This window comes from Methanobrevibacter sp. (assembly GCF_045646205.1).
In the GTDB taxonomy this organism is placed as follows: Archaea; Methanobacteriota; Methanobacteria; order Methanobacteriales; family Methanobacteriaceae; genus Methanocatella.
The window spans coordinates 1-47,509 of the sequence record NZ_JAZRKF010000005.1 but is presented as its reverse complement, the minus strand read 5'-3'; the positions used below and the strand labels follow the sequence as shown (position 1 = coordinate 47,509).

Below are 47,509 nucleotides of genomic sequence, written 5' to 3'. Positions count from 1 at the left end.
TTGTTAGTGGTTTGAAAGATGCTACTGGTAATGTTTCTGCTAAAGTTGGTAATGGAGTTTACATTGCTCCTATTATTGACGGTGTTGCTACTATTACTGTTCCTGGTTTAGTTGAAAATGCTACTGCAGATATCTCTTATGATGGTGATGACAAATACAACCCTGCCAAAACTAGTGTTGATATTGTTGTCAATCCTAAAGAAAAAGAAAATGCAACAATCCGCATTGATGCTCCTGAAGTAACTGAAGGTGAAAACCTTACTATTACTGCAACTTTACCTAAAGATGCTACAGGTAATTTAACTGCTACTGTTGGAGATAAGACTTACACTGTTCCTGTTGAAAACGGTACTGCTACCCTTACTATTCCTGATTTAGCTGCTGGTAACTACACAATCCCTGTAACCTATTCCGGTGATGATAAGTATAACCCAGTGACCAAGGATGTAAATGTAACTGTTGATGAAGACAAATCTGATATCATCGAAGCTCCTGATGTAACTAAATACTACAAAGGACCTGAAAGATTTGTTGTAAAAGTTACTGATTACAAAGGTAAAGGAATTGCAAATAAAAACGTGAAAATCAACATTAATGGTGTTGACTACGACAGAACAACCAACACAAACGGTACTACAAGCTTAGCTCTAAACTTGGGCAGTGGAGTATACAATGTAACAACAACTGTTGATAACACTACAATTGATTCTGTTGTAACTATTTTAACTACTGTTAACGGTACTGACGTTGTAAAAGTATTCAGAAATGATACTCAGTACTATGCTACATTCCGTGACAGTATGGGCAATTATTTAGCTCAAGGCTCTCAAGTCGAATTTAACATCAACGGTGTATTCTACTACCGTTATACCGGAGACAAAGGTTTAGCTAAATTAAACCTCAACTTGGAACAAGGAACATACATCTTAACTGCAAGAAACTTGCAAACCGGTGAAATGTCTTCCAACAACATTACAGTTCTTCCAAGAATTGTTGAAAACAATGATTTAACAAAATATTACAGAAATGCAAGTCAATACACAGTTAAAATCATTGGTGACGATGGTAAAGCTGTTGGTGCTGGTGTTGAAGTAACATTCAACATTAACGGTGTATTCTACACACGTTCAACCAATGCTTCCGGTATCGCCAAGTTAAACATTAACTTAGAACCTGGAAAATACATTATAACTGCTTCACATGCGAATTGCAGTGTTGCAAATAACATTACTGTACTTCCAGTATTGACTGCAGAGAACTTAACCAAGAAATACGGTACTCCTGATCAGTTCGTAGCTACATTGGTTGATGGTCAAGGTAATCCTTATGCCGGACAAAATGTAACCTTCAACGTCCATGGTGTATTCTATCAGAGAACCACTGACAGTGAAGGACATGCTAAGTTAAACATTAGGTTAATGCCTGGAGAATACATTATTACCTCCAGCTACAACGGAAGCAATATTGCAAACACAATAAAAGTAGAAGCTTAAATGAGAAGTTATTAATTAACTTCTCTACTTTTTTTATTTTTCTATCACATCGCTATTTTTTTAAATCAATTTAATAAGAGTTTTAATTTTAAAAAATATTATTTTGCATTGATTTTTAAAATTTTAAACTAAGCCTTTTTATATGAGTTCTAACATAAGTATACTAGTATAATTTTTCATTTTGATTATATTATATCGATATTAATTTTTATTATTAATGGGGGGAAGGTAGTTTTGGCGAAAAAATCGATTTTTATTTTGTCTATAATATTAATATTCATATGCATTCCGTTATCATTCGCTGCAGAAGAAATAAGCACGGATAATTTATCAGATGATATGATTTATACTCAATCATTTAATGATGATATTTTGTCTGCTCAGGATGTTTATTTCAACGCTTCTGCTGAAGTTGACGGTGACGGATCAATGGAACATCCTTATAAAACATTGAATGTTCAAAGGATTGGTTATGGGAATACGCTTCACTTTGCAAATGGGGTTTATAACCTACAAAGAACTGTAACAATTAATAAGGCCATTTTTATAGGTCAGGATGCGGATAAAACAATCATTAACCAGAATGGCCGTGAAATTTTTGTATCAAATTCATTGACTTTAGAGAATTTAACATTATCCAAATCATCAATTACAAATAATGCTGCTACAGTAACTGCAACAAATGTAATATTTGATGGTGGTGTGGCTAAAGTCAGCGGCGATTATGATGCCAGTTTTGGAGGAGCAATTTCAAACATGGTCGTTGAGGATTACCATTCATATGCGGCAACTCCTGAGCTTTATATTGATAATTGTACTTTTAAAAATAATGAAGCGGTCTATGGCGGTGCTATCTATATAGAATATGGTGATGCAAAAATTAACAATTCCCGTTTTATAAATAACGTTGCAGAAAACTATGGTGGAGCCATAACCGTTAATGTCGCATCCACTGTTAGCATTGCAAATTCCATATTTAGGGGAGATTACTCTAAAAATGGTGAAGCCGGAGCAGTTTATGTTGCTAAATCCAAATTGACATTGGAAAATTGTACAATAGAAAACTGTTCATCCACTCTTGGTGCGGGAATCTGTGATTTGAACTCAACCACAACAGTCACTGAATTAACGGCTTTTAACAATACTGCATATTATGATGGTGGTGTTATCTATAAGATGTACGGTTCTCTCACAGTAACAAACTCAAAATTTGCAAAAAACTCTGCAAAAAATGGGGGTGCGGTATATGTTGACAGCGCATATAACTTTATTTTAACTGACAATGAATTTAGTGAAAATCATGCTCGATTAAATGGGGGTGCACTTTACTCACTTGCAAATTCTGGAAGGGAATTTTCAAATAACACATATCTAAACAACAGTGCCTCCAGTCATGATGATGAACTGGTCACATCCAAGTTTAACCTGACTATTGGAAATGGAAATTATCAGCTGATAAAGGGTAATTTCACTTTCAATGGAACTTTGCCTGAAAGATATAATTTGCTTGACGACGGATATCTTACTCCTGTAAAAGACCAGCAGGATAGTGGAAACTGTTGGGCATTTGCTTCAATAGCTGCTTTGGAATCATGTATTTTAAAGGCAACCGGCCAGACTTTTGATTTGTCTGAAGAAAACATGAAAAATCTGATTGCAATGTTTTCAGATTACGGTTGGAAAATGGAAACCAATGAAGGCGGATGGGATGAAATGGCAATAGCATATCTGACAAGCTGGTTAGGTCCTGTAAATGAAAGTTCAGATATTTTTGATGAATACAGTCTCATATCTCCAGTAATGGACAGTATTATGCATATTCAAAATATTCTATATGTCGGACGTGAATCCTACACTGAAAATGACGCTATTAAAGAGGCAATCTTAAAATATGGTGCCGTTGTAACCGGAATGTATTATGATAGCCATTATTTAACTTCAAAAGGTGCGTACTACTATTCCGGCTCCACTTATCCAAATCATGCAGTGGCCATTGTTGGCTGGGATGATAACTATTCAAAGGAAAACTTTTATACAACTCCAAAAGGAGATGGGGCCTGGATTATTAAAAACAGCTGGGATAGATCCTGGGGAGATAACGGATATTTCTATGTTTCATATTATGATGGGGTGACTGCAAGTGTTGGAGATCCTCATTTTATGTATACTTATGTTCTGAATGATTCCATTAAATTGGATAAGAATTATCAGTATGACATTCCGGGAATCACTGATTACTTCATCACCGGAAATAATGTAATCTGGTATAAGAATGTATTCAATGCAACAGATAACGAATTATTGGCTGCATTTTCAACTTACTTCAATACAACCACTGACTGGAAAGCTTACATTTACGTAAATGACGAATTGAAATTCACTCAGGAAGGATCTTCCATTTCCGGTTATTATACAATATACCTAAACCAGTTTATTCCATTGAAAGTTGGAGATACATTCAGTGTTGCTTTAAGGATAAATGCAAGTCAGTATGCAAGTTTTCCAGTATCTGAAGACATGCGTTTTGTCAGAACTTTATATTCGCCTGGCGTTTCATTCTTTTCATATGACGGTGAAATCTGGAATGATTTGTATAAGTACAAATATATAGGATATGATCACACATACAACTCACAGGTTGCCTGTATTAAGGCCTTCACATCATTTTCCTCATTGAATACGACAATCAGGGTTGACAATTACAATCTCTCTGTCAAAACTCCATCAAACATTTTGGCTTATGTTTTGGATAATTATGGAAATAACGTCACTGAAGGTCTTGTATCTTTTGAAATAAACGGAAAGAATTATTATGCAAATGTTTCAAACGGTATTGCTAATTTAAGTGTGAGCTTTGATGAAATTGGTGAATTTGTAGTTAATGCTTTCTATACTTCTGATTCATTGTTGAATCCGTCAAATACTAGTGCATTAATTAACATTTCCAAATCCAATATCAATATATCTTTAAAGGTAAATGATGCGTTAACATATGGTGATGTTGTTGCAAATATCACCTTAAATGCTTTAAATGGTGATAACCTGTCCGAAAAGGTTTATTTGATTGTAAACAATAAAACGTATGATGTCAATGTCTTGGAAGGAAATGTTTCATTTGTCATTACGGATTATCTGTCTGCCGGCAATTACACTGCAAAAGTTATTTTCAACAATTCAGACAAGTATTATGACAATTCAGCTTATTGTAATTTCACAGTTTTAAACAGAACCGTAGAAATGAACATGTCTTTGGATGTAGTCGATGTTAAAAACTTATTGATTAACATAACGTTGAACGATACGCGGGATACTAATGTAAAAGTCATTTTGGCTAATGAAAGCCACGACGTTAATTTAACTAATGGAATCGGTCAGTTATTTTTAAGGGATATGGCCTATGACAACTATACGGTAGTTGCTGAATTTGAAAAAGAAGGCTATTTCACAATCACTACCTTTAAGGAAATTGAGTTAAGGCCAATTAAAACTGCTTTTGTAACTTCAGATGTTGTAATGTATTATCTGGACGGAACACGCTTTTATGTTAAACTTGTCGATGAGGACAATAATCCAATATCCAATCAGAGTGTTTTAGTCTCCATAAATAATCAGAATTATACAAGAAAGACTAATGAAAACGGAAGCACTTCAATTGCAATCAATTTGGACAGTGCAAACTATACTGTTGGCGTAAAATACAATGGTTCTGATATCTATCTTCCTTGTGAGGTTAAAAACAACATCACTGTTCTTTCAACCATAATAGCTCAGGACCTTACAAAATACTTCAGAAATGACACTCAATTTTATGTTACTTTGCTTGATAAGCAGGGTAATATTTTGCCGAATACAGTTGTTTCAATGAATATAAATGGGGTATTCTATAACAGGACGACTAATGATAAAGGTGTTGCAAAATTGAACATCAATCTTATGCAGAATACCTATATCCTGACAGTTTACAATCCGCAAACTTCAGAAAGTGCCGGATATAAGGTTGTCGTATTGCCGAGAATTGCTGAAAACTATGATCTCGTTAAATATTATAGAAACGCTTCACAGTACACTTTAAAAATCCTTGATAATCAGGGAAACCCATTGGGCGATAGAACTGTCAAATTCAACATAAACGGAGTATTTTATTACCGTACATCCAATGAAAACGGTATTGTGAGTTTAAACATTAATTTACATCCTGGAACCTACATTATAACTGCCGAATATGACGGATGTCTTGTTTCAAATAATATCACAGTCCTTCCGACAATCGAATCAGGTGATTTGGATATGTCATATAAGGACGGATCCCAGTTTAAAGTAAAACTGCTGGATAAGCAGGGTAATCCTGTATCTAAAAAGGATGTCCTATTCAATATCAATGGGGTTTTCTACACCAGAACGAGTGATGGCGATGGTATTGCCCGTTTAAATATTAACCTGATTAGTGGAGAATATATCATTACTTCAACTTATGATGAGTTAAATGTGGCAAATAAAATCACAATTCATTAGGGGATTAATTTTCCCTAATTTTTTTTACTCGATATGAAGTTGAACCATATTTTTAAATTATTTATTTATTTGTTAAATTTTCATTTTAAAATTTAAATTTTTATATTTATTCATTTTTTTAATAAATTTCAATATTTTATTCATTATACTCATTTACAATTAGTAGAAATAATTAAATACATTATGAAAGATAATGAATAACATGCGATTTATAAATCGTATATTTTGGGGGAAAATTCAAATGTCAAAAAATAAAAATAACTTTTTATTATTAATTTTTACTCTTTTTATACTTTTTATTATCATTCCAAATTCATTTGCTTATGATAATCAGACAGATGATTTATCAATAGCTGATGATAATGTATTGGCGGTTGATAATGCCGTTTATTATGTTTCAACAGATGGAAATGATACAAACGACGGAAGCCAAGATAATCCGTTGGCAAGTGTTAAAAGAGCATTGAACTTAGCAAATTCTAACAATGAAACTCAAATTTACATATTTGAAGGTGTTTATACGGAATATGATTTGGAAATATTATCCAACGTTAATATTGTAGGATTGGGTAATGTTACAATAGACGCTCAAGGAAAAGGAAGAATTTTTACAATTGAAGATGATACAACAGTTAAGCTGGAAAACCTCAATCTGGTCAATGGAGAAGGTCAGGATGATATTTATATCCCATATTCAGGATATCAAAACGGTGCAGGTGCAATTTATATTAAGAACGCTTTGGTAACAATCAATAACCTGACCTTCATCTCAAATGAGGCATCAACCTGTGGAGGAGCTATCGTCTGGGATGGCCGTAACGGAAAAATCAGAAACTCCAAATTCATCAACAACTATGGGGGAACCTACGGTGGAGCTATTGACTGGGAAGGAAATAACGGATTAATTGAAAACTGTATATTCATTTCCAACCAGGCTGAAAATGGTGGAGCACTATTTTATGCAGGTTTCGTTTTAAATCTACTTGATTCTCATTTTGAAAGCAATTATGCCGGATGGGGAGGTGCTATATCAGTTATCAGTACCTCACAAAGTGATGACAACTATGTAATCGGAAATACTTTTGTTAAAAATGAGGCTGATTCTTATGGTGGAGCAATCGTTTTAGACAATGAACAGCTGGTTTCATGCTCTTCCTATACAATAATTTCTCAAAACAGATTTGAAGATAATTTAGCTGCATATGGTGGAGCAATCAGTGCTTACTATGCAAATATGGATGTTATTTCAAACGTATTTACAAACCACACTGCATCCTATGGTGGAGTAATTGCAAGCAGCGGTGTACTATATCTTCAAAACAACACCATGAAAAACTCAAAAGCTTTAACAATAGGTAATGAAATCTATAACGTAGGTACATTTGAAGGATTTTTAAACATCACATTCATGGAAGGAAAAACCGTTGAAGTTGAAGGCCAGTCAATCAGATTGAACGCTTCAGTCACTGATGATATGGGTAATGCAATAAGCGGAGGATCTGTAAAGTTCACAGTTAACGGAACCGAAACATTGTACTCCCCTTCTGTTTTGACTGAAGGATTCTGTCATGTGGCTTTTGCACCACGTTTAAATGGAACTTATGTCATTTCAGGTAATTATGGCAGTGTATCAAGCAGATATTCAAATGTCACTGTAGGTTATATTATTGTAACCAATGCATCAGCCGATTACTTCGGACCAATATATCTTTCCGAAGAGTTAGGTAATGATGCAAATGTGGGAAGTGAAATAAGTCCTGTTGCAACTTTTGAGGTTGCTTACAGTTTAGCAAGCCGTGAAGGTGCATCAAATACAATTATAATCAAACCTGGATATTATGAAGTTTCAAGATATGAAATTAACTATAAATCCTTTACAATTATAGGTGAAGGAAATCCGATTCTTGACGGACAGGACAAATTCATTTTCTCATTAACAGGTTATGAAAACAGCTACTATAATATTACCGGCGTTACCTTGGCAAACGGTTATGCTGGAGCAAGTACATACGCAGGAAACTATGCTGGTGGAGCAATCTTCTTTAAGGGAGGTCACTTATATTTAGAAAATGTTTCATTCATAAATAACACTGCTGAAGATTTTGGTGGAGCAATCCATGTAAATAAAGGATTCAATTTAAACACCGGTGCAACATATATTGGTGAAGCAAAAATCATTAACTGTACTTTCATTTCAAACAGCGTCATCGGTCAGGACAGCTATGACAGAAATGTCGGAGGTGCCGTTTCAACTTATGGGGGAGTGGTAACCATTATCAATTCCACATTCATCGATAACTATGCAAAATTCGGTGGAGCATTGGCTATAGAACAGTATCATGGAGGAATGTGTGTAATTAACTCTACATTCATTTCCAACGAAGCTTCAAGAGATGGTGGAGCAATTTACTTTTACACAGTCTCTCCATTCACTGCAGAAATATATAACTCAACATTTGATGCTAATTCAGCTCCAAATGGTGGTGCGGTTTATATTGGTGACGGTGTTATTGACGGATGTGACTTTGCCAATAACTTTGCAAGCAGCAATGGTGGAGCATTATTCACAGTTGGTGATGAAACAATAACAAATAATGAGTTTAACAACAATTCTGCAGGTAAAACCGCAGGAGCATTGTATATTGACAAAAACCCGTCACAGGTATTTACAAATGTCTTTGTTATTAACCTGTCAAATAATACAATCAGTGACTGTAAAGCTTCAAGTGCAAATGAAATTTATTTAAATCCTGAATTATACGTTTCAGGCTTAACGATAACTGTTCTTGACAATATCACCAAATATTTCTCACCGTCACAGACAGCTGTTATTTATGCTAATGTCACTGATGACAGCGGTAATTTGATTACTACAGAAGCATTTGCATTTATCATTGATGGTGAAAACTTCAATACAACAGTAAACAATGGTTTTGCATCAATTGAAAGGTTTATTACAGTAGATGATAATAATAAAATCGTAAATGCAGACATACTGGCTGTTAAAAATGATGTTTTAGTAAAAACAGGTATTATTAAAATAACCACTGGCGAAATAATCATTGACTTTGATAATGCTACAGGCATTTTGGCTGAAAATATAACAATTCCTGTTCAGGTTATTGATGAGGAAGGAAATCCTATTGACAGCGGAATTTTAAACGTAACATTCAATTCAAATACTTTTAATTCAACAATATCAAACGGTTTTGCCAATGTGGAAATTACACTTCCAAATGAAGTGGCTGTTTATCCTATAACTGCTCAATATGGAAATGTTTCACTTACACGTTATGTAACTGTTCTAAAAGCAGTTCCAACAATTGCAATTGATGTTAATGACTCATTTGTCGGAAACAATCAAAGCATTTCTGTAAAATTAAATGACGATGCAGTTGGAAACGTCACAATAAACGTCAATAATGATTCATACATTAAGACATTGGAAAACGGATCTGCCACTTTGGATATTTTAAACCTCGAAAATAAAACCTATATTGTTGTCGTTGATTATTCAGGAAGTGACAAATATACCAATGCAACTGCTAATGCTTCATTTGAAGTATTCAAAATACCTGATTATGAAATGGATGTAAAATCTAATGAAATTTCAGAAGGCGAAAACCTCACTGTAACTGTATCCCTTCCAAAAGATGCAACTTCCAATGCAACAATCAGCATTGATTCTAAAAATTACACTGCAAGAGTAATTGATGGTATAGCTACTTTCAATGTGGAAAACTTAAAGGTTGGACAGTATGACTTGACTGCAACTTATATCGGTGATGATAAATATCTTGAAAATTCAAAAGAGATTCAAGTTATCATATCCAAGGTAAATGATTTTGAAATGAGTGTAAACTCCACTACTGTTCGTGAAGGTGAAAACACAACAGTAACTGTAACACTACCTGGCGATGCGGGAGGAAAAGTCACTATTATCGTAAACAATAAAACATATGATGCAAATGTTACTGACGGTACAGCTATTTTAAACATAACTGATTTAAAAGAAGGCAGCTATGAAATGAAGGTAACCTATGAAGGGGATTCAAAATATGTCAAAAAATCAGTCAATGCAAATATAACCGTTATCTCACCAATCAACGTGAAATTGACCGTAGAGGATGTTGAAAAATATTACGGCGGCTCTGAAAAATTAGTTATTAAATTGGTTGATTTGGATTCAAATCCGTTAAACAACGTTTCAGTATATATTATAATCAATAATGTTACCTATACTAGAAAGATAGTTAATGGAACTGCAAGTATGGCTTTATCATTGCCATGTGGAAAATATGATGTGTCCGTTTTATTCAATGGTACTGACAAATACGATAAGGTTAATGCCAGCGCTACAGTCACTGTTAAAAATACTGTCAATGCATCAGACCTTGTAAAGATATACAGAAATGCAAGCCAGTTTTATGCAAACTTCCTAGACTCTGAAGGCAATCCTTTAGCAAAAACATCAATAACATTCAACATTAATGGAGTATTCTACGATAGAACTACTGATGAAAACGGCAGGGCTAAATTGAATATTAATCTGGGAAGCGGAACTTATATTATTACTTCAATCAACACTGAAACCGGTGAAAATTATGCAAATAACATTACAATCATCGGTAAAATCGTTGAAAACAATGATCTGGTAAAATATTATAGAAATGCATCACAATATACCGTTAAGGTTTTGGATGACGAAGGAAATGCTGTAGGTGCAGGTGTTGAAGTAACATTCAATATTAATGGAGTATTCTACACCCGTACAACAAATGCCTCAGGAATAGCTAAGTTAAACATTAACTTAGAACCTGGCAAATACATTATAACTGCAATATATGGAGATTACATGACCTCCAACACTATTGAAGTATTGCCAGTATTATCTGCAAAAGACCTGGAAATGTCATATCTTGACGGACAGAAATTCGAAGCAAAATTAGTGGATGGGCAAGGAAACGCATTTAAAGGAGAAAGCATCACTTTCAATATCAACGGAATATTCTATGACCGTGTAACTGACGGTGATGGAATTGCAAGGTTAAACATTAACTTGATGCCTGGTGAGTACATTATCACTTCATCCTATAACGGATTGAATATTGCAAATACAATTAGAATCAGATAAAGAGGTAAACTATGAATCTTAAATACATAACCTCTTTATTATTTATATTTTTTATCTTTATTGCATTTGCGCCTCAGGCATTTGCAGAGGATGTAAATTCAACGCAAATAAATGATATGTTGCAAAGCAGTGATATGGATGCGAATCTTTCAGCCAGCGAATACTGGTATGAGTCACAGCCAACCAAGAAAAGTGAAACCGTATCCTATAATGGGGGAAATAAGGATATTGAATTTTATTCAATAATCGATGACTATTTCGGACGTCCGGATTCTCCAAGATACTTCGGAAACCTGAAATTATATGTTTATATCAATGATGACAGTACAAATCGTGTAGAACTTAAGGATTATAACGGTGCCGCTTCAAATATACAATTCAACTTGAAGCTGATTGAAAGCAAGCTCCACGACGGTGAAAATAAAATAACTGTCCATCCTGATGAAAATCAGATGAAATCATACACCTGTTATCAGTACAATTTCAATCCTGCAACCGTCTATTACAATACTGAAAGTTACTCATATTCAACTTCACCCTATCCTGCAACTGTGGATTATATAATTGGTGAAAACAGGACAGTTGCTGTTGATGTAAGATATAATAAATCCTTAAACGAATCTTTAAAAGATTTGGACATGTACATGTTCATTAACAATAATATGTCCATTAAGCTTGATGGCGTTAAGGCAACAGATGCAAATTTCACTGTCAATCTCTTTGATTTTAAGGATTATTTAACTGCTGAGAAAAATTCAATCATTTTCCACCCTAATTTGGATGGAATAACAAACAGTACATTATTCAATAAATTAACAGTGAATATCGTAGAGCCGATATATGATTATTATATATCCACGCCGGATCCAAGCGCTATAGATGAATATGAAAGAAACACTGATGAAAACATTACGGTCTATACAGAATATTGGGATGGTTTATCTCAAATATTGGGCCTTATTGACATGTGTGTTTATATAAATGACGTTGAAGGTTATAATTGGGACTTTATCAGGGGCGTTTCTGCTAATGAGACCACATTCACTTTCAATCTTAAAAACATATCTTCCGATTTGCAGGACGGTCAGAATAAATTATACTTTGCCCCATACACTAAAAACTTCTTCAATATCTTTAAAGGTGATAATTACACTTTCAATCCATTAATAATAAATGTTAAAAAGGCTCCTCAGGCAGATGACTATATTTCAACCCCAACACCTTCTGAAGTACTCTACAAATTAGATTCCAGTCAGATTGTTAAAGTAAATATCACATATCCCTCTTCTGCTGACATTAAGGGATATTCCATGTTTGTTTACATCAACGGTGAGGAAGAGAAAAATCGTGTAAAAATTGATGGTGTGGATTCAGGTGCTACATCATTCAGCTATGATTTGGCTAAAATCAGCGATAAACTGGTTGAAGGAGTAAACAACTTAACATTCCACCCTAATCCCGGGTTATTGGAGTATGAAGTCAGAGGAGATTTAATATTCAATCCGTTAATTGTAAAAGTAATATCAGGACTGATTAACACGACTTTATCTGTCAATTCAACTTTAAATGTAAGTATCGGAAAGAACTCTTCAATTAACGCAAAATATAGTCCGGAAAATGCAGGCATATCCTATTCAAGTTCAAATTCATCAATAGCTAGTGTTGATGAAAAAGGTATTGTAACCGGACTTAAAGAAGGAAGCGTTAATATTACTGTAATCGTTGGTGACGGTGAATTCTATAGGATAAGCACAGCTAACGTTACTGTAACAGTTTCAGAGGCTCCTGCATTGATCAACACTTCCGTTGTTGCAGATGAGAACATGGAATTATATGTCGGTGACAATTCAACAATTAAGGCAAATACCACTCCTGAAGGTTTGGATATTAAGTTTGAAAGTAATGATACTTCAGTTATCACTGTCGATGCTAAAGGCAATGTTGTTGCTCTAGGTGCAGGAAATGCCACCATTACATTAACTGTCGGTGATGATATAGTCTATGCAATCAACTCAACGACGGTTTCAGTCACAGTTTCCAAAATACCTACTGCTGTTTGTGTTGATACTGATTCCATGACCTTGAATGTGAGTGATGAAACAACAGTTACTCCAAAAACCACTCCGGAAGATTTGAATGTAACATACACAAGCAATGACACTTCAGTTATCAGCGTTGATGAAAAAGGTAAAGTTTCCGCTCTTTCAAATGGAACTGCTTTAGTCACAGTAAAAGTAGCTGAAACAGAAAAATACCAAGCAAGTGAAGCTATAATTACTGTCACTGTAAATTCAAAAGAAGAACCTGTAATTCCTAAAAAAGACTTGAATGCAAGCGTTTCAGCTGATGAAATAATTGTCGGTGAAGATGCATTAATTAAAGTTACAGGTTTAGAAAATGCTACTGGAAATGTGACGGCAAGTGTTAACGAAGATGTTTACATCTCTATAATCATTGATGGAAGTGCAAAAATTTATATTGTGGGTTTAATTGAAAATACAACAGCTATTGTTAATTATGCTGGAGATGATAATTACAATAACTTCACAAAAAGCGTTGAAATCATAGTCAATCCGATTGTTCCAAAAGAAAATGTTACAATGAACATTACTGCTGAACCTATCACTGAAGGTGAAAACGCTACTATTGTCGTGACTTTACCTTCTGATGCAAAGGGAAATGTAACTGCAGTCAATGTAACTTCTCCTGTTATAAATGGTACAGCAACTCTTATTGTGGAGAATTTGGCTAAAGGCAATCACACGATTCATGTAACATACTCTGGTGATGACAGGTACAATCCTGCAAGTGGAGATGTCAATGTAACCGTAAAAGGATATGAATCAGATATCATCTTCGCTCCTGATGTAATCAAATACTATTCAGGACCTGAAAGATTTGTTGTAAGCGTAAGTGATGTGAAAGGCAATCCAATAGCTAACAAATCCGTTGAAATTACCATTAACGGTGTTTCATATCAAAGAAAAACTAACGTGAACGGTACTGCAAGCATTCCTTTGGGTTTACCTTCCGGTGTGTACAATGTTACTGTAGTTATGAACAATCAAACAGTCAACTCCACTGCAAGCATTTTAACCACTGTCAACGGAACAGACTTAACTAAGGTATTCAGAAACGCTACTCAGTATTATGCAACATTCAGAGACTCCAAAGGCAATTACTTGGCTGAAGGAACAGAAATTGAATTCAACATCAACGGTGTATTTTACACACGTAAAGTCGCTGCAAACGGTTTGGCTAAATTAAACATTAACCTTGAGCAGGGAGAATACATCATAACTGCTAAAAACACTCAAACCAATGAATTGTCTTCAAACGTCATTACAGTCATTCCAAGAATCACTGAAAACAATGATTTAACGAAATATTACAGAAACGCTTCACAATACACTGTTAAAATCATTGGTGATGACGGAAAAGCAGTTGGTGCTGGTGAAAATGTAACCTTCAACATTAACGGAGTATTCTATACACGTACAACCAATGCGTCAGGAATAGCCAAGTTAAACATTAACCTGGAGCCGGGTAAATACATTATAACTGCTTATTATGGCGGATGCAGTGTTGCAAATAACATTACTGTGCTTCCGGTATTATCTGCCAGTGACCTAACAAAGAAATACGGCACTCCAGATCAGTTTGTAGCTACATTGGTTAACGGTCAGGGTCAAGCTTTTGTCGGTGAAAGCATAACCTTCAACATTAACGGAGTATTCTATCAAAGAACCACTGACAGTGAAGGAAATGCTCGGTTAAACATTAACCTTATGCCTGGAGAATACATTATTACTTCAAGCTATAACGGTCAAAATATTGCAAACACAGTAAAAGTAAATGCTTAAATGGGATAATTTCCCATTTCTTTTTTATTTTTTTAGTTTCGGTCGATATATTTTAGGTCTGAATTAGCATATTTTGTTTAGTTTTTGGCTTTTTATGACATTATTTTTGTGGGTTTGTAAAAAAATATTTGCTATATTGTTAATTTTATTTAAAATCTTTAATTTCGATAAATATGATTATATGTGTTATATATTAGTGTAAAAAACATGTCATATTGATTCTGCTAAAAAAGACTATATTACAACTATTAGAGAACAAAATAATTCATAAATCTAAAATTTTATATATGTATTTCAATAAATATAGTTATGTTATGAAATAATTTTCATTTCATAATTTTTAATTTTTTTTAATTTAAGGGAGAATATGAATTATGTCTTTAAAATATAAAAAGCACGTAATATTAATTTTTTTGATATTATTGATGCTTATAGTAATTCCAACATCTCTTGCAAGTGATGTGAGTGATGATGGAATTGTAATTGAATCTACAGATTGTACTGTTTTAGCTACATCTGTAGATAATGTGAATATTCCCGTGTCTGCAAATGCGGATGGCGGTGACGTTGTAATTGGTGAAGGTGAAGACTTGGTTATTTCCACTAATCCTAATAATGTAACTAACTATACTATTGGTACCAGCAATAAAATAACTGTAAACATTGCACAAAGCGATAAGTATAACACTTATAAAAATACATTAGGTACATTATATGCTTATATGGATATAAATGGTGGTGAACATACTGTTGATACTTTTGGAGGATGGTATCGTTCTGTAAATACATATACTACTTTTAGTTTTGATTTAAATGAAATTGACAGTAGCTATTTTAATGAAGGAGAGAATACATTTAAAATTTGTGTTGATACAACCAAATTAGATCAGTTTAACTTAACATATGATTTCATTCCATTTACTGTTTATGCTCAAAAAGCAACTTCTAAAATAAATACTACAATCACTGTAAGTCCTGAAGAAATGGAATTGAAAATAGGGGATTCAAGTTATTTTACAGCTATTTTAAACCCTAGTTCTGCAGGTAGCCTATCCTATAAATCTAGTGATGAAAGTGTCGCTACAGTTTCATCTTGGGGTAAGGTTACAGCTGTCGGTACTGGTGTTGCAAATATCACTATTTCCTATCCGGGTAATGATTTGTACAATGCGGCTGAAATAAACATGACTGTAACTGTTCCTGCTCCGGATTATACTTCAACCCCTACTGTTAAAGGTAAGGATGATGTTGATTATTTAATTGGAGAAAATCTCACTATTGATGTTGAAATTATTTATTTAACTGAAGAGGAAGATTATTGGAAAGGTTATAACTTGTCCGGTGACAATATGTATGTTTTCATTAATGGTGAAGCTGTAAAATTGGATAATATTCCATCCGATACTAAAAACTTCACTGTTAATATAGCTGATATCAACTATACTTTTGAGCCTAGCAAAAAATATTCCCTTATTTTCCGTCCTAGCAATGCTATTATGAACATGGCTAATCTTGATATATCAGATTGTATATTAAATACTTTAACTGTTTATGGACGTGAATACACTGAGGATCTTGTTATTACAACTGAACCAAGTACTGTAGATAATTATTCATTAGGTTCCAGCAAGTTAATAACTGTTAATGTGGAAAAAAGTGAAAAATTCAGAAAATTGATTACAAGTACACTCTATGCATTTATTGATATGAATAACGGAAACCATACAATCAATTACTTTGATGGATGGAGACGTTCTGTTGTCACATACAATACCTGGACTTTTGATTTAAATGAAATTGATGTTAGCTATTTCAAAGTTGGAGAAAATATCTTGAATATTACTGTGGTTACATCAAACTTGGATTCAAACAATTTAACATATACATTTATTCCTCTGGTTGTAAATGCTCTTGAAATGACTTCCAAAATCAATACTACAATTACCTCAAATATAGATAAAATAGAATTGGAAACTGGAAGGAGCACCTATTTCACAGCTACTTTAACTCCTAGTGCTGCTGGTGAATTGACATACGAGTCCAGCGATGAAAGCGTTGCTACAGTTTCATCCTGGGGAAGAATAGCTGCTGTAGGTCCTGGTGTTGCTAATATTACTATTTCATATCCGGGTAATGATTATTATAATCCGTCTGAGTATAACATAACTGTAACAGTTCCAGTACCTGTTCCTGAGTATACTTCAACCCCTACTGTCAACGGTAAAAATGCAACAGATTATGCAATTGGTGAAAATCTTACTATTGATGTTAAAATCGACTATTTAACTGAAGAGGAAGATTATTATAAGGGTTATGACTTGACTGGAGGTAACATGCATGTTTACATTAACGGTACTGCTGTTAAATTAGACAACATCCCATCCGAAGTTAAAAACTTTACAATCAATATTTCCGATATCAATTTCACCTTTGAAAGCGGTGAAAGCTATTCCCTTATTTTCCACCCAAGCAACAGTATTATGAATATGGCTTATCTGGATATAGACGACTGTCTATTCAATACCTTAACCGTAACTGTTGTCGATGAAAAATATGATGGAATCATTTACGTTGATTTAAATGGCAGTGATTCAAATGTGGGTAGTGAAGACAAACCAGTTGCAACTATCGCAAAAGCAATTGAGCTTGCAACTTCTGAAAGCAACACTGCTCATAAAATCATAATCCGTAAAGGAACCTATGAAGAAAGCGGTTTAGCTGTTGCATCTGATTTAGAAATTGTCGGTGAAGATGCAGTTATCGATGCAGCAAATGCCGGTAGAATCTTGGATATTACTGCTGGTAATGTAAACATTTCCGGTATTACATTTGCTAATGCTAATGTAACCGGTTACGGTGGTGCTATTTCAATTAAAGGTGCTACTGTTGAAGTAGATAATTGTACATTTGTTAACAACACTGCAACAAGTGGTGCTGGTGCTATTTTATGGGATGCTGATGACGGTAAATTGTCCAATTCAGTATTTGAAAATAATGCTGGTAGAAATGGTGCTGCTGTTACTATTGGATCTTTAGGTTGGTCTCCAAAAGGAGATAATACTGAAATTACCAATTGTGTATTCAACAATAACGATAACATTTATGAAGCTGCAGGATGTATTGGTCTTGCTGTTTATGCTGATAATGTTAAAGTAACTGATTCCAACTTTACCAACAGTGTTGGTCATGCCAACTCCAATCATGGTACTTTATACATCCTCGGTGATGACTGTGAAGTTTCCGGTTGTTTATTTGAAAACAACACTATGGATGGCTCCGGTGCACTTCAGGCTGACGGTGATTATGTAAATATCCACGATAACATATTCAGAAACAATATGATTTCCGGTGGTATCGCTTCCAGAGCTGGTGCAATCGAAATCCAAAGTATTAACGCTGAAATTACTGATAATGTATTTGAAAACAATGGTGGAGAAGACTGCCGTGAAGGTGGAGCAATCAACATAGTTTATGTCGATTATGACGGGGAAATTACCATTTCCGGAAACGAATTCATCAACAACAGTGCTGCTTACGGTGGTGCAATATATGTTGATGGAGGATACTCCGACACAATGGGCGAATTCACTCTCGTAATTTCAGATAACACCTTTGACGGAAACGTTGCCGGTCAAGGTGCAGGTATCTACACCTATAACACTGGTGATGCTGAAGTAACAATTTCAGACAACACATTCAAAAATCAACAAGCAACTGAAGGTGGAGCAATCTATTCCGAAGATTCATACATTGCTTTATCTGGAAACACAATGGAAAACTGTGTTGCTGAGAATGGTAACGACATTTACCTTGAATATGGTGAAGTAACTACTGAAACCAATTTAGTAATATCTGAAGACGCTTCTATCAAATTAGGTGAAAATGTAACTGTTACTGCTACATTAACCGATGACAATAATAACACAATTAGTGGTGGAGCAATTACCTTAACTGCTAACGGTGAAAAACTTGATGAATTGGATGTTGAAAACGGTACTGTAAGCTTTGTATTCACTCCAAGTGAAGTTGGAAACTACACAATTTCAGGTAGTTATGATTTAGCAAGTGATGTAAACATAGAAACTGCATTAATTGAAGTAATTAATGCTGAAAAACAAAATGCAACAATCAGCATTGATGCTCCTGAAATCACTGAAGGTGAAAATGCTACTGTTACTGTAACTTTACCTGAGGATGCTACCGGAAATGTAACTGTTGGTAATGAAGTTGCTGATGTTATAAACGGTACTGCTAGTGTTGTTTTAACTAATTTGCCTGTTGGAAACAATACTCTTCCTGTTGTTTACTCTGGTGATGACAAGTACAACCCAATTGAAACTGAAATTAATATAACTGTTAATCCTGTATCTAAAAAATATTTAACTCTTAATGCAACTGTATTTGAAGTTATGGGAAATGCTAGTCTTATTGTTACTGGTTTCGAGAATGCTACAGGTAATGTAACTGTAACTATTGGTGAAGATATTTACACCACTCCTATTATGATGGGTATGGCATTCATGTCTATTCCTAAATTAAATGAAACCGTTACAGCATACATTTATTATCCTGGTGATGATAACTACAACAACGCTTCAACAACTGTTGAAATTATCGCTAAAAAAGATTTAAATCTAACTGCTAGTGCAGATCCAATATATGTCGGTCAAAATGCTACTGTTATTGTAACCGGTTTCGAAAATGCTACAGGTAATGTTATGGTAATTGCAGGCAAAGATGTCTATAATGCAACTATCATCGATGCTATTGTTTCAGTTTCTATCCCTGGATTAAACGAGACGACTCCAGCTTATATCATGTACTGGGGTGACGACAATTATAATATGGCGTTCACTAGTGTAAATATCACTGTTAATCCTAAGGAAAACGCTACAATCAGCATTGATGCTCCTTCAGAAGTAACTGAAGGCGATAATGTTACTGTTACTGTTATTTTACCTGAGGATGCTACCGGTACTGTGACTATTGGTAATGAGGCTGTTCCTGTTCAAAATGGTACTGCCAGTGCTGTTTTAACTAACTTACCTCTTGGAAACAATACTGTTCCTATAACCTACTCTGGTGATGACAAGTACAACCCAATTGAAACTAGTGTTAATATTACTGTTGACGAAGACAAATCCGATATCATCGAAGCTCCTGATGTAACTAAATACTACAAAGGATCTGAAAGATTTGTTGTAACTGTTACTGATTACAAAGGTAAAGGTATTGCAAATAAAACAGTTAAAATTAACATTAATGGTGTTGACTACGACAGAACAACCAACGCAAATGGTACTACAAGCATTGCTCTTAACTTAGAAAGTGGAGTATACAATGTAACAACTACTGTTGATAACACTACAATTGACTCTGTTGTGACTATTTTGACTACTGTTAACGGTACTGACGTTGTGAAAGTATTCAGAAATGATACTCAGTACTACGCTACATTCCGTGACAGTCAAGGTAATTATTTAGCCCAAGGCTCTCAAGTCGAATTTAACATCAACGGTGTATTCTACTACCGTTATACTGGAGACAAAGGTTTAGCTAAATTAAACCTCAACTTGGAACAAGGAACATACATCTTAACTGCAAGAAACTTGCAGACAGGTGAAATGTCATCCAACAACATTACAGTTCTTCCAAGAATCACTGAAAACAATGATTTAACAAAATATTACAGAAATGCAAGTCAATACACAGTTAAAATCATTGGTGATGACGGAAAAGCTGTTGGTGCTGGTGAAAATGTGACTTTCAACATTAACGGTGTATTATACACACGTACAACCAATGCTTCCGGTATCGCTAAGTTAAACATTAACTTAGAACCTGGAAAATACATTATAACTGCTTCCTATGGAGGATGCAATGTTGCAAATAACATTACTGTGCTTCCTGTATTGTCTGCCACTGACCTAACCAAGAAATACGGCACTCCTGATCAGTTCGTAGCTACATTGGTTGACGGTCAAGGTAATCCTTACGCCGGACAAAATGTAACATTCAACGTCCATGGCGTATTCTATCAGAGAACCACTGACAGTGAAGGACATGCTAAGTTAAACATTAACCTTATGCCTGGAGAATACATTATTACTTCAAGTTATAACGGTCAAAATGTTGCAAACACAATAAAAGTAGAAGCTTAAATGGGATTTATTTCCCATTTCTTTTTTTTTAGAAATATTTATTAACATTTTTTTTAAGATATTTACATATGAAGGGAATTGAAAAACTTGTTGCCGATGTGAGTGTTGACGAGTTTGTTGATGCATATGTGGATGTTGAAAAGTTTCATGGACTTTGCAAAGACTGTGAAAACTACGGCAAGAATTGGAACTGTCCTCCATTTGATTTTGATGTAATGGATGTATGGAATTCCTATGAAAAATTAAAAATCATTGCTTTTAAGATCAATTTTGATGATGAGGAATTGGCTAGTGATTATTCTGATAGGGAACTGGATTTTATCCTAAAACGACTTGAACGCATGAAGGTTAAACTGATGAATGAAATCTATGATCTGGAAGATGAGAACTCCTGCGGTTTGTTTTTGGGAAAATGCAGTCTGTGCATGAAATGTACTCGAGAGTTTGGAATGCCGTGTAAAATGCCATTTAAAATGAGATATTCAATTGAATCTCTTGGCGGTAATGTAGATAAATCTATTGAAGATATATTTGGTTTTAAGATTCTTTATGCTCAGAAGAACCGCTTACCGGAATATGTGATATATGTGGGCGGAGTATTATACGATAAAAAATAGTTTTCATATAGTTTATTAATAATGTTCAACAAATTATCCATATGAAATAATAATTATTTCGATATCCTTTAAAAAGGAGGCAAATGATGGATAAAAAGGTTTGGGGATTATTATTAATTTTTATTTTTTGCATTTTAATGCTTCCTGTCGTTAGTGCTTCTGAAATGAATGATAACAACACGGAAACATATGTCTTATCAGACGATGTTTTACAATATGTTACTATCGATGGTGAAGTATTGGGTGCTAATACTAAAGAAGTATATTTTAATGCGTCTGTTGAAAAAGATGGTGATGGTAGTATTGACAGTCCTTATAAGTATTTAAGGTCATCAAGATTAAACCAGATTACAACAGCTTATTTTGCTGACGGAATTTATCGATTGGATAATTACAGAGGAATATTTAATGATTTAGAATTTATAGGTCAAAGTGCTGAAAATACAATCATCAGATATGATGGAATGGCATTTTCCATTGGTGTTGATTCTTCACTTTCTGCAACAAACATTACATTTTTAAAAGCATCAATCCGTGATTTTGGCGTATTTGTAGCTGAAGACTGTATATTTAAGGATTGTGTTGCAGCTTTTGTTGATGAATACGGAAACTCTTTTGGTGGAGCTGTTTACTGTAAATCCGGTGGAATTTCAAGTATTTACTCACCTGGAGCATTCTTTACAAACTGTACCTTTATAGATAACAATGCAGCTTATGGCGGAGCAGTTTATGGTGAAATAGGGATTCTGTCATTTTCAGATTGTAAATTTTTCAATAATTCCGCTAAGGGATATGGCGGAGCTGTTGCGGCTGAAGACGGCTCAACGTTAATGGTTTATGATTCTATTTTTGATAAAGACAAATCACTTGATGATACGGGAGGAGCAATTTATGGAAAGACTTCTTCTATGATAATTAGAAATTCAAGCTTTTCAAACTGTCAGGCATTCTTTGGCGGAGCAATCTGTAACTTAAGGGGTCAGTTAGATATTTCCACATCTAAATTTAAAAATAACACTGCCAAATATGATGGTGGGGCAATATACTCAATGTATGGAAGAACCACTTCTTTAAAAAATGATTTTGAAAGTAATGCTGCTTTAAATGGTGGGGCAATATTTGTTGACAACTGTACGAGCGTATCAATTAATTCAAATACATTCACGTCAAATGCTGCAATAACTGGAGGAGCACTTTACTCTAATGCTAATGTAAAACTGACAAACACATCAAATACCTTCGATAACAACACGGCTTTAAGTGATGATGATTTCCACATTCAGGACAATTATCCTGTTGTTGTAAATGGGAATGGAAACTATCTGATTGTTGGAAACTACACTGACTGGGAAGGTGAAATTCCCAAAAGCTATAATCTCTTTGATGAGGGACTAGTCACTCCTGTAAGAGACCAGCAGGCCGGAGGAAACTGTTGGGGCTTTGCTTCAATAGCTACTTTGGAGTCCAATATCTTAAAAGCTGTAAACATGTCTCTTGACTTGTCAGAAGAAAATATCAAAAATGTCGTGGAACTCTATTCGGCTTATGGGTGGAAAAGAGAGACAAACGAAGGCGGATACGATGCAATGTCATTTGCCTATATCGTAAGCTGGCTTGGTGCAATATATGATGAGCTGGATACATATGATGATTATTCAACATTATCTCCTGTTTTGGATAGTGTCGTTCATGTTCAAGACATTATCTTTGCTCCAAAGAGAAATAACTACACTGACAATGATGAAATCAAGAGGATGATGCTTAAATATGGAGCGATTTCAGCAGCATATGCCCATTCAAATGATTATTATAACCCTTCAACCTATTCGTATTATTATCCGAATGCAGGTTATGCAAACCATGCAATAACTGTAATAGGATGGGATGACAGCTATTCTGCTTCTAACTTTTTAACCACTCCTCCAGGTGATGGGGCTTGGATTATCAAAAACAGCTGGAATGATACTTGGGGAGAAAAAGGATTTTTCTACATTTCATATTATGATGCAATTTTATTTAAGGTATTGAGTTCACAGGAAGCCTATACCTTCGTATTCAACAATTCCGTTAACTTCACTAAAAACTATCAGTATGATTTTGGCGGAATGACTGATTATCTGATAACGGGTAAGTCATCAATCTGGTATGCAAATCAGTTCAATTCAACTGGAAGGGACAATATAGCTGCTTTTTCAACATATTTTGATGTGGATACTGCTTATGAAGCCTATGTTTATGTAAATGATGAGTTAATGCTTACCCAAAATGGAACTAGTGTTGCAGGTTATCATACAATCAATCTGGATGAACTGATACCTGTTAATGTGGGCGATACATTCAGGGTTGCACTTAAAATAACTACTTCAAAATATGCGAATATTCCGATTTCAGAAAAGGTCATGACTACAAGAACATATTATAAGCCGGGTGTTTCCTATATAAGCTTCAACGGCAAGAAATGGATTGACTTATACAATTACACTTTCGGTTATGGATCCCACACATATACCTCTCAGGTGGCATGCCTTAAGATATTTGCTGTTGACAGGCCGGATTCCAACACTACAATCACCATAAACAGTACTGATGCTTTTGTCGGTGATTTAATCAATATCACTGCTGAAATAAGGGATGAAGACAATGCTCTGGTGGATTCAGGTTGCGTCAATTTCACAGTTTTAAACCAGAGCTATGTTGTGGATGTTTCAAACGGATTGGCCAATATTGAATTGACCTTTGACGGTGAAGGAATTTATAATCTTTCAGCCGTTTACAGTGCCCTTAAATATTATTTGCCTTCAAACACCACTGCAGTAGTAAATGTATCCAAATTGACTCCTGAAATCACAGTCAATATTTCAGATATCCTTTACGGTGATGATTTAATTGCAGATATTGATATGAGTGATGATTTGGATAACCTGACATTAACTGTTGGCGATAATGTATTTGCAGTTGATAAAAGCCATTTTGTCATTCCTTTGACATTGGATGTCGGTGTTTATGAAGCTCTCCTAAATTATGGTGGAAGCGATAAGTATAATGCGGTTTCAAATGTAACTTCATTTAAAATTTCACCTAAGGATATCTCAATGGATGTAAGTGTCATAAATATTTCAGATGCGGTTAATATAACAGTAAGTTTTACAGAAAACATTAATGATAATGTAAGCATAATCGTTGAAAATGAATCATACTCAATTCCTATAAAAAATTCAACAGCTATACTTAGATTAAGCGGTTTGGAAAGTGGCATTTATGACGTTTTAGTTAACTTCACAAATAAAAACTACATGCCGAAGTCTTTTAAAACAAGCTTTGAAGTTGAAAATGCCGAAAATGAATTGATTACTGAGGATTTGGAAAAATATTTCTCCTCTTCAAAAAGGTTTGTTGCCAAATTAATAGACTCAAAGGGAAATGCATGTGCAAATGAAAGTGTAGTATTTGAAATATATGGTTTAAACTACACAAGAGTGACAAACAGTGATGGAATCGCTTCAATTGCCATTAACTTAAACCCGGGAACATACAACATCACAACAAGATACAACAATTCACTTTCCAAGACCAATACCGTAAATGTATTGTCAACTGTCGAAAGTGAAAACCTTGTTAAATATTACAGGAACGCCTCACAGTTTGAAGCCAAAATTCTTGACAGTGAAGGAAGGGCATTGGCCAATGAGAAGGTGTCTCTTAATATTAACGGTGTCTTTTATTACAGGACAAGTAATAATGATGGTATTGTAAGGCTCAATATAAACTTAAACCCTGGAGTATATATCATAACACTTTTAAATACTGCAACAGGTGAGCAAAAAGCCAGCAACGTCACGGTTTTATCAAAACTTGTTGAAAATAATGATTTGATTAAGTATTATAGAAACGCATCAAAATATTCCATTAAGGTCTTGGACGATGTCGGTAATCCTTTAAGCGGTGTTAATGTATCATTCAATATTAATGGGGTATTTTATACAAGAACTACCAATGCAAGTGGTGTAGCTAGTTTAAACATTAATTTGAATCCTGGAAAATACATCATCACCGCAGATTATGGGGGATTGATGGTATCCAACAACATCACTGTCCTGACGGTTCTTCTGGCGGATGATTTGGAAATGAAATATCGTGATGGATCAACATTCGATGTAACGGTTCTGGATGATGTGGGCAGTCCTTTAAGAGGAGCCAATGTTCTATTTAATATTAATGGAGTATTCTATAATAGAGTAAGCGATTTAAATGGTATAGCTAAGTTAAACATTAATTTGATGAGTGGAAAATACATTATAACTTCATCATATAACAATTTGAATATTGCAAATAAAATTACGATTATTTAGGAGTTTATGGAGGATAATATGATTAGTAAAATTAGTAAAAGGCATTTGTTGATTTTTGCTTTATTGACGTTTGTTTTAATGATGCTGCCTTTATCATTTGCAAATGATACATCAGATTTAAACCAGACAGCTTTGTCTATTGATGGAAATTCACAAATGCTGGGAGATAGTCAAAAGGACATTTATGTTTCAACAACCGGAGATGACGATTCCGGTCATGGAACACAGGACAGTCCTTATAAAAGTCTGGAAAAAGCAATAAGTGAATCAAGTGCAACAACAAATACGATTTATATGGCAAATGGTACTTATAATGAGTATGGTCTGACCATAGGTAAAAATATTAATATTATAGGTTCCGGAAACACAATCATTGATGCAGAAGGTGGGGGTCGATTTTTCAGATTAACTGCAAACGTTAATTTCACTTTAAGCGATTTGACCTTACAGAACGTTAATGAAAGCCAGTATGGTGGTGCAATTTATATCCGGGAATCTGGAATTTCAATTCTTGATGCCAATCTGGCCGTCAATCGTGTAAAATTCATTAATATCTATTCAGGATATGCTGGTGCTGCAATCTATAATATAGGTGGAGCTACTGTCGGTGGACGTAACAATAACGTTTCAATTACAAATTGTGAGTTTATAAATTGTGGTTCCAAAAGCAATGGTGTGATTTTAACCCAGTCCTCAACATTAATTGCCAACTGTACTTTCATTGGAAGTAAATCCTATAGTCCGACTACGACTTATACTGGAAGTTCAATTGCCATTATGGGAACTTCTACAGCTTCTAATGTAATAAACATTACCGGATGTACTTTCATTGGCGATTCATATACAAAAGGGCCAGGTGGAGTCATTTATAATAGTGCATCAATGCTTGATTCAATAAACATCAACAACAATGTGTTCATATTGGATGAAGGATATGGGGTATTTGCTTCATCAGATAATTCCGCTCTTAAAATTAATGCAGATAATAACTGGTGGGGAACAAACAATCCGAATTTAACTGGTCTGGCCAATAACAAAAACGTAAAAATCAGTAGCTATGCTACTTTAAATTTATCTGCAGACTCCCAAATAATTGACATTGACGAAAAAGATTTGATTGATGTGGCATTTTATAATTCTCAGGACAATGCCAAAAATACATTAATTCCTTTAAGAAACATTACATTAACAAGCACCGGCGGGGAATTTGACACAAATCCAACTTCATTTAAGGGAGAAGTTAAAACGAACTTCTCATCTGAAAACATTGGCCAGTACACAATCACGGCCAAGGTGGATAACCAGGAATTGTCAACCGACATTATAGTTCGTGATTTAACCAATAAAACCGTTATAATTGCAGATAGTGAAGTAAACTATAAGGATGTGACTGTTGATGTGAGCGTTGCACCGAAATCCGTAACCGGTAATGTAACCTTTACAATAAACGGCAAAAAGGAAACGATTGAATTAACTGATGGAAATGGGAATATCACCTTATATAATCTTCCTCTTGGAGAATATGACAATATCTTATTGACATATAATGGTGATGCCAGTCACAAAAAATCAAATACAACAATATCATTCATTGTTTTCGAGAAATATCCTGCAGAGTTAAGTGCTGAGGCAATCGTTGATAAAAATTCCGTTACAATATGTGCCGAAATAAATCCTTTAAATGCAACAGGTAATGTTACATTCATATTGAATGGAAAAGAAGAAACAATCTATTTAAATGAAGGAAAGGGAAATGTCACGATTTCTGATTTGGCCAATAAAAATTACACGGTAGAGTTAACTTATAATGGTGATGAAAACTATCAAAAAGCAAGAAAAACAGTTAATTTCACCATATCAAATAGAAATCCGACTGAATTATCCATTACTCCTGTTGTTATAGGGGATAACGTAACAATTTATGCCAAAGTCAATGAGACATCAGCTACAGGAAATGTAACATTCACATTAAGATATAAGACTCAGGTAATAGAATTGACGAAGGGTGAAGGAAATATTACAGTCACTGGCGTTCCGAATGATGTTTATACCCTAACATTCACTTATGGGGGTGACGCAGACTTTGAAGCATCCAATACGACAGAAACATTTACAGTTTCCGTCAGAAAGGATACTGTTTTGACTGCAGAGGCAACAGTTAAAAATCAAATAGTCATAATTGATGTGGATATCAATTATTACACTGCAGGAGGTAATGTAACCTTTACAATCAACGGAGAGAATAAGATTATAAACATTACAAAAAGTAAAGGTTCAATCACACTGGAAGATGTGGATTATGGAAAATATTCAATTTTATTAACTTATAATGGGGACATTAACTACAATCCATCTAATTACACCCTTGACTTTGAAGTGGTCAGATATGATTATGGCAAAATACTGTATGTTTCAAATGATGGTAATGATGAAAACAACGGTTCAATCAATTCTCCTTTAAAAACAATAGCTAAGGCTGTTGACGTGGCCAATAATTTCCCTGTTGTTGAAAAAATCCACATATTTGATGGTATCTATAATGATTCTGACATGACTGTCGAAAGAAGTTTGGACATTGAAGGTGAAAGTGAAAACACTATCATTGATGCTCACAAAGGATTTATCTTTGAAATTTATGGCCTTGAAAACAATGTGACATTCACCAACATTACATTTAAAAACGGATATAATGAAAATGGCGGAGCAATAAGGGATTATGGCTATATCCTAAACATTACTGACTGTACTTTTATAAATAACACAGGTTCCGACCAGGGTGGAGCAGTCTATCACTACTACGGTTTTGCCAACATTATAAATTCAAAATTCATAGAAAACAAGGCAATTTCTGGTGGGGCTGTTTATGTATCAACATACACTGATTTGACTGTAATTAATAATTGTGAATTCACTAAAAACAATGCGTTAAGCGGTATTTATGCAGGCGGAGCTATTTACAATGCAGGTAATCTTTATGTAAACGCTTCAACATTCACTGAAAACAGGGCTGTGAGCAAATCAAATTCCACATATGACATTAGTGGTGGAGATGGAGGAGCAATATACAATGCAAACCAACTGTTTGTAAATAATTCTGAATTCACTTCAAACAGCGCTTACTATTGGGGTGGGGCTATCAGAGCTGGAGGTTACTCCTACATTTATGATTCTAACTTCACGGATAATTCTGCAGGAAGCCGTGGTGGAGCAATCCATTCATCAGGTTCCGGATCTTATTCTGCATGGACTACTTTGATAAGCGGATGTAATTTCGACTCAAACTTCATCGGAAGATCTGCTTATGAAGGCTCAACCAAAACCGGTGGAGCAATATGTGCTGAATCTCCAACGGCAATCAGATATTCAAACTTCACTGACAACTATGCTCCTGACGGCGGAGCAATTTTCATGCGTTCAAATGCAAAGTATATTGATTACTGTAACTTCATCAATAACACGGCCAATACGGGCGGAGCGATTCTTTCCAACAGGTCAATGGCCATAATTTCAAATTCAAACTTTGAAGAAAACTCTGCAGTGATGGGTGGAGCAATATATATTCATGCTTCAAATTCCATAAGTGAAGACAGTTTTGCCAATTTAACTTCAAATAGATACGTCTCAAATGTTGCTGATGAAGGAGGAGCAATCTTTTCAAATGCAGGTTATTCATCTCCTCAGGAATTGAATATCAAATACTCAGAGTTTATAGATAACATTGCCGATAGCGGTAGTGCAATCACAACAACAAACAGAGCAAACATTGAATATAATGCAATAATTTGTGATATCACAAGCAGTGATGTTATTAATGTTGCAAAAGAATGTGAAGGAATAGTTTCTGTTGAAAATAACTGGTGGGGAATAAACAATCCGAATTTAAATAACATAATCGTTGGAATTTCTGCACCTGAATCCTATGCTGTTTTAAATGTATCTGCATCCAAAAATTTAATCAGCAATAATGAAACTTCAACCATACTCTCCAAACTGCTGTGGAATGATGATTCAAATTCCAATGTGGAATTGATTCCTCAAAGAAACATAACATTAAATGCTTTAAATGCAAATTTAACCGATACCTGTGGTGTTTTAGACCCTGAATTTGAAAGTGAGTTTTCAAGCAATATCAATGGAACCTATAGGATTACTGTATATGTGGATAATGAGGAACTGTCTGTCTATGTGATTGTAAACCGGGAATCTGCTCTTCCAAAAGAGAACTTAACATTATATGCGGATAATGTTGAAATAACTGAAGGTGAAAATGCCACTGTAGTTGTCTACTTGACTGAATACGCATTGGGTAGCGTATCAATAAATGAAATAACGGCACAGGTCAGCGATGGAGTAGCTGTTTTAACAATTCCTGATTTGACTTGTGGCAATTACACATTTGACGTCCTATATTCAGGTGACTTGCATTATAACGGTGCTGAAACTGCAGTAAACATTACAGTAAATCAAAAGATTAAGAAAAACGCAACAATTGATGTTAATGATGTTGTAATAAATGAAGGTGAACGTGCAAAAATCGTTGTAAATATAGATGATGATGCCACAGGAACGATTAGCATCAAAGATAAAACACAGACTATCTCAAAAGGCAGCGCAACAATATTTTTTGATAATTTGACTATGGGCAACTATACCTTTGATGTAATTTATTCCGGTGACCTTAATTATTACAGCGCTCAAAGCAGTGTAAACATCACTGTAAAAGCCAATCAATCCAAAAAAGACCCTTCAATAAAAATAGATGCTCCAGACATTACTCGTGGTGAAAACGCAACAGTTACAGTCACACTTCCAAGTGATGCTACAGGTACAGTTACCGTAAAAGGCATTACAGCAGATCTTGAAAAAGGTGTTGCAGTTGTAAGCGTTCCGGATTTGGCTGTCGGAAGAAACACACTGGAAGTAATATATTCCGGTGATGAAAAATACAATAAAGTTAAAACAACAGTCACCGTGAAGGTAAAAAGGAATTTGACTGATGTCATTTATGCAAACGCCTCAACGGGCAGTGATGAGTTTGGAAACGGTTCTAAGGAAAACCCAGTAAAAACAATATACAAGGCAATGACTCTTGCAGGAGATAACGGAACAGTCGTATTGACAGGTAACTTTAAAGGAAATCAGAACACTGAACTATATCTATCCAGCTATATCAACAATGTAACATTCATTGGAATGGATGGTGCAGTCATTGACGGTGAACACAGACATTTCATCATTTCAATTACTGACGGACAATTCACTTTCGTTGATTTGACCTTTAAAAACGCTTATTCAAGTGGTTATGGTGCAGCATTAATTAACCAGGCAGGATACTTGACAGTTGAAGACTGTACATTCACGGATAACATTGCACAGGGTTCAGCAGCTATTGATAATACGGCAATACTCTTTGTAACCAACTCCACTTTCACAGATAACATCGCTTCTGTCTATGACGGAGGAGCAATATCCTCAAGCTGGGAAGCATACATCACAAACTCAACATTTACAGGAAACCGTGCATATCAAAACGGTGGAGCAATTAAAAACTATGAAGAAGGTTACCTATACATTGAAGACTGTATATTTAAGGATAACATTGCAACCGGCAGTTCCAAAGGAAGTTATGGTGGAGCGGTTTATTCATGGTCTTCTGATTTGGAAATCTACATGTCAGAATTTGAAAACAACCTTGCAGAGTCCAAAGGAGGAGCAGTCTATTCAAGTTACGGTAATTCATTCTATGATTGGTACACTTATATTCAAATGTCTGAATTCAAAGGAAATGAAGCACCTACAGGTTCAACACTGTTCTTGGAATTAGTTTCAGGAGAAGTATCATACAATGCATTCCTTGATGATTCAAATGTTGTATATACCTATCGCAATTTAACAACTATCGACAATAACTGGTGGGGCGTAAATGATCCTGACTGGTCAGGTCTTTTAACCGGAACAATCAAAAAACCGAATAGCTATGCTGTTTTAAATGTTACGGCAAGTCCTGACAGCATTTCTTCCGGAAACATCTCCAAATTAACATATGAATTCTTCTGGAACGGAACGGATGAAAATGAAAACATTTCATTGATTCCAAAAAGAAGCATTGAATTGTCTTCAACGGGAGGAAGTTTAAAGGACACTTTAGGAAACTTCTCCAATGCCAAATTCGAAACTTCATTTACATCAGATGATTCAGGTGTTTATAACATTACTGCAAATGTCGATAATGAAGTTTTAACAATTGGTATAACAGTTAAAGGTGGGCTTGTCATTACTCCAAGCGCTGAAGTAAACGGCAGTGATGCAACAATATATGTTGAACTGACTCCATGTGATGTGGATGCAAACATTACATTTGACTTAAATAATGCAACCTATTCAATTCCTGTAATCAACGGTAAAGGAAACATCACTTTAACTGATTTGGATAATGGAAATTACACCATTAATCTAGAATTCATGGGTGATGAAAGGTATCCGTATTCAAACGCTACAGTTGAATTCACAATCGATAACAAATCTCCATTAAATTCAACAGTTAATGTCAGTGTTGAAGTAGATAAGAACAATGTTGAAATTTCTGTTGAGGTAACTCCTGATGATGCAACAGGAAACGTAACATTCAATATTGCAGGCAAGGACTACTGTATGGAATTGATTAACGGAAAAGCCAATGCAAGCATCACTGATTTGGATGAAGGCAACTACACTTTCAATGTCAAATACTCTGGTGATGACAAATACGCTTCCTCAATTTCCGATGATGTTTCATTTGAAGTCAATAAATATGCAGTTTTAAATGCTCCTGACGTAATTAAGTATTACAGCGGACCTGAAAGATTCTATGTATATTTAACTGATTCCGATTCAAACAAACTGGCCGGTGAAAATCTGACAATTACAATCAATGGAGTTCCATATGTAAGAACAACCAATGAAAACGGTACAGCATCAATTCCTCTTAATCTCAATAGCGGAACTTATGATGTATTGGTTAATTACTCTGGAAATGAAAAGTATTCACCAGTAAGCGTTAATGCAACTGTTACAATCAAGGCAACGATTAATGCAACTGATTTGGTTAAAGTATTTAGAAACGCAACCCAATACTATGCAACATTCAAAGACAGCCAGGGCAATTACCTGCCTGACGGAAGCATGGTCAGATTCAACATTCATGGAGTATTCTATGACCGTTACGTTAGAGGAAACGAAGGATTGGCTAAATTAAACATTAACATTGAACAGGGAACATACATCATAACTGCAATTAACCTTAAAACGGGTGAAATGTACTCAAATAATATTACAGTTATTCCTAGAATCGTAGAAAACCATGATTTAACCAAATATTACAGAAACGCTTCCCAATACACTGTAAAACTCATAGGTGAAGATGGAAATGCAGTTGGTGCAGGCGTTGAAGTGACATTCAACATCAACGGTGTATTCTACACCCGTACGACAAACGCATCAGGAATAGCTAAACTGAATATTAATCTGGGTCCTGGAGATTACATCATTACGGCTTCATATGCAGGATGCAGCGTATCCAATAAAATCTCCGTATTGCCAGTATTGTCCGCTGAAGACATTACGATGAAATACCATGATGGAACAAAATTCAGTGCAAAATTGCTTGATGGTCAGGGCAAATCTTTAGCTAATGAAATGATAGAATTCAACATTAATGGAGTATTCTATAATAGATCAACTGATAGCGAAGGTATTGCTCGTTTAAACATTAATTTGATGAGCGGTAAATATATCATAACATCAAGTTATAATGGCCTAAGCATAGCAAATACCATAACCATTATTTAGGGGATTTAATTCCTCTAACTTATTTTTTTTAATTAAATTTCATTAAATAATCTTTTTTTATAGATAATTTCTAGAATAATTCATTTTTATCTGTATTTTTTTCAAAAAATAAATATTTTATATTATAAAGTTCATATCTTAATATAGGTGATAAAATGATAGTTAGTATTATTGGTGGAACTGGACCTCAAGGACTTGGAATCGGTGAAAGATTAGCTATTGAAGGCGTTGATGTTATCATCGGTTCTAGAAAAGAAGAAAAAGCTTTAGAAGTCGTTGAACAAGCTAAAAAAGATTTGGCAGACTATGATTTATCAACAATGAGAGGAATGGCAAATGAAGATGCGGCAAAAGAAGGGGATGTTTTAATCATTACAGTACCATTGGCTGCTCAAAAACCAACAATTGAAGGCATTAAGGAATTCTGTAAAGACAAAATTGTCATGGACGCAACAGTGCCTTTAGAAACAGCTATTGGTGGAAAACCTTTCAGATTCATTGACCTGATGGAAGGATCTGCTGCTGAAAGAACAGCATCTATTCTTGAAGGAACCGGTGCAAAAGTAATCTGTGCATTCTGTAATATCTCAAACTCTCACTTGGCAAACATTCCGGAAGAAATTGACTGTGACTGTTTAATTGCCGGTGATGACAATGATGCAAAAGCAACTGCTGCTGAAATCATTGATAAAATACCTGGAATAAAAACCATTGACTGCGGTATTTTGGAAAAGGCACGTGTAATTGAAAAAATCACACCATTATTGATTGGATTAAACATCAAATACAAATCCCATTATGGTGGATTAAGAATTACGGGAATTAATTTCGATTAATTCTACACTTTTTTCTTTTTTTGATAAAATGGATGAACTAGAAAGCTTTATTGGTAAACAGGTAACTGAAATATCATCAGATATCTTAACTTCTTTTGAAAGCATAGGCGTTAAGGCAGCAGTTCTGGAATACAAATATAAAAACTGCGGTGTTAGATATCCTTCAGCTTCACTGAAACTGGCCGATATAGATTATGATAACGTTATATTATTTGATGATTTGTTTAATTTTGATAAGATTTTCATTTTCTGGCATTTTAAGGGTACAGTCACTGATTTGGAAATTTTTGATATAACTTCAGATAGGGACTTGCTTAAAAAAGATTATGATTTGATTCTTTCAAAGATTATGGATGGTGAGGCTTCGCTCATTAGGGCAGGCGATACAAGGTTGCTTGCAGCTGAAAGACTAAATGAAGAAGTATTTCTCAATGATAGAAAAGTAAATATGAGAGTTTTCGTTTTAAAAAAATATTACCTTCAAAAGATTCTCAATGAACTTAAATTATATTAACCATATATGCACTATATATTATTATGGATTATACTAAAATTATAATATTTTTGCTTATTGTAATCGTTATAATGCTTGTTTTAGGTATCGCTTTTTTGAATCCCTTTTCAAAAGAAACATGCAATATTGAAATCATGTCTATGGATTCACTATATGTTGGGGGACAATTCAGCCTATATTTAAGTGATAGTCAGGGTAATCCCATTTCAAATGAGGAGGTAGCTATTGCCTTTGTCGGTTCAAATAATGAAATCGTCAACAAAAAAGCAACCACTGACGCTTCAGGTAATGCCGTAATAGCTTTGGAGGCTTTGCCTGCGGGAACGTATAGTGTTTCCTGCAGTCTTCTTGAAGATAGCAAATATCAGGCAAATTCCACATCCAAACAGATTACAATTAAGGACGTTACTGAAAAATCCACACAATCCAGTGGCTTGAGTGAGGACGGATACTCATATTATCCACAATATGGTCCTGCTGTTGACCGTGCCGGCATAACAAGGGAATATGCCATTGCAAATAACTGGCATTATATTTCTTTGAGAATTGACGGTGAAGATGTAGGTGCATATGTGCCGTATGATGCTAAGGCAGGCTGTTATCACACTTGATTAACAAGTATTGTCTGTATTTCAAATATATTAAGATGATACGAAAAAATAGAAATACTCAAAGAGATAATAGATAATAATAAGAAATTAACCTATACCGATATTTAACCGTGGCCTTATATATGAAAAGTAAATTAACCAAATCCGAATTGCTCTTGAAGATTGCAGATTTAACCAATAAAGTTGAAGGTTTAACAGAAGAGGAAATTCGCGAAATTAAGATTTTTCAGAAAGCTTTCATGAAGAAGTTCATTTCTGATGATGATGAATTGAAAGGAGAGATTGATAATATGGTATCAATAAGTGAATTAGAATTGTTAAAAGAATTGTTCCCGGAAGAAATACGTGGTTTGATAGCAGGTGAGAAAGAAAAATGGATAGAAGAAGGAAAAGAAGAAGGAAAAGAAGAAGGAATGCAAATCCGATCTGTTGAAATTGCTAAAAATATGAAGAACTTTGGCAATGATTATGAGTATATTTCAACTATAACTGGCCTTAGTTTGGAAGATATAGAAAAGTTATGATTATTTATAACATTTAACGTCTAAAACTACAAATTAATCATATTACTAAACTTATTTGCCCGTTAATTCGAAATGTAAATTTACTGGCTAGTTTTTTCTTGATTAACTATTAATATGGATTAATAAAAAAAGAATAATGGAATTATACAAAGATAAAATGTATATTTCCTAATAAAATTTGAATAGGGACTTGAAATACGTTCATTCCATTTTTAGTCATTGCAGTATCCACCGCATCACCCCGGGACATTGTTCCTGGAACGTTTTGACTACCTGCATATCCGTTGTAGGCGTCGTTTGATCTGATAACGTCAATAATGTCATCACCGAATATCGCCGCAGCGGCCTCATTGTTTACGCTCACAATAACGTGTGGCGTATAATGGTACGTATAGGTTATGATATCACGGGCAGCACCATAAGGATCATCCGGACTGTCTGCATGGACATTATGCAATGTTTGACCCTGTGCATTAAATGAACTTCCGGGATAAACCCATTCAAAGCCTGTAATTGAAAATTTTGCAGCCATATCAACACCGCCAGCTTCTTCAGTATCTTCTGCGATTACTAAAACAGGACTGACGATTGTTGAAGCAAGAAATACAACAATAATTAATACAATTGCTATAAATACAATACCTATTTTTCTCATGATTTACTTTTATAATATTTTCAGATATTAATACTTTCACTTTTTTGATTATATTTATATAATTTCAAATCAAATGTTAATTATATAAAGTCATATTGGTGTCGAAATGTTTTCAAAGAAATTTTTAATAGTCTTATCTGTTTTAGTAATGTTTTTTTATTTATCCGGTGCGGTAAGCGCATCCGATGATTTGAATGCAACCCAAATATCAGGTTATGGGGATGTTGTATATGAAACTCCTTTTGAAGAGGCAGAGGTTAATCTGTCTGCTTCAGACTGTGCTTCATTTGTTATTCAGGAGGATGGAGAAACCATTTATGCATTCAGACAGGATTCTCCCCTTAATGGTTTTGGGGTAGAAATCAATGCCGTTGACTGGTATGGATACAAGGTTTTAAAACAGGAAATCGACACTCAAGAAGATTATTTCTGCCATTCTATTATCACTGAACATGGATGGGTCTTTGGTCAGGGAGGAAGCCAATACAATGACTCTAACCGGGCTATTGAGCAGATTGCAGCTACAATGATTCAAAGCAATAACATTGCATCAAATTATCTTGCACAAATCAGTGGAATCCTTTCCCGCTATGGATATGGCCATTTTGTAATAAAGGCTCCTGACGGACGCTTTGGAATTTCATTTGTAAACACATACTGGACAGGCACTCTCCAGCCGGGACAATACCTGGTTGTTCCGAATTATTATTCATATTATAATCGTGGAAACTATAAGAACTATAACTCAAATCCGGTTGAAGCGATAATTTCAATATGTTCCTATGATTATTCCGGTTTAAACAGAAGAAATCTTTACGTTTATGATTATAAGGTTAAGGAAACGGCCGATGGTGTATTTTACGGTGCAGACGTTTATGTAACAAATGACAATGGCCGCAATGTAGGTTTAAATACAGCCGGAATTGTAACTCACTTTTTTTATAAGGGACAGTATTTCCCTGCATCGTCCGTTCCTCAGATGCCGGGTAAAATATATGCCGGAACCCATATCTTTGAAAGCCAGTACTTTGGAGATTCCATAGAACTCATTGTGGGCAAATCTAGCGTTTTAATCGGTGATGATTCTACCCTATATTACAGAATTAAATATCTTTCCACTCCAAGGAGAATAGTATTTAGTTTTGGAGAAAATGTGGACTTTGTCAGCGGAATCAAATCTCACGGAAGCTTTACCTATGATTCTGCTCAGCACAAATTGTACTGGGATACTCCTGCTGCAAGCGATAACAGAGACATTTTATTTACAATTAAGCCAAAGGCTAAGGGATACTTAAATGTTTTAACGTCCATTGAGGGAATGACCAAAACTCATAATTTCAATTATTACGTAACAGATTATGGGGCCCATTTATATGCGCAGGATGTGGAAAAATATGCTGGAGGTTCACAAAGGCTTGTAGTATCTCTAAAGGATAAATATGGAGTTCCTCTGATTGGTGAGAATATAGGCATTTCAATCAACGGACAATACTATTCCCGAGAGATAGGTGACAACGGATATGCGTCACTTGCCATTAATCTCGCTCCCGGCGAATATGATGCTGTAGTTGATTATGATGGTACTTTGGGAAAAAATAAGACCAATGTAAAGATTAAAGTCCTCGGAACAGTATTTGGTGATGATATTGTAAAATATTATAAGAACGGCACCCAATTTTACGCATCATTTTTGGACGGCAATGGAAATGTATTGAAAAATTCTGATATTGAATTCAATATTAACGGAGTATTCTACACACGTAAAACCAATGAAAACGGTGTGGCCAAGTTAAATATTAATTTAAACCCTGGAGAATACATTATAACTTCCATTAACAAAGTTACCAATGATTTATATGCTAATTCAATTGTTGTCAAGCCGGTTCTTGTTGAAAACAGAGACCTTGTCAAGTATTACAGAAATGGTAGTCAGTACACTGTTAAAGTCCTTGACGGTAAAGGCAATCCCTCAGCGGGAGAAAAGGTTACATTCAATATTAATGGAGTATTCTACACCCGTACAACTAATGAAAACGGTACGGCAAAGCTCAACATTAATCTGGAGCCCGGTGAATATATCATAACCTCAACTTACAATGGAGCAAGCGTTTCCAATAAGATCAATGTTTTAACCAGACTGGTTTCAAATGACTTATCAATGAATTATAAGGACGGAAGCGCATTTGAGGCTGTTGTTTTGGATGAAATAGGCAGGCCTGCATCAGGTGAGAATTTAACCTTCAATATCAACGGTATATTTTACAATCGTACAACCAACAGCGATGGTATGGCCCGCTTAAGCATTAATTTAATGCCTGGGGAATACATTATCACCACATATTGGAATAATTACGTCAAATCAAATACTATAAAAATAAATTGATAAGTTATTTGTATTAGATTATCCCATATTCTTATTCATGAAAAAGGTAAAGATAACTATTCTTAAAACCACGCTTCAAGAAGATCTTGCAGCTGAATATGGTGTTGAAGGATTATCAACCTGTCCTCTTATGAGTGAAGGGGAAATCTATTATGCTGATTACGCCAAACCTGAAGGATTCTGTGATGAGGCATGGAAAGCAATATATCAGTACGTTTTTGCACTGGCTCATGGAGTTAGTGATGTCTGGTATTTTGAAGACTGGATTAAGACTCCTGGAGTTGCAATCGTGTCCTGCAATGACGGTTTAAGGCCGGTTATAATGAAGCTTGAGGCAACCGATATTGAATCAGTTGCGGATGATTGAAATTTATTTTTTAATTTTAAAGCTTAAATTTACTTATTTTTAATGTAAGCGTGTACTTGCATTCGAAAAGCTTTAAATATTGTTTTTTATATATTTATTATACAAATTAAAGGATATTAATCTTTTAATTCTTTACTCATATGTGTGGGTTTTTAATATTTTCACTTTGAAAATATTATTTTCACACATTTTAAAAGGTGATAATTATGAATATTAAACCAATTATAGTCTTAATCGTTTTGACAGCTATATTGTCAGTTTCACTAGTTGCTGCATATGAAAATGTGGAACATAATTCAAATGCTGACGGAGGAATTTCCGATGTTTCTTCCAGTCATGATGTTCGCCAAAAACTCCATAATGCAAATGCAACTCATGATGGAGACTCCGAAAATTATAAAGTCAACTCTCCACAGGACCTTATGCTTCAGGGATATTTATATGGATTTGATACAATCTAGATTATTTTTTAATTAAATCAAACTCCTTTTGTGTGTTTTCAAAAAAGTATCCTAAATCTCGACCATTTACAAAAATGTGGCTGACGGTTATGGAAACGCTCATTTCATAATCGTCATTTACTTTTCCCCAAGTTATTAACGGCTGAATTTGGCGTCCGTTTGTTTGACATGAAGTAATGGAGTCAAAATCAACCCACGGAATGCAGGAAAAGTTAGCTATATTTGTAAAGTCTCTTTTCATTAAATCAAGGGTAAATCCTTCAGTTTTACCGTCCAATATTCCACCAGACAGTTCTTTAACATAGTCATGCCATTCAAAAATGTCCTCAAATTCCTGAGGTGTTTTAACTTTCATTTCACGATATATGTCTAATTCATCATTCATTATAGGACTTACGCCTTCAAGATAGTCATATTCTACAGCTTCCTCATTAATTATCCTTCTTTTTAAACTAGCTACGGAATTCACGCCGTTCATTAAACATCCAAGACTTAATATAAAGAATGAGTAGTCATTTTTTTTACAGAATTTCCATAGATTTTCAGCATTGATTCGGGCTGACATTGTATATCTTGATGATTCAAAGTCAATAAATGGGTTATTTTTCAAGTCAAAATCGATTTTTTTCATAATAATACCTTAATTATTTATATATTTATTAATATATTACATAGTGTTAAATAATTATATTGTATAGGTTTTGTTAAAATGAAAATAGTTATTGTTGGCGGAGGAGCTGGAGGAATCTCAACAGCTTCCAATATCCGTAAAATTGACAAAGATTGTGAAATTGTTGTTCTTACAAGGGATGATAAGGTCGCTTATTCACCTTGTGCTATTCCTTATGTGTTATCAGGAACGATCAAATCATTTGATGATATTGTAATGAGAACACCTGAAGATTATAAGAAAAAAGATATTGATGTAATAACTGAAGTTGAAGTTACAGCAGTCGACAGTGATAAAAAGACTGTCACTTATGAATCCAAGTCCAAATCAAAAACTATCAAATATGATAAATTGGTTTTGGCTACTGGTGGAAATCCGTTTGTTCCTCCAATGGATGGTGTAGATTTGAAGGGTGTTTACCAGATTAGAAATATTGACGACGGTATAAAAGTTCAGGAAGCAATGAAGGATGCTAAAAGTGCAATCGTCACTGGTGCTGGTTTAATAGGTATTGAAATTGCTTTTGCATTAATGAAACAGGGCTTGAATGTTACATTAAGTGAAATGATGCCTCAAATCGTACCAAGATCTTTGGATAAGGATATGTCTGACATTTTAGTTAGTTATCTTGAAAGCGAAGGAATCAATGTTGTATTGGGAAAACCGATTACCAAATTGATTGGTGATGGAAAAGTCGAAAAGGCATGCTTCGGCGATGAAGAGCTTGTTGATGCGGACATGGTTATTTTAGCTACCGGTGTTAGGGCAGAATTGGATTTAGCTAAAATGGCAGGTTGTGAAGTTGGAAGATGGGCTATTCTTGTAAACGACAGAATGGAAACTTCAGTAGATGATGTCTATGCTGTCGGTGACTGTGTGGAATCAAAGGATTTAATTTTAGGATTCAATACCATTTCCCAGTTAGGTACCACTGCAGTTCGTGAATCAAAAACATTGGCTCGTACAATCTGCAATAAAAAATCCAAATTTAACCCAGTTTTAAATTCAATGGTTTCCAAAGTAGGAAAATTGGAATTTGGTGCAGTTGGTTATACTACCAGTTTTGCTCAACAGAATAGAATCAGACCTGTTGTACAGAAAGTTGAAGCACTGACAAGAGCTCGTTACTATCCGAATGCAAAACCTATGGATATTAAAGTTATTTGTGATGGAAATGGAACCATTATCGGTTGTCAAATCATAGCTGAAGAAAGAGTAGCTGAAAGAATTGATACCATGACATTGGCTATTACTGAAGGTTTAACCTGCTTTGATTTAAGCAATATGGAATTTGCATATGCACCACCTGTATCTATGGTTACAGACCCATTAATTCTTGCCGTCGAAGAAGTAAGTAAAAAATTCAATTAAATAGGAGGAAAAATATGGCAGATAATCCACATCAAGGTCATGGCCACGGTCATGGTCACGGGGGTCAAATGACTCCTGAACAACAAAAACAAATGATTGAACAGGAAATCAAATTAGCAAGAAATTTAGGCCAAATCAAATATAAAATAGCTGTTATGAGTGGAAAAGGAGGAGTTGGAAAATCAACAGTTGCTGCTAACCTTGCAGAAACTTTCCAGAAATTAGGATTCTCCACAGGTATTTTAGATGCTGATATTCACGGACCGAACATTCCAAAAATGTTAGGTTTGGAAGGTGCAGATTTATTCATTAACGAAAACCGCAACATGGTTCCGGTTGAAGCTCCAAGCGGTTTAAAAGTAATGTCAATGGCATTCATGCTTGAAAGTATAGACACTCCGATCATTTGGAGAGGGCCTCAAAAATCAGGTTCCATTAAACAGCTTATTGCAGAAGTGGAATGGGGCCCATTGGATGTTTTAATTATCGATAACCCGCCTGGAACCGGAGATGAACCGTTAACTGTTTTACAGACTATTCCTAATACAGATGCAGTAATCATGGTCACAACACCAAATGTTGTATCACAGGAAGATGTTTTAAAATGTGTAAAAATGGTTAACATGTTGAATGTGGAAAATATAGGCCTTATTGAGAATATGGCATATTACATTTGTCCGCATTGTGGTGAAAAATTAGCTATTTTCGGTGAAGGCGATGGCGAAGCATTCTCTGAAGAGATGGAAATTGAATATCTCGGTGATTTACCGTTAACCGAAAAAGTAAGTGACTCACCAAATCAGGATGGTGTTGTATCAACAATTGACCCTGATGGTGAAGTTTCAAAAAGATTTGAAGAAATTGTCGGTAAAATTAAAGAAGAGTTTCTTACAGAAGAGTAATGTAGCTGGCGCTGGCTATATTGATTAGATATCCTAAGCAATTGGGATCATCTACTTTTTCTATTTTTTTAATCATATAATCCTTGTTTTCACTCATATCATTTAAGTCATAGTATTCCATTCCACGTTCATACTCGAGTAAATCAGTAAAGATCGGGATAACGTATTCGCCGTCATTACCATATGGAATTGTAAAGAATTCATCATTTTGACTTGATATGATAAAGATATTATCATTTAAATAATCCTTAATCTCTTCATCTGTTTTTTCAATCATTTCCTGGTTATTGTTTTCTCCGTGCAGGTAAATCATATTGATTAGCTGCTTTAATTCAGGGTGTTTTAGCTCTTCAATTTTCATTGTTAATAGTTTTGATTTAATATTATTTAGTTATATCTAAAAGCAATACTTATGGGTGGGAACAATTTTTACTTCTCAGGACAATTTTTATCACCTAAAGCAATATTTATGGGTTAAAACAATTTTTATGAGTCGCTTCAACAAAGTATTTATTTTATGAGGTTCAATACTAATTTTAACCAAATTTTAGGTGATAAAATGAAATTGGACTTATTAAACGATTTTAATAAATGTTTAAGTATAAAAGATTTTGATGAATTATCAACGAAAATAGAATGTTATTCATTTAGTTGGCCTTTATTGTTGTTTAGGAAAAATTTTGATAAATCTCTAAATGGATATATTGATTTAATTGATAATATACTATCTGTAAATCTTAATGAAGATGATGATAGATATTTAAATTTGTTTTTAGATAAATGTAACTTTTCAAATAAGAATATATTCATATTTATCTTAAGTGAATTGGTTGATAATATTTCCGATCATGCAAATTCAAACAATGCATTCATAATTGGATATTTTAAGGAAAATTATTTTGATATCATTATTATTGATGATGGTATAACTATTCCTAAGTCTTTGGAGTTACATGGTTTTAATTTTAAAAATGATTGTGAAGCAATATTGAGTGCTATTAACGGTAATTCAACAAAAAATGAATTTGGTTATTTTGAAAGAGGTTGTGGCTTGAATAATAGTTTCATGTTAATGACACAAAGTGATAATAGTTCTATTTTGGTAGCTTCAAGAAATGGCCTTATATATTCTAAAAAAGATAATATTTATAAAAGGGATATTTCAAATAATTCCATTAATGGAACAATTATAGCTTTGAGATTTGATAAAAATTATAATTTTAAAAGTTTATATGAAATTATTAAAAACAGATATGATGTAAATATGCAGGTGGTTCAATGATAATTAATCTAAAAAATGAAATTAGCTCTAATTTAATTGTTCGATTAGAAGCGGAAAATCTATTTAAACAATTAGATGAATATTCTACTAATATTACAATGGATTTTTCAGGCATTGAGTTTATTAATCGTAGTTTTGCTCAAGAATATCTAAACCGTAAATTCAGTGTTGATTATGAAATTGAAGAAATAAATGTTCCTGATGTTGTAAAAAATATGTTTAATGTTATTCTTGAATGGAATGGTTATGATATGAGATATTAGTCGAATAGACCAATATATTCTTCATACCCTTCTTTTTTTAAATCCTTTTTTGCAATAAACCTTAATGCTGCTGAATTGATGCAGTATCTTTTTCCGTCGGGTCCGTCATTGAATTCATGGCCAAGGTGTGAGTTTGCGGATTTGCTTCTCACTTCTGTTCTTACCATGCCGTAGCTGAAGTCCCTGTGCTTGATTATTGCATCATCGCTTGCAGGCTTTGAAAATGCAGGCCATCCACATCCTGAGTCAAACTTGTCTTTTGAAGTGAAGAGAACTTCACCATCTACAACGTCTACATATAGGCCATCTTCAAAAAAGTCATCATATTTTCCACTATGTGGTGCTTCTGTTAATGCAAGCTGTGTTATTTGATACTCTTTCCTGGTCAAGTGGTTGAATTCTTCATCGTCAATTTGATTTAAATCAACATGGCAATAGCCTTGGGGATTCTTTTCAAGATATTTCTGATGATAGTCTTCTGCATGGTAGAAGCCATGGATTTCATGTGCCTCGACGACGATTTTTCTATCAGCTTTCTTTTGCTTTTTGTTTAGAAATTTAACGACAGTGCTTCTCTGTGACGGCTCCTGCCAGTAGATTCCTGTTTTGTATTGTGTTCCTATGTCATTTCCCTGTCTGTTAAGGCTGAATGGATCTATTATTTTAAAATATTCCTCCAATATCTCTTCAAGGGAAATGATTTCCGGATTGTAGGTTAGCTTAACGCATTCGCTGTGGCCGGTTTTGCCTGTACAGACACTTTCATATGTTGGGTCATGTGTCCTGCCATTGGCATAGCCCACTTCTGTCTGATTAACTCCTTTGAGTCTTGAAAGATAGGCTTCAACGCCCCAAAAGCAACCTCCTGATAAATAGATAACCTGTTGAGTTTTATACATAATTCTAATTGTATAAAATTCTTGTATAAATAATTTTGTAATTAAAAAAGTATATATGATTTGATTAACTAAATTTAATATAAGTATTGGAGGAATTTAATGTTTTACTCAACAATAATGAAAATCGATTCAATTGATAGATTAAGAGATATCAGAGATGCATTACTTGTAGAACAAGGTATCAATCCAACTCGTCAAGGAGAACAAGCTATTAAAGTTGTAGTTGAAAGAATTGATGAAATTCAAGCTACATTAGATAAATCTGCTTCTAGAAACAAGTGATTTTTGTGATAAGATTATTAACTGGTCGCAGACGTTTGATTAGAAAACGGATGTATAGGGCTCCTCATGAAAGGGAAAAAAGAAATACGTATTTTCGTGAAAATAAAAAGTTAAATAAATCTTTTCAAGATGAATATGCAAATAAAGAAAAGATTTTCACTAAACGCAGACCAAAAAGAGAAGCCGTATCCGGATTTAAAATGTCCTACAGATATAAGTATTACAATCAGGAAAAACCTGAAGAAGAAGAGGATGAAGAGTTATAGCTTCAAAATTTCTTCTTTACTGATTATTTTGTTTTCAGAGTGTATATTTAAAATGAGACCTGAAAACTCATCATCATTTTTTGAAAGTTCCTTGAATAAGTCAATTGAGACTTCACAAGGTTTATAGTCTTCGATTTCCAGGTATTTGAAACCTTCGTTGTAGTTTTCAATGTCTGAAAAAACTATTATTTTGAAATCATCTATTTTTCCCATAACAAGGAAATCCTTTTCGTGATCTTCGCCTAATGTCGGACAGATGAAATTCATATCTTTCCCTCCGGATCCATTCTGAAGTTCTGTGAATGTGGATTGATGACTATTCCCTTGAAGTTTTCGTCATTTTCGCCTAATTTTTTAATGTCTTTGGGACTTATGGCCTTTTGGGTAAATTTGTCAAGAAATAGTTTCGCCAGTTTTTTGCTGCCTTCATCGTATTCGCAGACGTCGGTAAAAATCGGAATAATGTAGGCTTTGCTTTTTTCGGTTAATGTAAGTTTTATGGCTTCTTCTTTTTCATCAACCAATGTAAGATAGATTTCCTGCGAGTATGTTCTTTTGATGTTGATTTTAACACCATCAAGTTCTGAAGCGGATTCCTTTTTAACCTTTTCAAGGATTTTAGCATATAAACTAATGAAATCTTTTAACTGGCTTTTGCATCCGCCTTCAGAGGTTTTTTGATAGTATTTATAATCTTTAAGTTGCATATTTAATCGCTGCAGTCATGAACATCTTCTGTTGCTATTACAAAGTCCCATTGAGGAGCGTTAACTGCAAGACCTACGAAATCATCGTCTTCATGGTGGTCTGCAACAATTTCATTCCCTGCTTTCTTATCGCAGGTAAATTCAATATCTCCGAACTGCTCTTTGAACTCTTCAATAGCTATGTTTGCTTCTTCCTCATCAGTGAATACTGGAATAACAAATTCTTCTGCTTCTTCATCTTCTTCGCTGATGATTAATGCAACAACTTCTTTTTCATCTTCAGTCTGGTTGGAAACAATTAAAAACTCTTCGTGGAATACCATATGTTCGATTTCATGGTAAATTTCATTTAATTCGTTGATTTCGTCAGCATGATCAGCTTCGAACTGTTCATAGACTTCTTCGGATTCTTCCAAGGATTCCAATTCTTCGTTTAAACTGTCATCTAGTTCCATAAATTTTTTTATTAAATCTTTAAGTTCACTCATAATATCACATAAAAATAAGTATTTTTTAAACAAATAAGCATTCTCTTCCTAAACACCACTAAAGGAATACAA

At 34.5% G+C, this 47,509-nt stretch carries 28 protein-coding genes; 21 read left to right on the top strand and 7 right to left on the bottom strand.

Translation table 11 applies throughout. The features are described from left to right. The 12 genes from ACKI44_RS01295 to ACKI44_RS01240 form a co-directional block, all read left to right on the top strand. The coding region (locus tag ACKI44_RS01295; RefSeq protein WP_407420904.1) for an Ig-like domain-containing protein at nucleotides 1-1,493 on the top strand (1,493 nt) is incomplete at its 5' end. Between the two features lie 234 nt (nucleotides 1,494-1,727). Next, nucleotides 1,728-6,005, top strand: coding sequence for a C1 family peptidase (locus ACKI44_RS01290; RefSeq protein ID WP_407420903.1), 4,278 nt, complete (start codon nucleotides 1,728-1,730; stop codon nucleotides 6,003-6,005). A 241-nt stretch (nucleotides 6,006-6,246) separates the two neighbouring features. Beyond that, nucleotides 6,247-11,139, top strand: a complete 4,893-nt coding sequence (locus ACKI44_RS01285; RefSeq protein ID WP_407420902.1) for an Ig-like domain repeat protein — start codon at nucleotides 6,247-6,249, stop codon at nucleotides 11,137-11,139. Nucleotides 11,140-11,150: 11 nt separating this feature from the next. After that, nucleotides 11,151-15,002, top strand: a complete 3,852-nt coding sequence (locus ACKI44_RS01280; RefSeq protein ID WP_407420901.1) for an Ig-like domain repeat protein — start codon at nucleotides 11,151-11,153, stop codon at nucleotides 15,000-15,002. 425 nt (nucleotides 15,003-15,427) lie between these two features. Next, a complete protein-coding gene (locus ACKI44_RS01275) occupies nucleotides 15,428-21,163 on the top strand; it encodes an Ig-like domain repeat protein (RefSeq protein ID WP_407420905.1) in 5,736 nt (1,911 codons plus the stop codon). Between the two features lie 68 nt (nucleotides 21,164-21,231). Next, nucleotides 21,232-21,780 (top strand): DUF2284 domain-containing protein, encoded by a 549-nt coding sequence (locus tag ACKI44_RS01270; RefSeq protein WP_407420900.1) that lies wholly within the window; start codon nucleotides 21,232-21,234, stop codon nucleotides 21,778-21,780. 86 nt (nucleotides 21,781-21,866) lie between these two features. Further along, nucleotides 21,867-26,129 carry a C1 family peptidase gene (locus tag ACKI44_RS01265; RefSeq protein WP_407420899.1) on the top strand — a complete coding sequence of 1,421 codons (4,263 nt, stop codon included), beginning with the start codon at nucleotides 21,867-21,869 and terminating at the stop codon, nucleotides 26,127-26,129. An 18-nt stretch (nucleotides 26,130-26,147) separates the two neighbouring features. Further along, the gene (locus ACKI44_RS01260) at nucleotides 26,148-33,956 is read left to right on the top strand and encodes an Ig-like domain repeat protein (protein WP_407420898.1); all 7,809 of its coding nucleotides are present in this window, start codon (nucleotides 26,148-26,150) and stop codon (nucleotides 33,954-33,956) included. Between the two features lie 155 nt (nucleotides 33,957-34,111). Further along, the gene (gene npdG / locus ACKI44_RS01255) at nucleotides 34,112-34,792 is read left to right on the top strand and encodes an NADPH-dependent F420 reductase (protein ID WP_407420897.1); all 681 of its coding nucleotides are present in this window, start codon (nucleotides 34,112-34,114) and stop codon (nucleotides 34,790-34,792) included. A 28-nt stretch (nucleotides 34,793-34,820) separates the two neighbouring features. Continuing rightward, nucleotides 34,821-35,306: a hypothetical protein gene (locus ACKI44_RS01250; RefSeq protein ID WP_407420896.1), complete on the top strand. Its 486-nt coding sequence runs from the start codon at nucleotides 34,821-34,823 to the stop codon at nucleotides 35,304-35,306. 23 nt (nucleotides 35,307-35,329) lie between these two features. Continuing rightward, on the top strand, nucleotides 35,330-35,917 hold the full coding sequence (locus tag ACKI44_RS01245) for an Ig-like domain-containing protein (protein ID WP_407420895.1): 588 nt from the start codon (nucleotides 35,330-35,332) through the stop codon (nucleotides 35,915-35,917). Nucleotides 35,918-36,027: 110 nt separating this feature from the next. Then, the gene (locus tag ACKI44_RS01240; RefSeq protein ID WP_407420894.1) at nucleotides 36,028-36,441 is read left to right on the top strand and encodes a hypothetical protein; all 414 of its coding nucleotides are present in this window, start codon (nucleotides 36,028-36,030) and stop codon (nucleotides 36,439-36,441) included. Between the two features lie 142 nt (nucleotides 36,442-36,583). On the opposite strand, the gene ACKI44_RS01235 is transcribed toward ACKI44_RS01240, so the two are convergent. Next, a complete protein-coding gene (locus tag ACKI44_RS01235; RefSeq protein ID WP_407420893.1) occupies nucleotides 36,584-37,096 on the bottom strand; it encodes a hypothetical protein in 513 nt (170 codons plus the stop codon). Between the two features lie 106 nt (nucleotides 37,097-37,202). Here ACKI44_RS01235 and ACKI44_RS01230 point away from each other — a divergent pair, with 106 nt between their 5' ends. From ACKI44_RS01230 to ACKI44_RS01220, 3 genes are all read left to right on the top strand, one after another. Further along, nucleotides 37,203-39,479 carry an Ig-like domain repeat protein gene (locus ACKI44_RS01230; protein ID WP_407420892.1) on the top strand — a complete coding sequence of 759 codons (2,277 nt, stop codon included), beginning with the start codon at nucleotides 37,203-37,205 and terminating at the stop codon, nucleotides 39,477-39,479. A gap of 37 nt (nucleotides 39,480-39,516) precedes the next feature. Continuing rightward, complete coding sequence (locus tag ACKI44_RS01225; protein WP_407420891.1) at nucleotides 39,517-39,846, top strand: TIGR04076 family protein; 330 nt, start codon at nucleotides 39,517-39,519, stop codon at nucleotides 39,844-39,846. 206 nt (nucleotides 39,847-40,052) lie between these two features. After that, nucleotides 40,053-40,307 (top strand): hypothetical protein, encoded by a 255-nt coding sequence (locus ACKI44_RS01220; RefSeq protein ID WP_407420890.1) that lies wholly within the window; start codon nucleotides 40,053-40,055, stop codon nucleotides 40,305-40,307. 1 nt (nucleotide 40,308) lies between these two features. On the opposite strand, the gene ACKI44_RS01215 is transcribed toward ACKI44_RS01220, so the two are convergent. Continuing rightward, the gene (locus ACKI44_RS01215) at nucleotides 40,309-40,938 is read right to left on the bottom strand and encodes a CatA-like O-acetyltransferase (protein ID WP_407420889.1); all 630 of its coding nucleotides are present in this window, start codon (nucleotides 40,936-40,938) and stop codon (nucleotides 40,309-40,311) included. A 78-nt stretch (nucleotides 40,939-41,016) separates the two neighbouring features. Here ACKI44_RS01215 and ACKI44_RS01210 point away from each other — a divergent pair, with 78 nt between their 5' ends. Continuing rightward, a complete protein-coding gene (locus ACKI44_RS01210) occupies nucleotides 41,017-42,348 on the top strand; it encodes an FAD-dependent oxidoreductase (protein WP_407420888.1) in 1,332 nt (443 codons plus the stop codon). A gap of 14 nt (nucleotides 42,349-42,362) precedes the next feature. Next, complete coding sequence (locus ACKI44_RS01205) at nucleotides 42,363-43,250, top strand: Mrp/NBP35 family ATP-binding protein (RefSeq protein WP_407420887.1); 888 nt, start codon at nucleotides 42,363-42,365, stop codon at nucleotides 43,248-43,250. Here the strand turns inward: ACKI44_RS01205 and ACKI44_RS01200 are convergent. Beyond that, complete coding sequence (locus ACKI44_RS01200; protein ID WP_407420886.1) at nucleotides 43,237-43,611, bottom strand: hypothetical protein; 375 nt, start codon at nucleotides 43,609-43,611, stop codon at nucleotides 43,237-43,239. The two genes, ACKI44_RS01205 and ACKI44_RS01200, sit on opposite strands and share 14 nt — an antisense overlap. 198 nt (nucleotides 43,612-43,809) lie before the next feature. On the opposite strand from ACKI44_RS01200, the gene ACKI44_RS01195 reads away from it, so the two are divergent. Both ACKI44_RS01195 and ACKI44_RS01190 read left to right on the top strand, forming a co-directional pair. Next, a complete protein-coding gene (locus ACKI44_RS01195; protein ID WP_407420885.1) occupies nucleotides 43,810-44,532 on the top strand; it encodes a hypothetical protein in 723 nt (240 codons plus the stop codon). After that, complete coding sequence (locus tag ACKI44_RS01190; protein WP_407420884.1) at nucleotides 44,529-44,795, top strand: hypothetical protein; 267 nt, start codon at nucleotides 44,529-44,531, stop codon at nucleotides 44,793-44,795. The genes ACKI44_RS01195 and ACKI44_RS01190 overlap by 4 nt, the downstream gene beginning before the upstream one ends. Here ACKI44_RS01190 and msrA read toward each other — a convergent pair. After that, nucleotides 44,792-45,694, bottom strand: a complete 903-nt coding sequence (msrA, locus tag ACKI44_RS01185) for a peptide-methionine (S)-S-oxide reductase MsrA (RefSeq protein WP_407420883.1) — start codon at nucleotides 45,692-45,694, stop codon at nucleotides 44,792-44,794. The genes ACKI44_RS01190 and msrA overlap by 4 nt on opposite strands. Before the next feature lie 99 nt (nucleotides 45,695-45,793). Here msrA and ACKI44_RS01180 point away from each other — a divergent pair, with 99 nt between their 5' ends. Together ACKI44_RS01180 and ACKI44_RS01175 are read left to right on the top strand one after the other, a co-directional pair. After that, a complete protein-coding gene (locus tag ACKI44_RS01180) occupies nucleotides 45,794-45,976 on the top strand; it encodes a hypothetical protein (RefSeq protein ID WP_058739352.1) in 183 nt (60 codons plus the stop codon). Nucleotides 45,977-45,981: 5 nt separating this feature from the next. After that, on the top strand, nucleotides 45,982-46,242 hold the full coding sequence (locus tag ACKI44_RS01175; protein WP_407420882.1) for a hypothetical protein: 261 nt from the start codon (nucleotides 45,982-45,984) through the stop codon (nucleotides 46,240-46,242). Here the strand turns inward: ACKI44_RS01175 and ACKI44_RS01170 are convergent. From ACKI44_RS01170 to ACKI44_RS01160, 3 genes are read right to left on the bottom strand one after another with little or no spacing between them, the layout of a single operon-like run. Beyond that, entirely contained in the window at nucleotides 46,237-46,509 is a 273-nt protein-coding gene (locus ACKI44_RS01170) for a hypothetical protein (RefSeq protein WP_303736164.1), read from the bottom strand. The genes ACKI44_RS01175 and ACKI44_RS01170 overlap by 6 nt on opposite strands. Then, complete coding sequence (locus tag ACKI44_RS01165; RefSeq protein WP_407420881.1) at nucleotides 46,506-46,949, bottom strand: hypothetical protein; 444 nt, start codon at nucleotides 46,947-46,949, stop codon at nucleotides 46,506-46,508. The genes ACKI44_RS01170 and ACKI44_RS01165 overlap by 4 nt, the downstream gene beginning before the upstream one ends. A 2-nt stretch (nucleotides 46,950-46,951) precedes the next feature. Further along, nucleotides 46,952-47,437: a hypothetical protein gene (locus ACKI44_RS01160; protein ID WP_407420880.1), complete on the bottom strand. Its 486-nt coding sequence runs from the start codon at nucleotides 47,435-47,437 to the stop codon at nucleotides 46,952-46,954. Between the last annotated feature and the right edge of the window lie 72 nt (nucleotides 47,438-47,509).

What these genes read in the sequence shown, in the direction of transcription:
- ACKI44_RS01275 (WP_407420905.1), top strand. Translation starts at nt 15,428, where the DNA reads ATGCTTATAGTAATTCCAACATCTCTTGCAAGTGATGTGAGTGATGAT.
- ACKI44_RS01220 (WP_407420890.1), top strand. Translation starts at nt 40,053, where the DNA reads ATGAATATTAAACCAATTATAGTCTTAATCGTTTTGACAGCTATATTG.
- ACKI44_RS01215 (WP_407420889.1), bottom strand. Translation starts at nt 40,938, where the DNA reads ATGAAAAAAATCGATTTTGACTTGAAAAATAACCCATTTATTGACTTT.
- ACKI44_RS01165 (WP_407420881.1), bottom strand. Translation starts at nt 46,949, where the DNA reads ATGCAACTTAAAGATTATAAATACTATCAAAAAACCTCTGAAGGCGGA.
- ACKI44_RS01280 (WP_407420901.1), top strand. Translation starts at nt 11,151, where the DNA reads ATGAATCTTAAATACATAACCTCTTTATTATTTATATTTTTTATCTTT.
- ACKI44_RS01205 (WP_407420887.1), top strand. Translation starts at nt 42,363, where the DNA reads ATGGCAGATAATCCACATCAAGGTCATGGCCACGGTCATGGTCACGGG.
- ACKI44_RS01230 (WP_407420892.1), top strand. Translation starts at nt 37,203, where the DNA reads ATGTTTTCAAAGAAATTTTTAATAGTCTTATCTGTTTTAGTAATGTTT.
- ACKI44_RS01250 (WP_407420896.1), top strand. Translation starts at nt 34,821, where the DNA reads ATGGATGAACTAGAAAGCTTTATTGGTAAACAGGTAACTGAAATATCA.
- msrA (WP_407420883.1), bottom strand. Translation starts at nt 45,694, where the DNA reads ATGTATAAAACTCAACAGGTTATCTATTTATCAGGAGGTTGCTTTTGG.
- ACKI44_RS01180 (WP_058739352.1), top strand. Translation starts at nt 45,794, where the DNA reads ATGTTTTACTCAACAATAATGAAAATCGATTCAATTGATAGATTAAGA.
- ACKI44_RS01265 (WP_407420899.1), top strand. Translation starts at nt 21,867, where the DNA reads ATGGATAAAAAGGTTTGGGGATTATTATTAATTTTTATTTTTTGCATT.
- ACKI44_RS01210 (WP_407420888.1), top strand. Translation starts at nt 41,017, where the DNA reads ATGAAAATAGTTATTGTTGGCGGAGGAGCTGGAGGAATCTCAACAGCT.
- ACKI44_RS01245 (WP_407420895.1), top strand. Translation starts at nt 35,330, where the DNA reads ATGGATTATACTAAAATTATAATATTTTTGCTTATTGTAATCGTTATA.
- ACKI44_RS01285 (WP_407420902.1), top strand. Translation starts at nt 6,247, where the DNA reads ATGTCAAAAAATAAAAATAACTTTTTATTATTAATTTTTACTCTTTTT.
- ACKI44_RS01200 (WP_407420886.1), bottom strand. Translation starts at nt 43,611, where the DNA reads ATGAAAATTGAAGAGCTAAAACACCCTGAATTAAAGCAGCTAATCAAT.
- ACKI44_RS01260 (WP_407420898.1), top strand. Translation starts at nt 26,148, where the DNA reads ATGATTAGTAAAATTAGTAAAAGGCATTTGTTGATTTTTGCTTTATTG.
- ACKI44_RS01195 (WP_407420885.1), top strand. Translation starts at nt 43,810, where the DNA reads ATGAAATTGGACTTATTAAACGATTTTAATAAATGTTTAAGTATAAAA.
- ACKI44_RS01170 (WP_303736164.1), bottom strand. Translation starts at nt 46,509, where the DNA reads ATGAATTTCATCTGTCCGACATTAGGCGAAGATCACGAAAAGGATTTC.
- ACKI44_RS01225 (WP_407420891.1), top strand. Translation starts at nt 39,517, where the DNA reads ATGAAAAAGGTAAAGATAACTATTCTTAAAACCACGCTTCAAGAAGAT.
- ACKI44_RS01235 (WP_407420893.1), bottom strand. Translation starts at nt 37,096, where the DNA reads ATGAGAAAAATAGGTATTGTATTTATAGCAATTGTATTAATTATTGTT.
- ACKI44_RS01270 (WP_407420900.1), top strand. Translation starts at nt 21,232, where the DNA reads ATGAAGGGAATTGAAAAACTTGTTGCCGATGTGAGTGTTGACGAGTTT.
- ACKI44_RS01160 (WP_407420880.1), bottom strand. Translation starts at nt 47,437, where the DNA reads ATGAGTGAACTTAAAGATTTAATAAAAAAATTTATGGAACTAGATGAC.
- npdG (WP_407420897.1), top strand. Translation starts at nt 34,112, where the DNA reads ATGATAGTTAGTATTATTGGTGGAACTGGACCTCAAGGACTTGGAATC.
- ACKI44_RS01190 (WP_407420884.1), top strand. Translation starts at nt 44,529, where the DNA reads ATGATAATTAATCTAAAAAATGAAATTAGCTCTAATTTAATTGTTCGA.